The sequence below is a fragment of the Halococcus agarilyticus genome, from assembly GCF_000334895.1.
In the GTDB taxonomy this organism is placed as follows: Archaea; Halobacteriota; Halobacteria; order Halobacteriales; family Halococcaceae; genus Halococcus; species Halococcus agarilyticus.
Window position 1 is genome coordinate 1 of sequence record NZ_BAFM01000012.1, and the last position, 56,120, is coordinate 56,120.

General features: G+C 66.8%; 55 protein-coding genes and 1 tRNA gene. 27 read left to right on the top strand and 29 right to left on the bottom strand.

Annotated features, from left to right (window positions below):
- The first annotated feature begins 61 nt into the window (after nt 1-61).
- From TX76_RS17615 to TX76_RS10635, 4 genes are all read left to right on the top strand, one after another.
- On the top strand, nt 62-892 hold the full coding sequence (locus tag TX76_RS17615; RefSeq protein WP_154019056.1) for a hypothetical protein: 831 nt from the start codon (nt 62-64) through the stop codon (nt 890-892).
- Nucleotides 892-1,350 (top strand): hypothetical protein, encoded by a 459-nt coding sequence (locus TX76_RS10625; RefSeq protein WP_154019057.1) that lies wholly within the window; start codon nt 892-894, stop codon nt 1,348-1,350. The genes TX76_RS17615 and TX76_RS10625 overlap by 1 nt, the downstream gene beginning before the upstream one ends.
- Nucleotides 1,351-1,503: 153 nt before the next feature.
- Nucleotides 1,504-1,929: a DUF6884 domain-containing protein gene (locus TX76_RS10630; protein WP_049902404.1), complete on the top strand. Its 426-nt coding sequence runs from the start codon at nt 1,504-1,506 to the stop codon at nt 1,927-1,929.
- Complete coding sequence (locus tag TX76_RS10635; protein WP_049902406.1) at nt 1,926-2,576, top strand: hypothetical protein; 651 nt, start codon at nt 1,926-1,928, stop codon at nt 2,574-2,576. The genes TX76_RS10630 and TX76_RS10635 overlap by 4 nt, the downstream gene beginning before the upstream one ends.
- A gap of 347 nt (nt 2,577-2,923) precedes the next feature.
- Here the strand turns inward: TX76_RS10635 and TX76_RS10640 are convergent, their stop codons facing one another.
- The 3 genes from TX76_RS10640 to TX76_RS10650 all read right to left on the bottom strand — a co-directional run bounded on the left by TX76_RS10640 (nt 2,924) and on the right by TX76_RS10650 (nt 5,345).
- On the bottom strand, nt 2,924-4,444 hold the full coding sequence (locus TX76_RS10640; RefSeq protein ID WP_154019058.1) for a helix-turn-helix transcriptional regulator: 1,521 nt from the start codon (nt 4,442-4,444) through the stop codon (nt 2,924-2,926).
- Between the two features lie 84 nt (nt 4,445-4,528).
- A tRNA-Thr gene (locus TX76_RS10645) sits at nt 4,529-4,600 on the bottom strand.
- Between the two features lie 43 nt (nt 4,601-4,643).
- Nucleotides 4,644-5,345 (bottom strand): DUF7114 family protein, encoded by a 702-nt coding sequence (locus TX76_RS10650; RefSeq protein ID WP_049902408.1) that lies wholly within the window; start codon nt 5,343-5,345, stop codon nt 4,644-4,646.
- 59 nt (nt 5,346-5,404) lie between these two features.
- Here TX76_RS10650 and TX76_RS10655 point away from each other — a divergent pair, with 59 nt between their 5' ends.
- On the top strand, nt 5,405-6,097 hold the full coding sequence (locus TX76_RS10655) for an enoyl-CoA hydratase/isomerase family protein (protein WP_049902409.1): 693 nt from the start codon (nt 5,405-5,407) through the stop codon (nt 6,095-6,097).
- A gap of 65 nt (nt 6,098-6,162) precedes the next feature.
- Here the strand turns inward: TX76_RS10655 and TX76_RS10660 are convergent, their stop codons facing one another.
- The 5 genes from TX76_RS10660 to TX76_RS10680 form a co-directional block, all read right to left on the bottom strand.
- A complete protein-coding gene (locus TX76_RS10660; RefSeq protein ID WP_049902550.1) occupies nt 6,163-7,818 on the bottom strand; it encodes a hypothetical protein in 1,656 nt (551 codons plus the stop codon).
- 57 nt (nt 7,819-7,875) lie between these two features.
- Nucleotides 7,876-8,238: a hypothetical protein gene (locus TX76_RS10665; protein ID WP_049902410.1), complete on the bottom strand. Its 363-nt coding sequence runs from the start codon at nt 8,236-8,238 to the stop codon at nt 7,876-7,878.
- A 160-nt stretch (nt 8,239-8,398) separates the two neighbouring features.
- Nucleotides 8,399-9,250, bottom strand: coding sequence for an NAD+ synthase (locus TX76_RS10670; protein ID WP_049902411.1), 852 nt, complete (start codon nt 9,248-9,250; stop codon nt 8,399-8,401).
- 249 nt (nt 9,251-9,499) lie between these two features.
- On the bottom strand, nt 9,500-9,895 hold the full coding sequence (locus TX76_RS10675) for a Fic family protein (protein ID WP_049902413.1): 396 nt from the start codon (nt 9,893-9,895) through the stop codon (nt 9,500-9,502).
- 57 nt (nt 9,896-9,952) lie between these two features.
- Nucleotides 9,953-10,801 carry a DUF63 family protein gene (locus tag TX76_RS10680; protein ID WP_049902415.1) on the bottom strand — a complete coding sequence of 283 codons (849 nt, stop codon included), beginning with the start codon at nt 10,799-10,801 and terminating at the stop codon, nt 9,953-9,955.
- A gap of 83 nt (nt 10,802-10,884) precedes the next feature.
- Here TX76_RS10680 and deoC point away from each other — a divergent pair, with 83 nt between their 5' ends.
- From deoC to TX76_RS10710, 6 genes are all read left to right on the top strand, one after another.
- On the top strand, nt 10,885-11,526 hold the full coding sequence (gene deoC, locus TX76_RS10685; protein ID WP_049902416.1) for a deoxyribose-phosphate aldolase: 642 nt from the start codon (nt 10,885-10,887) through the stop codon (nt 11,524-11,526).
- A gap of 156 nt (nt 11,527-11,682) precedes the next feature.
- The gene (locus TX76_RS10690) at nt 11,683-13,074 is read left to right on the top strand and encodes an MFS transporter (protein WP_049902417.1); all 1,392 of its coding nucleotides are present in this window, start codon (nt 11,683-11,685) and stop codon (nt 13,072-13,074) included.
- A gap of 618 nt (nt 13,075-13,692) precedes the next feature.
- Complete coding sequence (locus TX76_RS10695; RefSeq protein WP_049902419.1) at nt 13,693-14,187, top strand: protein-tyrosine phosphatase family protein; 495 nt, start codon at nt 13,693-13,695, stop codon at nt 14,185-14,187.
- 112 nt (nt 14,188-14,299) lie between these two features.
- On the top strand, nt 14,300-15,544 hold the full coding sequence (locus TX76_RS10700) for a tRNA (N(6)-L-threonylcarbamoyladenosine(37)-C(2))-methylthiotransferase (protein ID WP_049902420.1): 1,245 nt from the start codon (nt 14,300-14,302) through the stop codon (nt 15,542-15,544).
- 76 nt (nt 15,545-15,620) lie between these two features.
- Nucleotides 15,621-16,733, top strand: coding sequence for a hypothetical protein (locus tag TX76_RS10705; protein ID WP_049902421.1), 1,113 nt, complete (start codon nt 15,621-15,623; stop codon nt 16,731-16,733).
- A gap of 64 nt (nt 16,734-16,797) precedes the next feature.
- Nucleotides 16,798-17,766, top strand: a complete 969-nt coding sequence (locus tag TX76_RS10710; RefSeq protein WP_049902422.1) for an acetamidase/formamidase family protein — start codon at nt 16,798-16,800, stop codon at nt 17,764-17,766.
- 3 nt (nt 17,767-17,769) lie between these two features.
- Here the strand turns inward: TX76_RS10710 and TX76_RS10715 are convergent, their stop codons facing one another.
- Both TX76_RS10715 and TX76_RS10720 read right to left on the bottom strand, forming a co-directional pair.
- Nucleotides 17,770-18,732, bottom strand: a complete 963-nt coding sequence (locus TX76_RS10715) for a cation diffusion facilitator family transporter (protein ID WP_049902424.1) — start codon at nt 18,730-18,732, stop codon at nt 17,770-17,772.
- Nucleotides 18,733-18,794: 62 nt separating this feature from the next.
- Nucleotides 18,795-19,325 (bottom strand): HIT family protein, encoded by a 531-nt coding sequence (locus tag TX76_RS10720; RefSeq protein WP_049902425.1) that lies wholly within the window; start codon nt 19,323-19,325, stop codon nt 18,795-18,797.
- Between the two features lie 242 nt (nt 19,326-19,567).
- Here TX76_RS10720 and TX76_RS10725 point away from each other — a divergent pair, with 242 nt between their 5' ends.
- The 4 genes from TX76_RS10725 (at nt 19,568) to TX76_RS10740 (ending at nt 22,556) form a co-directional block, all read left to right on the top strand.
- Nucleotides 19,568-19,768 (top strand): DUF7835 family putative zinc beta-ribbon protein, encoded by a 201-nt coding sequence (locus tag TX76_RS10725; protein ID WP_049902426.1) that lies wholly within the window; start codon nt 19,568-19,570, stop codon nt 19,766-19,768.
- A gap of 135 nt (nt 19,769-19,903) precedes the next feature.
- The gene (hemC, locus tag TX76_RS10730) at nt 19,904-21,046 is read left to right on the top strand and encodes a hydroxymethylbilane synthase (RefSeq protein WP_049902428.1); all 1,143 of its coding nucleotides are present in this window, start codon (nt 19,904-19,906) and stop codon (nt 21,044-21,046) included.
- Nucleotides 21,043-21,840 (top strand): uroporphyrinogen-III C-methyltransferase, encoded by a 798-nt coding sequence (gene cobA, locus TX76_RS10735; RefSeq protein WP_049902429.1) that lies wholly within the window; start codon nt 21,043-21,045, stop codon nt 21,838-21,840. The genes hemC and cobA overlap by 4 nt, the downstream gene beginning before the upstream one ends.
- Nucleotides 21,837-22,556 (top strand): uroporphyrinogen-III synthase, encoded by a 720-nt coding sequence (locus TX76_RS10740; protein WP_049902431.1) that lies wholly within the window; start codon nt 21,837-21,839, stop codon nt 22,554-22,556. The genes cobA and TX76_RS10740 overlap by 4 nt, the downstream gene beginning before the upstream one ends.
- 147 nt (nt 22,557-22,703) lie before the next feature.
- Here TX76_RS10740 and TX76_RS10745 read toward each other — a convergent pair whose 3' ends face one another.
- Complete coding sequence (locus tag TX76_RS10745) at nt 22,704-23,231, bottom strand: hypothetical protein (protein ID WP_049902432.1); 528 nt, start codon at nt 23,229-23,231, stop codon at nt 22,704-22,706.
- A gap of 150 nt (nt 23,232-23,381) precedes the next feature.
- On the opposite strand from TX76_RS10745, the gene TX76_RS10750 reads away from it, so the two are divergent.
- Both TX76_RS10750 and TX76_RS10755 read left to right on the top strand, forming a co-directional pair.
- Nucleotides 23,382-24,818, top strand: a complete 1,437-nt coding sequence (locus TX76_RS10750; protein WP_049902433.1) for a single-stranded-DNA-specific exonuclease RecJ — start codon at nt 23,382-23,384, stop codon at nt 24,816-24,818.
- A gap of 60 nt (nt 24,819-24,878) precedes the next feature.
- Nucleotides 24,879-25,901 carry a sodium:calcium antiporter gene (locus TX76_RS10755; protein ID WP_049902435.1) on the top strand — a complete coding sequence of 341 codons (1,023 nt, stop codon included), beginning with the start codon at nt 24,879-24,881 and terminating at the stop codon, nt 25,899-25,901.
- Between the two features lie 27 nt (nt 25,902-25,928).
- Here TX76_RS10755 and icd read toward each other — a convergent pair whose 3' ends face one another.
- A complete protein-coding gene (gene icd, locus TX76_RS10760) occupies nt 25,929-27,176 on the bottom strand; it encodes an isocitrate dehydrogenase (NADP(+)) (RefSeq protein ID WP_049902437.1) in 1,248 nt (415 codons plus the stop codon).
- Between the two features lie 111 nt (nt 27,177-27,287).
- Between icd and TX76_RS10765 the strand changes: the two genes are divergently transcribed.
- Together TX76_RS10765 and map are read left to right on the top strand one after the other, a co-directional pair.
- On the top strand, nt 27,288-28,199 hold the full coding sequence (locus tag TX76_RS10765; protein ID WP_049902551.1) for an isoaspartyl peptidase/L-asparaginase: 912 nt from the start codon (nt 27,288-27,290) through the stop codon (nt 28,197-28,199).
- Nucleotides 28,200-28,297: 98 nt separating this feature from the next.
- On the top strand, nt 28,298-29,191 hold the full coding sequence (map, locus tag TX76_RS10770) for a type II methionyl aminopeptidase (RefSeq protein WP_049902439.1): 894 nt from the start codon (nt 28,298-28,300) through the stop codon (nt 29,189-29,191).
- 549 nt (nt 29,192-29,740) lie between these two features.
- Here the strand turns inward: map and TX76_RS10775 are convergent.
- Nucleotides 29,741-30,286 (bottom strand): CDP-2,3-bis-(O-geranylgeranyl)-sn-glycerol synthase, encoded by a 546-nt coding sequence (locus TX76_RS10775; protein ID WP_049902440.1) that lies wholly within the window; start codon nt 30,284-30,286, stop codon nt 29,741-29,743.
- 142 nt (nt 30,287-30,428) lie between these two features.
- On the opposite strand from TX76_RS10775, the gene TX76_RS10780 reads away from it, so the two are divergent.
- Complete coding sequence (locus TX76_RS10780) at nt 30,429-31,262, top strand: proline dehydrogenase family protein (protein ID WP_049902442.1); 834 nt, start codon at nt 30,429-30,431, stop codon at nt 31,260-31,262.
- Between the two features lie 56 nt (nt 31,263-31,318).
- Nucleotides 31,319-31,924: a DUF502 domain-containing protein gene (locus TX76_RS10785; RefSeq protein WP_049902443.1), complete on the top strand. Its 606-nt coding sequence runs from the start codon at nt 31,319-31,321 to the stop codon at nt 31,922-31,924.
- 472 nt (nt 31,925-32,396) lie between these two features.
- On the opposite strand, the gene TX76_RS17100 is transcribed toward TX76_RS10785, so the two are convergent.
- The 3 genes from TX76_RS17100 to TX76_RS10800 all read right to left on the bottom strand — a co-directional run bounded on the left by TX76_RS17100 (nt 32,397) and on the right by TX76_RS10800 (nt 35,328).
- Nucleotides 32,397-32,660, bottom strand: coding sequence for an NUDIX domain-containing protein (locus tag TX76_RS17100; RefSeq protein ID WP_195156044.1), 264 nt, complete (start codon nt 32,658-32,660; stop codon nt 32,397-32,399).
- Nucleotides 32,661-32,790: 130 nt separating this feature from the next.
- A complete protein-coding gene (locus tag TX76_RS10795) occupies nt 32,791-33,912 on the bottom strand; it encodes a threonine synthase (protein ID WP_049902447.1) in 1,122 nt (373 codons plus the stop codon).
- 459 nt (nt 33,913-34,371) lie between these two features.
- The gene (locus TX76_RS10800) at nt 34,372-35,328 is read right to left on the bottom strand and encodes a succinylglutamate desuccinylase/aspartoacylase family protein (protein WP_049902449.1); all 957 of its coding nucleotides are present in this window, start codon (nt 35,326-35,328) and stop codon (nt 34,372-34,374) included.
- Between the two features lie 89 nt (nt 35,329-35,417).
- Here TX76_RS10800 and TX76_RS10805 point away from each other — a divergent pair, with 89 nt between their 5' ends.
- Together TX76_RS10805 and TX76_RS10810 are read left to right on the top strand one after the other, a co-directional pair.
- The gene (locus TX76_RS10805; protein ID WP_049902450.1) at nt 35,418-35,693 is read left to right on the top strand and encodes a DUF7536 family protein; all 276 of its coding nucleotides are present in this window, start codon (nt 35,418-35,420) and stop codon (nt 35,691-35,693) included.
- A gap of 120 nt (nt 35,694-35,813) precedes the next feature.
- A complete protein-coding gene (locus tag TX76_RS10810) occupies nt 35,814-36,029 on the top strand; it encodes a hypothetical protein (RefSeq protein WP_228842361.1) in 216 nt (71 codons plus the stop codon).
- On the opposite strand, the gene TX76_RS10815 is transcribed toward TX76_RS10810, so the two are convergent.
- The 6 genes from TX76_RS10815 to TX76_RS10840 form a co-directional block, all read right to left on the bottom strand.
- On the bottom strand, nt 36,030-37,274 hold the full coding sequence (locus tag TX76_RS10815; protein WP_049902453.1) for a potassium channel family protein: 1,245 nt from the start codon (nt 37,272-37,274) through the stop codon (nt 36,030-36,032).
- A 636-nt stretch (nt 37,275-37,910) separates the two neighbouring features.
- Nucleotides 37,911-39,170: a glycosyl hydrolase gene (locus TX76_RS10820; protein ID WP_049902455.1), complete on the bottom strand. Its 1,260-nt coding sequence runs from the start codon at nt 39,168-39,170 to the stop codon at nt 37,911-37,913.
- Between the two features lie 254 nt (nt 39,171-39,424).
- Nucleotides 39,425-40,681 carry an HAD family hydrolase gene (locus TX76_RS10825; protein WP_049902457.1) on the bottom strand — a complete coding sequence of 419 codons (1,257 nt, stop codon included), beginning with the start codon at nt 40,679-40,681 and terminating at the stop codon, nt 39,425-39,427.
- Between the two features lie 51 nt (nt 40,682-40,732).
- A complete protein-coding gene (locus TX76_RS10830; protein ID WP_049902459.1) occupies nt 40,733-42,052 on the bottom strand; it encodes an ABC transporter ATP-binding protein in 1,320 nt (439 codons plus the stop codon).
- Nucleotides 42,049-43,167: an ABC transporter ATP-binding protein gene (locus TX76_RS10835; RefSeq protein WP_079890806.1), complete on the bottom strand. Its 1,119-nt coding sequence runs from the start codon at nt 43,165-43,167 to the stop codon at nt 42,049-42,051. Before TX76_RS10835 ends, TX76_RS10830 begins: the two co-directional genes overlap by 4 nt.
- Nucleotides 43,164-44,357 (bottom strand): ABC transporter permease, encoded by a 1,194-nt coding sequence (locus TX76_RS10840; protein ID WP_049902461.1) that lies wholly within the window; start codon nt 44,355-44,357, stop codon nt 43,164-43,166. The genes TX76_RS10835 and TX76_RS10840 overlap by 4 nt, the downstream gene beginning before the upstream one ends.
- A gap of 244 nt (nt 44,358-44,601) precedes the next feature.
- Here TX76_RS10840 and TX76_RS10845 point away from each other — a divergent pair, with 244 nt between their 5' ends.
- Both TX76_RS10845 and ltaE read left to right on the top strand, forming a co-directional pair.
- The gene (locus TX76_RS10845; RefSeq protein WP_049902463.1) at nt 44,602-45,588 is read left to right on the top strand and encodes an ABC transporter permease; all 987 of its coding nucleotides are present in this window, start codon (nt 44,602-44,604) and stop codon (nt 45,586-45,588) included.
- A gap of 115 nt (nt 45,589-45,703) precedes the next feature.
- Nucleotides 45,704-46,714: a low-specificity L-threonine aldolase gene (ltaE, locus tag TX76_RS10850; RefSeq protein WP_049902465.1), complete on the top strand. Its 1,011-nt coding sequence runs from the start codon at nt 45,704-45,706 to the stop codon at nt 46,712-46,714.
- A 32-nt stretch (nt 46,715-46,746) separates the two neighbouring features.
- On the opposite strand, the gene TX76_RS18515 is transcribed toward ltaE, so the two are convergent.
- From TX76_RS18515 to hemB, 5 genes are all read right to left on the bottom strand, one after another.
- Entirely contained in the window at nt 46,747-46,878 is a 132-nt protein-coding gene (locus TX76_RS18515) for a DUF7859 family protein (protein ID WP_267462365.1), read from the bottom strand.
- Between the two features lie 81 nt (nt 46,879-46,959).
- A complete protein-coding gene (locus TX76_RS10855; RefSeq protein ID WP_049902466.1) occupies nt 46,960-47,475 on the bottom strand; it encodes a metallophosphoesterase in 516 nt (171 codons plus the stop codon).
- Nucleotides 47,476-47,954: 479 nt separating this feature from the next.
- Nucleotides 47,955-49,673: an ammonium transporter gene (locus TX76_RS10860; protein ID WP_049902467.1), complete on the bottom strand. Its 1,719-nt coding sequence runs from the start codon at nt 49,671-49,673 to the stop codon at nt 47,955-47,957.
- Between the two features lie 309 nt (nt 49,674-49,982).
- Nucleotides 49,983-51,764: an acyl-CoA dehydrogenase family protein gene (locus tag TX76_RS10865; RefSeq protein WP_049902468.1), complete on the bottom strand. Its 1,782-nt coding sequence runs from the start codon at nt 51,762-51,764 to the stop codon at nt 49,983-49,985.
- A 65-nt stretch (nt 51,765-51,829) separates the two neighbouring features.
- Nucleotides 51,830-52,891, bottom strand: a complete 1,062-nt coding sequence (hemB, locus tag TX76_RS10870) for a porphobilinogen synthase (RefSeq protein WP_049902470.1) — start codon at nt 52,889-52,891, stop codon at nt 51,830-51,832.
- A gap of 90 nt (nt 52,892-52,981) precedes the next feature.
- Between hemB and TX76_RS10875 the strand changes: the two genes are divergently transcribed.
- Nucleotides 52,982-53,509, top strand: a complete 528-nt coding sequence (locus tag TX76_RS10875) for a DedA family protein (RefSeq protein WP_049902471.1) — start codon at nt 52,982-52,984, stop codon at nt 53,507-53,509.
- Between the two features lie 152 nt (nt 53,510-53,661).
- Here TX76_RS10875 and TX76_RS10880 read toward each other — a convergent pair whose 3' ends face one another.
- Both TX76_RS10880 and TX76_RS10885 read right to left on the bottom strand, forming a co-directional pair.
- The gene (locus TX76_RS10880; protein ID WP_049902473.1) at nt 53,662-54,303 is read right to left on the bottom strand and encodes a hypothetical protein; all 642 of its coding nucleotides are present in this window, start codon (nt 54,301-54,303) and stop codon (nt 53,662-53,664) included.
- 403 nt (nt 54,304-54,706) lie between these two features.
- The gene (locus TX76_RS10885) at nt 54,707-54,946 is read right to left on the bottom strand and encodes a hypothetical protein (protein ID WP_049902474.1); all 240 of its coding nucleotides are present in this window, start codon (nt 54,944-54,946) and stop codon (nt 54,707-54,709) included.
- 99 nt (nt 54,947-55,045) lie between these two features.
- On the opposite strand from TX76_RS10885, the gene TX76_RS10890 reads away from it, so the two are divergent.
- Entirely contained in the window at nt 55,046-55,834 is a 789-nt protein-coding gene (locus TX76_RS10890) for a hypothetical protein (protein WP_049902476.1), read from the top strand.
- Nucleotides 55,835-56,120: the final 286 nt, after the last annotated feature.

The following is a 56,120-nucleotide window of genomic DNA, read 5'->3' on the forward strand; positions in this document are numbered from 1 at the left end:
TTAAATATCTTGTTTATTCTGGCGTTGTTAGCTGTGTGGCTCCTATCTATTTGGCTATCTGGTGTATCTTCCACTCTTTCAGCCAGGCGCTCTCAACGCATATCTGGTAGTAGTTCTATTGTTGATAGTAGTCACACCACTAGTAGTATATTTTGACGCTGAACGAATTCCAGAGTTTGTAAAACGTATGGCTCTATCGGGTACAAATAACCCTCCAACTGGGAACGTTGAGGGGGGAAGTACGTCTGTAGCGGAGGATTCTAACTCTGATTTTGACGACGCCTATGACAAACTGATTGAAATCGCTGAGAGAGAATCGGCAAATCTGGCTCACCAGTTGCGGAAAATTAAGTTTGAAGGTACCCAAGACGAGGAAATGACGGCCCTTATGGAGGTGCTAGAAGCAGGCATAGAGTCAGGGTCCTCTATTGATTTGGATGAGTTGCTGGAAGAAATGAGGCACGAACTGGCCAGGCGAGAATATATGGAAGCTACCAACGGAGAAAAAATGGAGATTGTCCGAAGTAACAATACCCAGCTAGTTGTGCAAGCGTTAAACAAAGGGGAGTTGCCAGCGGTTGGAGTAGAATTTGATGTCTATGCAAATTTTGTTGACGAGCAAGGTGGTAATTACGAAGAATATCGCGGAGTTGTCGCAGAGGCTACATGCACCGGCCATAGAGGTCAAGATGAATATACAGTTGAAATAGATGGGTGGATAAAAGACATTGGTGATGACGCATCAGGAGTAAAGGGCAAACTCATGAGTAGAAATCCGGAGGTGAAAGTTAAGAACGAAAAACGAGAAAAGAATGATTGGCGTAACTTAGAGGAGCTGGAGGATGGGTTTTTAGTGCTGAGGAGAGTAGCGAATCAACAGGAGAATTCGTAATGCTGGAAGGACAGGTGGCTCGGGTACTAGATGACCAAACTCTAGTAGCCACTTTTGGAGCGAATGATGGCGTCAAGCGGGAAATGAAATTCCAGGTGTATGAGGATACAGGCCCTATAAGACATCCTGAAACTAGAGAGAAGCTATCTGATGGCGAGACGATTGTGAAGGCTAATTTAGATGTTCAAGAAATCAGAGAAAAGGTGACAATAATGAAAACCACAACCAACCAGTATACGATGTCATTCAGTGAGATTGCATCAATAGGGTCATCATTAGGGGGGGGAGGATTCACTACCTCCTCACAAGAGCAGATGGACACAGCCGACGACACGCCCGAGAACATCATGGTGGTTGAAAGGGGCGACCCAATACGGCAGGTGGTAGAAGAAGATAACGACCCCATAGCTGAAGAAACGGACGAGAAAGAGACACCAGAAAGCGACGAGCAAGAATAAAGTAGACCACCACATCTACACACTATCAGGAGTTGGATGGTCACGGTGAGTTCAAAAAACTGAAAGTGAACTAGATTGGGATCTCTAAGGAGGAGAATGTGAAGTCTTATCCAATGTTCCTTACGGAATATCACCACCTCAACGGATTCAGTAATGGCTGAGATTGGACTCGTCAGTTGCGTCAAAACCAAGCGTGATGAGTCAGCCACTCCGAGAAATCTCTATACCTCTCCATACTTCGAGAAGATGCGAGACTACGCGGAGCAGAATCACGACGAGTGGTGGATTCTCTCGGCCAAGCACGGCCTGCTTCACCCTGATGGAGAGCCTATCGAACGATACGACGAGACGCTCTCTGGCGCAAGGGTAGCTCGCAAGCGTGAGTGGGCCAAGGAGGTGGCCGAGCAGTTAGACGAGGAAGGACTACTCTCGGGAGATGTGACGCTCGTTCTCCACGCGGGCAAGGACTACTACGAGGAACTTCTCCCGCTCATTGAGGACAGCGGTGTATCCATTGAGATTCCGACCGAGGGTTTGGGAATCGGAGATACGCAGGCTTGGTACAAGGAGCGACTATGACGACGAGGGAAGAAATCTGGCAGGAGTGGGCAGACCGCTATATCGATACGGAGAATCCCGTTCCCCTATTCGAGACTGACGAGAATCTCAACACCGAGTTCAAGTATTACGGGAAGAACGACCGCCGAATCCTGAAACGGAGTGAAGAGATGGAGGCTCTGATTCGAGGCGAAGGCCACAAGATCATCAACGACTGGCACACCACTGATGACACCTATGACGGCCTGATTTACTTGATGTACTGGTTGGTAGATGGGGAGGTCGTTCCCCTCTATATCGGGAAGGCGGGGAAGTACGGAAGGAGTGGGGAGGGTCTGAGTGCAAACCTGCGCGGTCTTCAAGGAAGCAGTACCGGAAAGTTCGCCAGATGGGGAGACGGCCACTACTACCATATCGGTAATCTCAGTGCTATCGTCTTCGACCACGACAAGAACCAGAAGCAGAAGTATAGGAAGTGGGCAGACAGGCTATTCTCGAAGGGCAGGCAACTCCGTCAACCTACGTTCTTTTGGGCGAAAGCTTGGGAGCGGGATGACATAGGCCTATTTTACAACTTTGAGGTTCCTCTAGAACAACTTGAATACCAGATTATCGGGTTAGCTTCTGACCTCTACCCTGACCTGCTTCTGAATAGCGAAGGTGCTTGAGAGGTTACAAAGCGCCGACTACCTCTGATAGAAGGAAGCCGCGACCAATTCAATTATATGTAATGATTCGACACGCTATATTCAGAGTGTTATTGGAGATTCAAAAGGTCGATTCATTAACAAAGTTACCACACCATGGCAACATATTGAATGATGGCGGTGGAGCGACACCTACTGTCAAAATCTGCTTAGGAGGTGTGCCTAACGGCACGAGAACAAAATACCCCGCACCACTCCGCGCCGCGACGCTCGACACGAAGCACTCGAAACGGGGGTCTGACCGTGGGAAACAGGCTGATTATGCCGATTTCAGCGGGTCAGGCAAGTGTTGCCACTCATCGGGGAATTCAGCCGAGGGCGGGAACTCGGTAGTTTGACCGGCCCTCACTGTCCTGCCAGCGAGCGCGTCCGGTCTTGAACCGTCGTGGGTCTCGACCGGACGTGAGCCACGCCCGGAACCCGTCGCGGAGCGCATTGGTCACGTCGCCGGGAACACGACCGAACCGGAGCTGAAGACGCGCATCAGACGGGTCCTCAACCTCGACACCGTAACGGCGCTTCCACTCCGCGAACGCACTTCCCTCGCTCTCGCCGTCCGTGTCCTGGCGGAGCGCGTCGAGCGTGTCCGAAAGTGCCGACCGAACGACGTCCCCGAGATATTCGGACGCGAACCTTACCGTGCCGTCCCGAAGTGAGAGTAGGCCGTCGAGACGGTCGAGGACGCGGTACACCGTCCGCTTCGACCACCCTGTTTCGTCCCCGACCGCATTCACGGGTTTCCCACCGTCCGCGACGGCTTCGAGTACGTCGCGGTCGGATGGGTTGAGGTCCGGGTCCACCGGCAGGGAACACACGAGTGCGTTCTGCTCGCGGCGAATCTCCGGCGTCGGGTCGTCTATCAGGGTGAGCGGACGGGCGGACTCTCGTACCTGAAAGTAGGCGTCCGCGACGTACACCGACGGGTCCGCCCGCGTCGGCAGGCCAGCCCATGACAGCAGGTTCACCAGCGTTTCGTCCAACTCCCGCCGGAGTGCGTCGCGGTCCGACCATTTGACCGACCCGCCATTCAGGTTCGACTGTAACGATACCCCGACCTTCGGGTGATACAGCGGGTCCGAAGGGTCCGAACGCGGATGCTCCGGATGGTAGTGCTTGAGCTTCTTTCCCAACTCGTGGCCCGGCACGAGTACCGCCGCGCCGTCGCTGTCTATCTTCACCCGGTGGTGGTAGCCCTCGACGCAGTTCCGGTCGTCTTCCCGAAGCTCGCGGAACTTCCCCTCGCCCGCGACGTGCTCGAATATTCGTTGCATCGGCGAGTTCATCCCGACGACCTTCCCCGACTTCGACCGCCGGACACGGGCGTACCGCTCGAAGGCGAAGATGTTGGAATGACGGTGAGGTTCCTCGAAGTACGCCGAGTTCACGTCGAGCGCGCCCGCCGCCTTCCGGAGTAGCACCGGGTAGGCGTCGAGCAACAGGTTCGACCCGTCACAACGGACATTCACGCCGACTATCTTCGGCGTCGAAGGGTTCGGTGCGTCCCCTTTGCTTTCCATGTTCGGCCAGCGCGGCGCGACGTGATAGCTCGCCTTCCGCTCACCCACGTCGTCGCGCGCTTCGAGTCGGATACGGAACTCTCGGACCGTTTCAAGACAAAAATCCGGGTCGTCGCGCGGCTTCAATCCCGACCGCTGGTAGGAGAGCGTCGCGTCGAACACCTCGCCCTCGTGCCGGACCGTCGCGGACGCGGACCCGCCGCCGTCCTTCACCCGCCGGTCGAGCGCGAAGTACGGCGACAACTCGTGTTCGGTGAAAATCAGGTTTCCGCCGAACTCGTGTGGAGCCGGGTCGAGGACCGGCGCGCTCACGCCGGACACCCCTGTTCACGAGGGAGTGACCGTCGAGCGTCGCCACTCCCCCTTGTCGTGGTAAGATGTGAATAATTTGTTATGAGCCTAGGCCGGGATTTGAACCCGGGGTCTCGTCCTTACCAAGGACGCGCTTTACCGCTAAGCTACCCAGGCAGGCACCTGTGAGTACCGCCGACCCGTGTTTATCCGTTTCGATTCACGGGTCGGTCACGGAGGGGTGCACGCCCTCGCCGGACGCGGCGGATGCACCCGAGAGCGTCCGGAGCGACTCGCGCACCGACGCATCGAACACCGCCTCGGGGGCGAGCGGCCGGTCGCCCTCCCGCGCGAGATCGGCGACGAACTCGCGACACTCGACCGAGGGGTGTGTCCCGACGGCCGTCGCCCCCGCGACCGTGGCGAGTTCGAACACGTCGGCTTCGAGGTCGGTGTCGATCGCTTCCTCCCCAGAGGATCGGCGGCGCGTCTGGTCGTGGCCGAAGTTCCGGACCGTCTCGACCGCCCGCCCGGCGGCCTCGGTCCGGGCGAGCAGGTGAAAGCCCCGAGCGACGAGGACGTCGGCCACGAGCACGTCGACGTTCGCCGTGTCCACGTCGCCGGCGTCGGTGGCAGTCCCACCACCGGCGTTCACAGTGTCGACGGCCTCCCACGGCGGATCGCCAGCGAGCGTGCGCGTCAGTCGGAGCCCCTCGTAGATGAGCTGGGTCCCGGCGGCGCGCTCGGCGACGGCCTCGAACGCGACCGACTCGTCGACCGCGCGCGCACAGAGCACCGCGAGCACGCCGGGCGTCATCGCCCCCTCGGCGACGACGAGACCGACCGCGTCGCCGAACGCCGCGGGCCCGACGTCCCGGACGGCCTCCCGCGCGGCACGCCGGACCTGGGAGGCTTCCTCCATCGCCCGGAAATAGCCGCGGCGAGGGCAAAGGCCTTTGGAAACCGCACTCACTGTCGGACATGATCGAGACGACGGTCGAGGGTCGCGTCGCGTTCGTCACCCTCGATCGACCCCGCCGACGCAACGCGCTGACGCCCGACGGTCTCGACGCGCTCGACGCCGCGATCGGGGCGTGTGAGACGCCCGTGATCTGTCTTCGAGGTGAGGGAGCCGCGTTCTGTGCCGGCGCGGATCTCGACGTCGTCGGCGACCTCACTCGCGAGGAGGCGACCGCGTTCGCCGAACAGGGCCAGCGAGTCGCCAGGACGATCGAGGACTCGCCCGCGGTCGTGGTCGCGGCGATCGACGGCGCGGCGCGCGGCGGTGGGGTCGAACTCGCGCTCGCGTGTGATCTCCGGGTCGCCTCCCCGGCAGCGACGTTCGCCGAGACGGGGGTGCAACTCGGCCTGTTCGGCGCGTGGGGCGGCACCGTCCGCCTCCCACGGATCGTCGGCGAGGGCAATGCGATGGACCTCGCGCTCTCCGGGCGGACCGTCGACGCGGAGGAAGCACTCCGGATGGGGCTCGTCTCGCGGGTCACCGACGACCCCACAGGAGTCGCTCGCGAAGTGGCGGCGAACGACCGCGCCGCACTCGAACGGCTACAGCCGTTGCTCCGGAATCGGGGAAGCGACGCCGACCGCGAACGCGACGAGCGCGAGGCGTTCGCGGCGCTGGTCGCGCGGAACGCCGGCGTGCTCGGCGACGACTGAGATCGCGCGAACACGGCGGTCCGATGCTGACGGTGGTGGCGAGCGCGACCGACGGGCCGGTCAGGTCAGTCGCGGAGCCGCTCGCGCAGTACCGGCGGCAGCGTCGCCAGCACGTACGCAGTCATGGCTCCGAGACCGACCAGCACGCCCAGCCCCGGCAGGCCCGGACCGGGCGACGGCGGTTGGACGGTCGTGTTCCGGATCGTCGGGACGTCGCCCGGCACGCCGAACCGGCTGTCGAGTGGGTGGCTGGCGGTGCAGTCCGGACCGTAGCCGACGTTTCGCGTCCGAACCGTCCTGACATCGTCGGGACCCGCCTCGGGGATCCGGATACAGCTGTCCGCGAGCAGGGAGTTCGGTCGGTCGGTGGTGCCACGGACCGCGGGCGCGCCCGTCATCGTACCTCGGATCTCGACGTGTGTCATCCGCACGGCCTGCGCTCCCGAGGCCGCCGGCCGCCGGCCGGATCCCGGCGCGTCGATGGCGATCGCCGGCGTTCCGTCGAGGTGAGTCGTCAGCCGACAGCGCTCCATCCGCCCCGCGCCGGCGCTGCCGCGATAGACGACGAGCGCCGGGCACCGCTCCATCGCGTACGCCCGGACGTCGAGGTTGCTGAGTCGCGGACCCGCTTTGTCGAGACCCCCGGTCTCGACGCGGACGGCGCTCACGCCCTGGATCTCGCCGACCGTGAACGCGCCCGGCTGGCTCGCGGGCCACCGGCGTGCATCGAGGACGATGGTGGCTCCGTCACAGAACGATTCCGCGCCGCTGATCCGGACGGCCGTGTTGTTGTTGTTGACGAACCGACCTCCGATCACCTGGACGGCTCCTCGCGTCCGGGTGGCGTAGATGCCGTTCTCCCAGCCGTGAAGTACGGGATCGACGAACTGCACCACACCCCGGTTCGCGCGGCCGACGAACGCGCCCACGACGCCGCCGGCGACGTGGTTCGGGGGTGGGTCGGAGCCCACCCACGCGTGCGAGCCGGCGTTGGTGCCGCCGCGGGCACGGAGGCCGTCGATCCGGATGCTCGCCGATCTCGTTGCCGCGACCGGGCGCAGCAGCGCCCCCTGGTCGTCGTCGACGGCCTCGGCCACGCCACGATACGTGATGTCGCGAACGTCGAGGTGGCCGTCCGTGCGCAACAGCACCGAGACGGCGGCCCGGTCGGCGCGCTGATCGAAGGTGATTCCCTCGAACAGCCCGCGCGAGAGGCCGTGGATCTTCACCTCACACCGGAGGCCGCGGTCGAGTCGAAACACGGCCCGGGGACCGACGATACCGAAGACCCCGTCGGGAGCAATGTTGCACCCGTCCGTGAGGCGGTAGGTACCGGGCGGGAAGTCGAGAAGCACGCCGCCGAGATCGCCGGCGGCGTCGGCTCGTTCGAGCGCCGCGTTCACCGGTTCGTCCGAGCCGAGTCCGAGATACTCGACCGCGTTCACGACGCGATCGAACGACGGCGAGCCCGATCGCTGCGCGACCGATCGCTCGACCCCCGCGAGCGCGCGGTGGGCGGCCCGCGACGGCTGGCCCGGGGTTCGGAACCCGCCGTCGTCGGGAGCCGGGTTCCCGAGCCGCGCCATCGCGGGAGCTGGTGCATCGGTCGGCGTCGCGGCTCCCGCATCCGCGAGCGTCCCGGCGGTGGCGACCCCGACGCCGGCCCGGAGGAACGCCCGCCTCGCGATCGGGGCGTCCGCGTTCGGCGACCCGTCACTCACGCGGCGGCGCTCCCGTCGTCGAGCCACGTCCTTCCGGAATCGATCCCATCGCGACCGTCACACCTCCGGGACGCCGAGTGCGGAGAGCGAGACGACGTCCATGGTTCCGAGCGCGTACAGCGCTCCGACCGAGGCGAGCCACGCGACGAACCCGAGCACGGCGGCGGTCGCCCAGCCGCCGGGGTATCGGAGGGCGAGGACGACGATCCAGACGACGAGCGCCGACAGCGGGGCGACGATCGGCACGCGGCCGGCGTAGAGGGCGACGGCACCCCAGGCGACGGCCCCGGTCGCCGCCGTGAGGAACGCACTCTCCGGCGGGAGCGTGTCGTCCGCGACGAGTCGGAGGCCAACGAAGAGCACGCTCCCGCCGAGCAGCAGGCTCACCGCGATCGTGACGATCGTGTCGAGTATCGCCATCCATCACCCTGCTCGTGTCCGGCGAAGTTATCCCTTTGCCGTCCCGGCCGCGGCGATCGACTGGGGCGTGCCGGGCGATCGAGAACCGAACGGGTCGCCGGATCCGGAGCGGGCGCTGTCGAGTTCCGCAACGAAGGGCCGAGAGTCGAGGTTCGTCGAGTCAGTCGAGCGGTTCGGGCGCGGGCGGCATGTGACGTTTGTGCTCGCTTCGCGCGACCAGACTCTCGACGGTCTCGACGACTCCCTCCTCGACGTCGAGCTCGCGTACGGTCGCCGACTTCGAGAGCGGCCCGTCGACGTGGAGCGCGAGCACCGCGTCGAGAGTGTCGTAGCCGAGGCCCATCTCGTCCTCGTCGGTCTGGCCGACCCACATCCCTGCCGTGGGAGTCTTCTCCACGAGATCGTCGGGGACGCCGACGTACCGGGCGAGCTGGCGGACCTGCATCTTGTAGAGGTTGCCGATGGGGTTGCAGTCGACCGCTTGATCGCCGTACTTCGTGAAATAGCCCGCGAGCGCCTCGCTCCGGTTCCCGGTCCCGAGCGCGAGCCGGTTCTCGAGGTTGGCGGCGAAGTAGTTGAAGACCGCGCGCGTGCGGACGCGGACGTTGCCGACCGCCGTCGTGAGCGGCTCGGAGTCCGGTTCGGTGTCGAGGTCGGCCGGGAACGCCTCGCGGAACGACTCGACGACCGGTTCGATCGCGATCACGTCGTACGCGACGTCGAGATCCTCGGCGACGCGCTCGGCATCGCTCATGTTCGCCTCGTCGTTGACCTCGCTCGGCATCACCAGGCCGTGGAGCCCGTCGGTGCCGAGCGCCTCCACGGCCAGATACGCCGTCAGGGTGCTGTCGATCCCGCCGGAGAGCCCGAGCACCGCACCCTCCGCCCCCGCGTCGTCGACCGTCTCGCGGATGAACTGGACGATGTGTTCGCGGCGCGCGTCGAGTTCGGCTTCGGAAAAGGTGAGGTCGAGCGGTACGTCAGTCCCTGCGACCGCCTCTGCGTCTGGCATTGCTGGCTGTAAGCGTCCAACTCACTAATACCTGCCACCCGATCAGAGAAACTGGCCGTTCGGTCGCTTTCGTCACCGAGACCGCTCCGTTGAAAGCCAAGTTGCGCGACTCAGGCGAGCCGATCGAAGAGTTCGCGGCGTTCCTCGACGATCCGTTCGATCCGGTCCTTGTACGCATCGAGGTCGTCTGGGTCGCTCCCTTTTTGCTGGCTCATGGCTGTATATTGGTAGTACTGTCTCGGCCCACCATCAATGCTCCGGCAGCCGAGACTCGTCGATATCACCGGTTTCGAACCATGCTGCGAGTTCGTCGACGTCGAACTTCCCGGCCCGCCGCACGACACGTGCGACCTGTTCGTTGTCAGAGGGTGGCTCGATGTCGTTCTCTCGAAGATAGTTTTCGGTCACAGCCCATGCCGTCCGCTTGTTCGCATCCTCGAAGACATGGGCACTCTCGATTTTCCAGAGTAGCGTCGCTGCCCGGTGGTATGGGTCGTCGTGCTCGGCAGCCGGTTCGAGCACTTCGCGGCGGAGCGTGCGCTTTGGAGCCGCCGTCATCGTTCCCGAATATTTGAGATCGTATATCTCCTCGATCCTGTCGTGGGCGGCGATGATTTCCGCCGGTGTCGGGAGATCGTGGGTCATCGAAGTCGTATCGGCTCTCTCTCTCTCTCCGCGATTGGTTCCCGCTGTGAGATAAATCTACGGGGAGGCGATGGTGAATAGCAACAGGTTGTGCGCCCCGGGACCGAGTCCGACGGCGGCGACCGCTCCAAGGAGGAGATAGCCCTCGGCGGGCTCGTCGCGGACGTACCCGGCGAGGAGGAAGACGACGGCCGCCGCGAGCGCGAGTTTGACGAGGACGAACAGCCAGGCCGCGCCGAGAACCGGTGCCGTCGGGAGATCGGCGGCGAACGTGATGATCGCCCGCGAGATCGGCGACTGCTCGCCGAAACCCAGTACGTCGATCCCGACCGCGGTCGAGACGCCATCGAGCGCGTGCCCGAACACCGCGAGCGCGCCGACACCGCCGGTGATCCGGGTTTCGGGGGCGACGCGCCGCAGGCCACTCCAGACGATGGCCGCCAAGACCACGGCGATCACGAGGCCGACCGACGGCCACGCCACCGTGAGGCCCTGGCGCGTCTCCACGCCGAACGCGAACGCCCACCCGACGGCCGCAATCGCGGCCGCGCTCCCCACGAGCGCGACGATCCCCGGCACCGACGGCGGCCGCCACCGATCCGCAGGAAACCCGGCCGCCGCCGTGGCCGCCCACACCGCGCCCGCGAGCACCGCGATCGAGACGTACACCGTCGGCGAGCCGAAAAACGGGGCCACGCTTCGGGGCACCGCCTCGACCTGATAGAGCACGTAACAGCTCGATCCGGCGACCATCCACGGTCCGAACGCGACCACCACCTGGTCGGTGACCTGCGGTGCGACCCGTCGGAGCGCGAGGACGACGCCGACGAGCGCGGTCGCCAGCACGAGGAGGACGCCGGGCGGCGGGAGCGTCGACCCCTCGGGAAGCAGCTGGACGGGAACCATGACCGACGGGGCGGCCGGCGGCGGCGAAAGGGTTCCGATCGCCGGAGGCGCAGAGTTTTGTCCGTGGCTCCGCTCGCCCCCGCATGGACCGCGCCGCCTTCGCCGCGAAAATCGACCACACCATCCTGGGGCCCGAAACCACACCGCGCGACGTCGAGCGAGTCGTGGGAGAGGCCGACGAGTACGGGATGAACGCCTGCGTACCGCCGTGTTATCTCGACACCGCGAGCGAGACCGCTCCTGAAACGACGCTCGCCACCGTGATCGGGTTCCCGCACGGCCAGCACGCCCCCGCAACGAAGCGCATCGAGGCGGTCCGGGCGTGGGAGGACGGCGCGGACGAGCTCGACGTGGTGATCAACGTCGGCCGGCTCCGCGCGGACGAGGACGACGCCGTGACGTCGGAGCTCGCCGAGGTGGTGGCCGCGGTGCCGCTCCCGGTGAAGGTCATCATCGAGGCCCCCCTGCTGAGCGACGACGAGAAGCGCCGTGCGTGTGGCTGTGCGGTCGACGCCGATGCTGACTTCGTTAAGACTTCGACTGGATTCGCAGAGGGGGGTGCGACGGTCGCCGACGTCGAACTCATGAGCGAGTTCCTCCCGGTGAAAGCAAGCGGCGGCGTCGGCAGCTACGAGGCGGCGAAAGCGATGCTGGAGGCGGGTGCGGAGCGGATCGGTGCGTCGAGCGGCGTCGCGCTCGTCGAAGGGTTCGAGGACGGCGAGTGAGGCCTGGTCGTCGCTCGGGTGGTGAGCGATACACGATCGTGGCGACGAGCGAAACCGGTTGAAGTCGATCGTTCTTCAAAAGCGGAACTGATGGCCGATAGTTCCCCACCGTCAAGTATATGTAGCGGCGATTCTTCGACACGGGAAGTCGAATCGATGTCGAAGGGAGAAACGGTCACCGTCGCGGAGGTGCTCGATCGCATCCCGATCGGCGCGTTCCACCGCCGGCTGCTCGCGGTCTGTGGCAGCGCGTGGGCGCTCGACGGGATGGAGGTCATCATCATCAGTTTCACCCTTCCTGTACTGATCGAGGCGTGGACGCTCTCGGGGCTCTCGGCCGGGCTGCTCGGCTCGGCGAGCCTGATGGGGATGGTGCTCGGCAACTGGGGCTGGGGCTGGTACGCCGACCGGCACGGCCGCCAGGTCGCCTTCCAGTGGACAGTACTGGTCTACGGCGTCTTCACCGGATTGACCGCGCTCGCGGTCGGCTTCTACTCGGGGTTCGCGCTGCGCTTTCTCACCGGTGTGGGCCTCGGCGGCGCGCTCGCGGTCGATACGTCCTACCTCTCCGAGCACCTACCGACCGACCGCCGAGGTCGCTATCTCGTCTACCTCGACGCGTTCTGGCCGGTGGGCTACGTTCTCGCGGTGGTGCTCGCGTGGGTCTTCCTCGCCGCGCTCCCCTCTGGAGGGATGATCTCGTTGCCGGTCGTGGGTGCGGTCGCGGGCTGGCGGCTGCTGTTCGCGGCCGCCGCGTTCCCCGCACTCCTCGTGTTCGTGATCCGCTCACAGCTCCGCGAGACCCCCTACTACCTCGCGCGCACCGGCGACGTCGAGGCCGCGAACGAGCGCCTCGCGGCGATCGCCGAGGAGAACGGCGAGGCGGACACGCCGCCTGCGGTCGAGGGCGTCGAATCGTCCGCCGCCGCGAGCGTCTCGCGACTGTTCGCGCCGGACATCCGCCGGCAGACGCTGATGATCGCGGCGGCGTGGTTCGCGATCAACTTCGGCTACTACGGCGTGTTCATCTGGCTGCCCCAAACCGTGGGCGCGGCGGGCGTGGTCGGCAACGTCTACGGCTACTTCCTGCTCGTCGGCCTCGTCCAGTTCCCCGGCTACTTCAGCGCGGCCTATCTGGTCGAGAAGATCGGTCGCAAGCCAACGCTCGGGAGCTACCTCGTGCTCTCGGGCGTCTTCACGTTCGTGTTCGCCACGTCGATGCCCGGCGTCTCGCTGTTCGGCCTCGGCCTCTCGGGCTTTTGGCCCTTCTTCGGTGGGCTGCTCGCGGCGAGTTTCTTCTCGCTCGGAGCGTGGGGCGCGATCTACGCCTACACGCCCGAGCTGTTCCCGACCGAGGCGCGCGCGACCGGCAACGGCTTTGCGGGCGGGGTCGGCAAGATCGCGGCCGTCATCGGCCCGATCCTCGCGGGTGCGTTGGTCGAAAGCGGCTATCTCGCCGCGCTCGTCCCGCTCGCGATCGCGTTCGCGGCGGGCGGGATCGTGGTGCTGGCGTTCGGCCGCGAGACGCGGGGCGAGCCGCTCCAGTAAACCGACTCGTCCGCATCGTGGCGAGATGGCGGCACGAATCGTGATCGACACACCGCGGCGGTCCTGTGGTGGCGGTCGCGATTCGTACTCATCCAGCCAGCGCTGAGACGGCCCTCGACCGTCAAGGGAGTAGATTTTTAATAAAGTGTTTATAATACTGGACATGGGGGCAAGTTCATCAGATCTTCGACCAGACACTATTGCTCGTGGGACAGCGATTCTCGCTGCTTTCTATCTCACAGGTGGCCTACTGTGGCTTCTCCCGTCAGAAGGATATACAACAGTACGTCTTCTCTTCTTTTTGTCTATACTCGCCTGTGGCTGGATTGGGACATTCGGCGTTCTTCAACAACGACGATCACTATTAGCAATGAGTGTGGGTGGGCTCGTACTACTCGGATTCTGGCAGGCTGTCCTGTGGGTATTCATGATCCCAACTGCACTTGTTCTCCTTATCTCCGGTCTTGCCACGAGTCGAATACCGAACACAAACAGCATATAATCATACGTCTCATCCCTGTCAGCAGACACTCTCTGCTGACGGGTAGTACTCCGGCATGATCTAGAAGGTCCTCGAATAGAACGGACCTTTATCGCTGGCGAGTACTTGGTGCGGGCATGAATCCGGACGAAACGGCCGCCACGCAGAACCAGTTGGAGACTCCGGAGCCGATCGTTCGACCGTTCGGCTACGTGGCTGACGAACCGATCGTCCGTCGGATCGGCGAGCGGGAACTGTTTCTCGGCAACGAGATCGCCGCCGATCCTGCGCGTCACGAGCGAACGTTCGAGTTCGTCCTCTCTGCCACCACGGACGAACAGCCGCTGACGACTCACCACCATCCGCTCGACGACGGTCCTGACAACGACTGGCCGACGTTCGAGGCCGCGGTGGATGCTGCACGAGCGCTCTACCGACGTGACGGCTCACTACTGATCCATTGCAAGGCCGGGATCTCGCGGAGCAGCGCGCTCGTGGCGACGACGATCGCCGCGGAGGAGGATCAGCGGCTCGACGACGCGTTCGCCATCGTCCACGGCGCTCGCCCGCACGCGGTCGTGCATCCGGCACTCCACGAATCGGCGGTGATATATCTGGCCGCCAGGCGATAGTCGTCCTCGTTCGAAAGACGACGCGAGACCCACTCCGGGAGGACGAATCGTCACCCAGAAGAGCGAGTCGTCGCGCTTTTTGCCGCGCACGCCCGAGGACCGACGAGAGCGGATGGCCAGCTACCACCTCGAAACCTACGGCTGCACCGCGAACCGCGGGGAGAGCCGCGCGATCGAGCGCCGGCTCCGCGACGGCGGCCATCACCCGGTCGACGGCCCCAAAGCGGCCGACGTGGCCATCCTCAACACCTGCACCGTGGTCGAGACAACCGAGACCAACATGCTCAGTCGGGCGCGCGAACTCGAAGCCGAGACTGCAGACCTCGTCGTCACCGGCTGCATGGCGCTCGCTCAGGGCGAGGAGTTCGCCGACCTCGACGCCACGGTCTGTGGCTGGGACGAGGTGCCCGAGGTCGTGCTGAACGGCGAGTGTCCGACGACGACCCCCGGCACGGAACCGATCCTCGACGGCGTGGTGGGGATCCTCCCGATCGCCCGGGGCTGCATGAGCGACTGCTCGTACTGCATCACCAAGCACGCCACCGGCAAGATCGACTCGCCGCCAGTAGAGGAAAACGTCGAGAAAGCCCGCGCGCTGGTCCACGCCGGCGCGAAGGAGATTCGCGTTACTGGTCAGGACACCGGCGTGTACGGCTGGGACGACGGCGAACGGAAGCTCCACGAACTCCTCGATCGGATCTGTGCCATCGACGGCGACTTTCGGGTACGTGTGGGGATGGCGAACCCGAAAGGCGTCCACGGCATCCGCGAGGAGGTGGCCGACGTGTTCGCGGACAACGAGAAGCTCTACAACTTCCTCCACGCACCGGTCCAGAGCGGGAGCGACGAAGTATTGGGAGAGATGCGCCGCCAGCACCAGGTGCGCGAGTTCCGCGAGGTGGTCGAAGCCTTCGACGACCGCCTCGATCACTGGACGCTCGCGACCGACTTCATCACGGGCTTCCCGACCGAGACCGACGCCGATCACGAGGCGTCGATGGAGCTCCTCCGCGAGACCCAGCCCGAGAGAATCAACGTCACGCGCTTTTCGAAGCGGCCAGGCACCGACGCCGCCGGCATGAAGGGCCTCGGTGGCACGAAAAAGAAGGAGCGCTCGAAGGCGATGTCCGACCTGAAGATGGACGTCGTGGGTGCGGCCTACGAGTCGATGGTCGGCGAGCGCCACGAGGTGCTGGTCGTCGAACCCGGTACTGAGGAGTCGGTCAAGTGCTACGACGAAGCCTACCGCCAGGTCATCATCCAGAACGCACCCGAGTACGGCGTCGAACCGGGGGACCTCCTCACCGTCGAGATCACCGGTCAGAACACGGTGTACGCGTTCGGCGAACCGGTTTGAGTCGGTCGTGGCAGACGACCGGTCGGGAACAGTGCGGGGAGAAAACACTTACCACATCCTTCCGTTGGAGAAAGCGATGGCTCCGACGAGGCGCGACGCCCTCCGCACCGCTGCGCTGCTCTGCGGCCTCGGCGGACTCGCCGGCTGTGCCGCCGAAGACACGCCGTCCGCGAACGAGACGAATCGGAGAGACGGCGAGGCGACGGCGCGCACGGGGACCGAATCGACGGCACGGAGCCCAACGGACGCCGAACCGACGACGGTCAACCTGACGTCGACCCCAACGGCGACCGAACAACCGCCGACCGAACCGCCACAACCCGATGAGACGGCGAAACCCGAACAATCGACCGACGCCACGACGGACGCGACCTCCAGCCACGAGACGTCGCCGAAGTCACCCGACGCACCGCCACCCGATGGCCAGGTCCGATCGATCGGCGGCGTTCGGGTCGCCGTGTCGAACCCGGTCGCCAGGAAGGCGGTCACCTACCAGCCTATCCTGGGATCGGGCGGCGTCCTCGTTCGGCCCGACCGGCAGTTCGTCGTCGCCGCAGTGCGGAGCGCTACGGGGGATGAATTCGACGCTGGTGCGCCACCGGGACTCGGTTCGTTCTCACTGATTGCTGACAGCGGGACGTTCTCGGCCGTCGGCACCGAGGCACAGACGACCGATGCGTACAACCGGGGAAGCCTCGCCGGGCGCGGGACGGTCGGCTACGCCGCCAGCAGGGCGGAATACCGATCCGTCGGCTGGGTCGTTTTCGAACCACCGTCGCCGCTCGAAACCGGGAAAGCGCAGATCCGCTGTCGACACGGCGGCGAGACGGCGACGTGGTCGCTGCCGAGCGGGGCCGTCGAGACGCTTGCCAAACCTGCACCGTCGTTCGAACTCCGATCGTTCGACGCCAAGCGGAACGGCAGCGTCGAACTCTCGTTCGTCGCCGCGAACACGTCGGATGTCGACGGCGAGTTCCTCGCAGCGGTCTACTGGCCGACGACCGCCATCGCCGACGACGACGAGTCCATCGTCGTCCGGCGCGAGGTGGCGGCCGGCGACCGCGTCGAGTGGTCGAAGACCGTCAGCACCAGTGCGACCGGCGGCAGCGAGGACGGCACCGTCACGGCGCGGATCGATGGCGTCGTCACGGGCGAGGCAAGCGTTGCAGTCCCCCGAACGACGGTCTAGCCGAGCGTTTCGTGGCTGCTCGCCCTGCAAGCTTATCGGTGTTCGTCGCGTCGATTGTGACCGCATGTCACGTAGCGAGCGCGAGTACACCGTTGATCACCGACTGAGCGATCGCGACGAGAACATTCACAGCGCGTGGGACAACAGCCTCGATCCCGCGCTGACCGTCGAGCCGGGCGACGTCGTCCGGTTCGAGTGCCGCGACGCGGTCGACGGCCAGATCGACGTCGAGACCACCGTCGCGGACGTCCCGGACGTGAGTTTCGATCCCGTCCACCCGCTCACGGGCCCGGTCGCGGTCGAGGGCGCGGAGCCGGGCGACGTCCTCGAAGTCGAACTCCTCGACTGCCAGCACAAGGGCTGGGGGTACAACGTCTTCTTCCCCGGCGAGATGGGGCTCGGACTGCTGCCCGACGATTTCGAGGAGCCAGGCCTCCACATCTGGGATCTGGAGGGCGACGTCGGCCAGTTCGTGAACGGCATCGAGATCCCGCTCGACCCGTTCCCGGGGACCATCGGGGTCGCGCCAGGCGAGGACGGTGAACACGACACGCTCCCGCCGCGCGACGTCGGCGGGAACATGGACGTCAAACACCTCACCGAAGGCTCGACACTCTTCTTGCCTGTCGAAGTCGAGGGCGGCCTGTTCTCGACCGGCGACTGTCACGCGGCCCAGGGCGACGGCGAGGTCTGCGTGACGGGGATCGAAGCGCCGATGTTCGTGACCGCACGGTTCGACGTGCGCTCGGACATGGCGATCGAACAGCCCCAGTTCCGAACTGGAGGGCCGTTCACCCCCACCGGCGTCGACGAACCGATGTACGGGACCACGGGCATCAGCGACGACCTCATGACGGCGACGAAGAAGGCAGTACGGCACATGATCGACCACCTCCACGACGAGCGCGGGCTGACCCGGGCGGAGGCGTACATCCTGTGTTCGGCCGCGGTCGATCTGAAGGTCAGCGAGGTCGTGGACGCTCCGAACTGGACGGTCTCGGCGTACCTCCCCGAGAGCATCTTTCCGGAGTAGTCGTCACTGGCGGCTCCCGTTGGGTGAGGGTTCACCGTCGTCGGGCGGCTCCTCGGGTCGACGAACCAGCCGATCGGCGTCCGGATCCGCCTTCCACTCGTCGAGTTCCTTCGGGTCGAGATGAACGAACACGTCGTCGACCCGGTCGAGCGCGCGGATCGACTCGACGACCGCGCTCTCGATCGCGTGGGCATCTCTCAGCGTGCGGTCGCCCTCGACCTCGATGTGGAGGCTGACGTCGATCTCCGGACCCACGTAATGGGCGATCACGTCGTGTGCGCCCTCGACGTCCGGATGGGCGAGCGCGCGCCTGAGGATTCTGGCCTGGAAGTCCTCGGAGGGCGCGCCACCGACGAGATACGGCAGGTTGTCCCGGACGACCTCGACGCCCGTGTAAAGAATTCCCACCGAGACGATCGCGGCCGCGAGCGGGTCCAGTAGTGGAAAGCCGAGTCGTGCGCCGAGCACGCCACAGAGCGCCGCGCCCGCGGTCAGCACGTCGTTGCGGTTGTCGAGCGCGGTGGCGGTCAGTGCGGGCGAGTCGTGGGTTCGACCGGCGGCGAGACAGTACCGATACAGTCCGAACTTGCCGATCGCCGCGCCCCCGAGCACCGCGACCGCGATCGGGCTGCCGGTGGCGGTCACGTCACCGGACCCGATCGCGGTGAGCGACCGCCACAGAACTGTGCCGCCGGTCAGAAAGACCGCGAGCGCGATCGCAAGTGCGACGAACGGCTCGATCCGCTCGTGACCGTGCGGGTGTTCGCTGTCGGGTGGCTGGGTCGTGAGGTAGAGCCCGCCGAGCACGACGGCGGCGTAGCCCGCATCCACGAGGGAGTTCGCGGCCTCCGAGCCGACCGCGAGGCTCCCGGTGGTGACCCACGCCGCCCCCTTGACCGCGACGAGCACGACGTTCGCGGCGAGCACGAGCAGCCCGACCCGCCGGACCGCGGCCGCGCGACTCATCGTCGACGGTTGGCGAGCGGTCGGCATAGACGCTTCGACACCGCGCGTGCGGGGATGTGACCTCACTCGACGACGATCGCCTCGTCGGGCCCGGGGTCGCGAACGTCGTCCTGATCGGCGAACGCGTCGTGGAGGTGATCGTAGGTGTCCTCGATCGCCTCGACGATCACCTTCGTGTCGCTCACCACCGGCATGAAGTTGGTGTCGCCCGCCCAGCGCGGGACGACGTGGGTGTGGAGGTGATCGCCGATCGAGCCGCCGGCCGAATCCCCGAGGTTCATCCCGGTGTTCGCCCCGTCGGGATCGAGTCCCTCGTCGATCGCCGCGAGCGTGCGCTGGACGAGCCGCGAGTGATCGAGGAGTGCCTCGTCGTCGAGATCGGGGTACGAACCGGTGTGGCGGTAGGGAATCACCATCGCGTGACCCGGATTGTACGGGGCGTTGTTCAGGAGGCAGAAGGCGTGCTCGCTCCGGGCCACGATGCGGGATTCGCGGTCCGCATCGCGTTCGGGGAGATCACAGAACGCACACCCGTCCGGGTCGCCGTCGCGCTCGACCCACTCGATGCGCCACGGGGCGAACATCTGGTCCATACGGGAACTGGACGGCGGTGCGCCTTAGACGCTTCCGGATGAATCGGTCGCAGGGCACATCTTATATAATTCTTTCGGCCGTTTTCGATTGTTTCGGTCGCGATGAACGGTTGAACGATGATCGCCGCAATGGGATGCAGAGCACCGTTCCCGGCGTATTTGGCGTTTCTGGCCGTTGAAACGTCGGAACAGAGCATAACGGAATCGGTGGTTTATGTCCCTCTCCTCCTGAGCATCTGTCGATGTCAACCCGCACCGATGCTGCCGACGGCGTCAGCGAATCCTGCGACGTCTGCGAGCGCGACACGACACACAGCGTCTCGATCGAGCTGCGGACCGAGAGCGGCAAGGCGGAGAACGCGGAGTTCTCGCGCGAACCCTATCGGATCAGCGAGTGCATGATCTGCGGCGACGAGACGGCGCTGCGGATGAACAACGCGTAATCGGGCCTTCTCCACGCCACCGCCACGACGGAGCAGCCCGTGGCTCGTGATCGATTCGTCCACCACAGCCACGGGACCGGGCGGCGACCGCGCTCCTCTCGAAGGTGGTTTGAAGCTCGGTGTCCGAACCAGGGTATGAACGCGCGCGACGGGACCGTTCGCCTGGCGACGCGGGGCTCGGATCTCGCCCTTCGTCAGGCGGCGACGGTGAAAGAACGCCTCGAAGCCCGCCGCCACACGGTCGAGCTGGTCGAGGTCGACACGAAAGGCGACCAGCTCCGCGACGAACTCATCCACCGGCTCGGCAAGACCGGCGCGTTCGTCCGCGCGCTCGACGAGCGGGTGCTCGACGGCGACTGTGACGCCGCGGTCCACTCGATGAAGGACGTCCCAACCGAGAGCCCCACAAACCTCGTGATCGCTGGCGTCCCCCAGCGCGCCACGCCCGGCGATCTACTCCTCACGCCCGACGGAACACCGTTCGACGATCTCTCCGAGAGCAGCGTCGTCGGCACGTCGAGCCTCCGGCGGAAGGCGGAGCTGCTCGCGGTGCGGCCCGATCTCGACGTCCGGCCACTCCGGGGGAACGTCGACACTCGAATCGAGAAGCTGCTCGCGCCGCACCGCCAGCGCGAACACGAACGGCGGATGGAGGCCGCGAAAGCGGACGAGGAGGGGGACGAGAGCGGCAAGGACGATGACGGCGAGAGTGCGGACGACCTGCCGGCGTACGACCGCACGCCTCAGGAGTGGTTCGACGACCTGAACGAGATCGAGCGCCGGTCGCTCGAGCGTGAGACCGAGACCGAATTCGACGCCATCGTGCTCGCGGCGGCGGGACTGGAGCGTGCGGGTCTCGCCCGCCACGTTCCGACCGAGGAGCTGCCGACCGACGAGTTCGTTCCAGCGCCCGGCCAGGGCGCACTCGCGATAACGGCCCAGGACGGCGACCTCGCGGAAACGCTGCACGAGGTGCTGGATCACCCCCGAACGCGGGTCGAGACCACGGTCGAGCGAGTGGTTCTGGAGGAGCTCGGCGGCGGGTGTGTCGCGCCGATGGGCGCACACGCGGTGATCCAGGGCGAGTACGTCCGGGTCGCGGTCCGCGTGCTGAGTCGGGACGGCACCGAGGAGGTGGCCGCGACCCGCGACCTCCCGATCGAACGCCATCCGACGGCAGCGCGCGAGCTCGCCGCCGAACTCGCCGACCGGGGCGCGGCCGATCTGATCGACGAGGCCCGGGCGGACGAGGAACGGGAGGCGAAACGCGCGGAATGACCGACGCCGACACCGGGTCCGCGGCCGAAACGTCCGACGGAGCCGACTCGAACGGCGTGGTCCACCTCGTGGGGAGCGGCCCCGGCGATCCCGAGCTCCTGACGCTGAAAGCGCGCCGACTCATCGACGAGGCCGACGTCGTACTCCACGACAAGCTCCCCGGCCCCGAGATCATCGAGACCATCCCCGAAGGGAAGCGCGAGGACGTCGGCAAGCGCGCGGGTGGCGAGCGCACCAGTCAGGAGTACACCAACGAGCGCCTCGTCGAGCTCGCGCGCGAGGGGAATCAGGTAGTTCGGCTGAAGGGCGGCGATCCGTTCGTGTTCGGCCGTGGGGGCGAGGAGGCGGCCCATCTCGCCGAGCACGGCGTCGAGTTTCGGGTGGTGCCTGGCGTGACCTCGGCGCTCGCCGTCCCCGCACTCGCGGGCATCCCCGCGACCCACCGCGAGCACGCCTCGTCGGTCTCGGTCGTGACCGGCCACGAGGACCCCACGAAAGAGGAATCGGCAGTCGACTGGAACGCGCTGGCTGCCACCGGTGGAACGATCGTCGTGCTGATGGGCGTCGGCAAACTGCCCGAGTACACCGCAGCACTCCGTGAGGCCGGGATGCGTGGTGAAGTGCCGGTGGCGCTGGTCGAGCGCGCGAGCCGACCCGACGAACGGGTCGTGACCGGCACGCTCGAAACGATCACCCGAGTCGCCGACCGCGAGGACGTCGAACCGCCCGCCGTCACCGTCATCGGCGAGGTGGCCGGCGAGCGCGACCGGGTGCGGGAGTTCCTCCGACGATGAAGGTCGCGGTGTTCCGGCCGGCCGACGAGCGGATCGAACAGGCGACCGAACTCCTCGAATCGCTCGGCGTCGAGCCGGTGGCGGACCCGATGCTCGCGATCGAATCCACGGGAGCCGTGCCGCGAGCGGACGCCGAGTACACGATCCTGACGAGCAAGACCGGCGTCGAGATCGTCGCCGACGCCGGATGGGAACCCGACGGATCGGTGTGTGCGATCGGCACCGCGACCGCCGACGCGCTCCGGGCGGCGGGCTATCAGGTCGATCGCGTCCCCGACGAGTTCTCTTCGGCAGGTCTCGTGGCTCATCTCGCCGAGGACGTGCCTGGCGCGCGCGTCGAGGTCGCCAGAAGCGATCACGGCTCGGCGGTACTCACCGACGGGCTCGCCGAGCACGGCGCGTACGTCCACGAGACGATCCTCTACGAACTCGCTCGCCCGCCGGACGCAGGCCGCTCGACCGAGCTCGCCGCTTCGGGGGATCTCGGGGCCGCACTGTTCACCTCCTCGCTCACGGTCGAGCACTTCCTCGACACGGCCGCCGATCGTGGAATTCGTGAGGCGGCGATCACGGGGTTGGAGGGCGCGGTCGTCGGGGCCATCGGCGAGCCGACCCGGCTGACCGCGGCAGCCGCGGGGATCGGGGTCGATGTCGTGCCCTCGGAGGCGTCGTTCGAGGCCCTGGCCCGCGAGACGGCCGAGCGACTTCCTGGTTAGTACGGGTCGTCCTCCGGAACTCCGCTGCCAGCTGCTAAGAGCGTCAGGCGTCGTTTCGAGCTCTGCCCAGGAGCGAACGGTAAAACAGGCCGGCCACACAACGATGGAACAGCTACAGGACAGCAGGTAGCAGCGGTAGAGGATGACTTAGCTCGTTGTAGATGTCACGTCAGTGTTTGCTCCATCCGACTCCGGTGGCCTGTACCCGTTCTTTGAGAAGTGGGTGAGTGCTGCACCAGCAAATACACCGACTGCAACTGGCAACGAGATAGTGGCAAACAAGCGCAGAACCATTGCTGTCGTCGCAAGAACGCTGAACCCGCCAAAGCTCCCGAGGACAAACGCCCCCGCCACTACCACCCACGCTACGATGAGAGGTATCGTCGTACCAGCCACGACTGCCCCGCAGAACTGCCGGTACTCATAGCGAAGGTCAAGCTGTCGGCTCGCATAATACCCGAAGCCGACCGCGAGGGCTACCATCAGAAGTGCTCCAACGGTATCTATTCCATAGATGTACAGTATCGTTGATTGTCCAACCGTTCCGAACATCGGTAGCCAGCTCGGAGGCCCACCCTCGAACGAGCCATCGAGAAGAATCCCCGGTACAGTTTTCACAACCGCACTCAGGACACCAATCACACCGGCGAGTATGGCGACACGTTTGCTGTCCATAGTGGGACCAAGTCCCATTTTGCAATAAACCTATTGACGACATGCCACGAACGTGGCGACACCGAGCGAGAGCTACCGGGGCCCGGGAGGCCATTCGACACCGCCATCCAGGCCGGAGGTTTAAACGCGATTGCGACGTACCCGACACCGATGGGTGGTCCGGTCCCCGAACTCGACGCACGTGCGGTGGCCTGTGCCGACCGGCTCCGCGACGCCGACTCCGTCCTGGTCGCATCTCACATCGACGCCGATGGGCTGACGAGCGCCGCGATCGCCGCAAGCGCGCTCGAACGCGCCGAAGTCCCGTTCGAGGTCGTTTTCGAAAAGCAGCTCGACGCCGACGCGATCGCCGCGATCGCTGAGCGCGGGTTCGAGACCGTGCTGTTCACCGACTTCGGCAGCGGCCAGCTCGATCACATCGCCGAACACGAGGCCAGCGGTGCGTTCACACCGGTGATCGCCGATCACCACCAGCCCGCCGACGCCGATACCGAATACCACCTGAATCCGCTGCTCGTCGGCCTCGACGGATCGTCGGAGCTCTCGGGGGCGGGGACGACGTACGTTCTCGCGCGAGCGCTGGCGGAGCGTGACGGTGACACGAGCGGGGAGGCGACGACGGACAACCGCGATCTCGCCGGGCTCGCGGTCGTCGGCGCGGTGGGCGATATGCAGGCGAGCGACGGCGAGCTCACGGGCGCGAACGGGGCGATCGTCGCCGAGGGCTGCGAAGCGGGCGTCGTCGAGGAGGCCACCGACCTCGCGCTCTACGGCAAGCAGACGCGGCCGTTGCCGAAACTGCTGGAGTACGCGACCGACGTGCGGATCCCGGGGATCTCGGGGAGCGAGCGCGGGGCACGCGAGTTCCTCTCGGGGCTCGGTCTCGATCTCGAAGACGGCGACGGCTGGCGGCGGTGGGTCGACCTCGACGACGGCGAGCGCCAGGCGGTGGCGAGCGGGCTCGTCCAGCGCGCGGTCGAGCGCGGCGTCCCCGCCGGACGGATCGACGACCTCGTGGGCACGACCTACACGTTGGCCGAGGAACCGACGGGCACCGAACTCAGAGACGCGAGCGAGTTCTCGACCCTGTTGAATGCCACCGCCCGCTACGACCGCGCGGACGTGGGCCTCGCGGTCTGTCTCGGCGATCGCGACGCGGCGCTCGACCGGGCGCGACGCCTGCTCTCGAACCACCGTCGGAACCTCGCGACCGGGCTCGACTGGGTGAAGCGAACGGGAGTGACGGGCGAGGAGCACCTCCAGTGGTTCGACGCGGGCGAGGAGATTCGCGAGACGATCGTGGGGATCGTCGCCGGGATGGCGCTCGGAGCCGACGCGACGCGCTCGGATCGACCGATCATCGCATTCGCGGCGAAGAGCGACACGGAGAGCAAGGTCTCGGCCCGCGGGAGCCATCGCTTGGTGCGAGAGGGGCTCGACCTCTCGGCGGTGATGGGCGAGGCCGCCCGCGCACTCGGGGGCGACGGCGGCGGTCACGACGTCGCCGCCGGGGCCACCATCCCGGCGGACGAGAAGGAGGGGTTCGTCGAGCGCGCGGACGCGATCGTGGCCGACCAGCTCGGCTGAGTCGCGGCCCGCTGGTCGAGATCAGGCGTGTTATGGGCCACCCCTCGGTAGCACGGGGCGATGAGCGCGAGTCAGACCCTCCTGTACGGGGTGATCGCGGTCGCGGCCACCGCCGGCGTCTGGAAGGGGAGCAGCCTGCTGGAGCGCGCCAGCGACCGGCTGTCGGCACACTACGGCCTGCCGGCGGTCGTCCAGGGTGCGATCGTCGCGGCGATCGGATCGAGCTTCCCCGAACTCTCGGCGACCGTGCTCTCGACGCTGCTCCACGGCGAGTTCGAACTCGGCGTGAGCGCGATCGTCGGCTCCGCGGTGTTCAACGTCCTGGTGATCCCGGCGCTCAGCGGCTTCTTCAGTTCCGGAGACCTGGAGGCGGATCGCACGCTCGTGTACAAGGAGGCCCAGTTCTACATGCTCGCGGTCGCGGGGCTGCTGATCACGTTCGCGCTCGCGGTCATCTACAACCCGACCGCACCGGGATCGCTCGTCGGCACCGTCACGCGGCCGCTCGCGCTCGCGCCGCTCGGACTGTACGCGCTGTACGTGTTCATCCAGTACCAGGACGTCGTGGAGTACGAGCCGGCGGAGCCAGGCGAGGAGATCGACGCCGTGCGGGAGTGGGCGGTGCTCGCGGCGAGCCTCGTGCTCATCGTGATCGCGGTCGAGGGCCTGGTGCAGGCGGCGCTCGGGTTCGGCGAACTGTTCGACACGCCGAGTTCCCTCTGGGGGCTGACCGTCGTCGCGGCCGGCACCAGCCTGCCCGACGCGTTCGTGAGCGTCCAGGCCGCTCGGCGGGGTGAGGGCGTCACCAGTCTCGCGAACGTGCTCGGGAGCAACACGTTCGATCTGCTCGTCGCCGTGCCCGCGGGCGTGCTGGTCGCCGGCACCGCGCCGATCGACTTCGCCGCCACCGTCCCGATGATGGGGTTTCTGACCGTCGCGACGCTGGTGCTGTTCACGGTGCTCAGAACCGACCTGACGCTCACCGAACGGGAGGGGTACGTCCTGCTGGGCGTCTACGCGGCGTTCGTCGCGTGGCTCGTGCTCGAAACCGTCGACGTCACGGCGCTGATTCCCGGAATGTGAGACGGAGAGAAGAACCCTGCAGCGTCGTTACTCGATGTTGTCGGCGATGACGTCGGCGAACTCGCTGGTGGCGAGCTTCTCGCCGCCCTCGATCTGGCGGTGGATGTCGTAGGTGACCTGCTTCGAGGAGATGGTGGCCTCGACGGCGTCGTAGACCTTCTGGGCGGCGTCGTTCCAGCCGAGCTCCTGGAACAGGATGCGGCCCGAGAGGATCAGCGCGGTCGGGTTGGCCTTGTCCTTGCCGGCGTGTTTGGGCGCGGAGCCGTGGACCGGTTCGGCGACCATCCGGCCGTCGCCGATGTTCGCGCCGGGCGCGATCCCGAGCCCGCCGATCTGTGCGCCGGCCGAATCCGAGAGGTAGTCGCCGTTGAGATTCGGCATCGCGAGGACGTCGTAGTCACTCGTGCGAGTGAGGATCTGCTGGAGCATGTTGTCCGCGATCCGGTCGTTGACCACGAGCGTGTCCTCGGGGGCCTCGCCGTCCTCGTCCTCCCAGAGGGTGTCCTCGGTGATGACCTCGTCGCCGTACTCCTCCTCTGCGACCTCGTAGCCCCAGTCACTGAACGCGCCCTCGGTGAACTTCATGATGTTGCCCTTGTGGACCAGCGTGACCGAGTCGCGGTCGTGATCGAGCGCGTAGTCGATCGCCTTCCGAACGAGGCGTTTGGTGCCGAACTCGGTGATGGGTTTGACACCGATGCCGACCGCTCCCTCGTGGATCGACTCGTCGAACTCCATCTCCTCCTCGACGAACTCGCGGACCTGCTCGACCTCGTCGGTGCCGGCCTCCCACTCGATGCCGGCGTACACATCTTCAGTATTCTCCCGGAAGTTGACCATGTCCATCGCACCCGGGTCGGATACCGGCGAGGGGACGCCGTCGATGTGGAACGTCGGCCGGACGTTGGTGTAGAGATCGAGACGCTTGCGGAGCGCGACGTTCAGGCTGCGAAAGCCCGCGCCGACGGGGGTGGTGAGCGGGCCCTTGATCCCGACGGTGAACTCCCGGAGCGCCTCCAGGGTGTCCGCGGGGAGGTTCTCGTCGTAGCGCTCGCGGGCGGCCTCGCCGGCGTAGAGGCGCATCCAGTGGATCTCGCGTCCCGTGGCCTCGGCGGCCGCTCCCAGCACGCGCTGGGCGGCGGGCGCGACGTCCTGGCCGATACCGTCGCCGTGGATGATCGGGATGATCGGCTCGTCGGGGACGTCGAACTCGTCGCTGCCGGTGGCTTCGATGCGCTCGCCCTCGTCGGGGACCTCGACTCGGTCGTAGCTCATATCATCAGAACTCGTCGTGGGGCGCTCAAAGGTCTACCGTTCTCCGATCCGGGACACGACGGCGACGCGCCGGTTCGTGAGGGTTATGCGACCGGCCCCGGTGGCGCACTCATGCAGCTCATCGTCCACGGTGGGGCGGGCAGCGCACCAGACGAACCCGCGTCGCGCCAGGCAGTCCTCGACGAGGCTGCGGCGACCGGCGCGGAGGAACCGACGCCGACCGCCGCCGTCGTCGCCGCGATCGGCGTCCTCGAACGTGCCCCGCGGTTCAACGCCGGTGTCGGCGGGGCGATTCAGGATGACGGGGTCGTCAGAACCGATGCGGGGATCATGACCGACGAGCGCGAGGTGGGGGCGGCGTGCTCGATGCCCGGCGTCCGCGACGCCGGGACGGTCGCCCGGGTAGTGATGGAGGAAACGCCGCACGTGCTCGTCGCCGGCGAGCACGCCGTCTCGCTGGCCGAGGGGTTCGGGATCGAGACCGACGTCGATCTTACGACCGAGCGGACCCGCGAGCGGTGGGCCGACCTCTCGCCACCCGGTGAGGGCGATACCGAGGAACGGCTCGCATGGGTGCGCGAGCAGTTCGGCGTCCCGTCGAGCGGCGCGAGACGGGAGTCGGAGCGCGAGGGGACCGAGTGCTCCGGAAGGGGGGATACGGTCGGGGCGGTCGCGGTCGAGGATGGGAAAATTGCGGCGGCGACCTCGACCGGCGGGCGGTGGTGTGCGCTCGCCGGGCGAGTGGGCGACGTCCCCCAGGTCGGGAGCGGGTTCTACGCCACGCCGGCGGGCGGCGCGAGCGCGACCGGGGCCGGCGAGGACATCGCGCGGGTGACGCTCTCGCGCTTGGCAGTCGAGCGCCTCGAAGCCGGCGACGATCCCGAGGCGGCCGCCGAGCACGCCATCGACGAGCTGGCGGACGTGACCGGGAGCGAGGCGGGGATCATCGTGCTCGACGAGACGGGGCGGGCGGGCAGCGCGTACAACACCGAAGCGATGCAGACGAGCACCGCACGGAAGTGACGGTGTCGAGGAACGACTGGAACGGTGGCTGTGAGGGCGGGGCGATCGAGCGTCGAGCGAACGGCAGGCGTTTTGGTGGTTCGGTCCAACGTCGAGCCATGAGCGACGTGGACCTCTCGTCGGAGCAGTACGAGAAACACCGCGAGGCGGGCGAGATCCTCGCCCAGGTGCGCGAGGAGGCCGCAGAACGCGTCGAGGTCGGCGCGAGCCACCTCGAACTCGCGGAGTGGACCGAGGATCGCATCCGGGAGCTCGGTGGCGAGCCCGCCTTCCCGGTCAACATCTCGATCGACGAGGAGGCCGCCCACGCCACGCCGAGCGCCGACGATGAGAGTACCTTTGGCGAGGAGATGATCAACCTCGACATCGGGGTGCATATCGACGGCTGGCTCGCCGACACCGCCATCACCGCGGATCTCTCGGGGCACGACGAGCTCGCGGAAGCACCCGAGGCCGCGCTCGATGCGGCGCTCGATCTCGTCGAGCCCGGCGTCGAGACCGGCGAGATCGGGGCGGCGATCGAGGAGGTCATCGACGACTACGGCTACAACCCGGTGGTCAATCTCACGGGCCACGGGCTCGGCCGATGGGACCAGCACACGCCACCGAACATCCCGAATCGGGCGGTGAGCCAGAGCGTCGAACTCGAAGCGGGCGACGTGGTCGCCGTCGAGCCGTTCGCCACCGACGGCGGCGGGAAGGTCTCGGAAGGAAGCGACGAACAGATCTTCGCGCTCGACCGCGAACAGTCGGTCAGGAATCGTGACGCGCGCAAGGCGCTCGATCAGATCACCGAACAGTTCCGGACCCTCCCATTTGCCACCCGGTGGCTCGACGTCGATCGGCCCGAGATGGCGCTGCGACGGCTCGAACGCCAGAGCGTGGTCCACGGCTACCCGGTGTTGAAGGAGGACGAGGGCGCGCTCGTGAGTCAGAAAGAGCATACCGTCATCGTCACCGAGGACGGCTGTGAGGTGACGACGCGGCGCTGAGGCGGCGGTTGCGGTGCGACGGTGTGGCGGCGGTTGCGGGGCTGTTGTGGCTGCGATGTGGTGGCGGTGCGGGCCTGGCGTCTCGACGAGTGCCGGAGCACGTTCCACGTGCTCCGAACTTTCGTTCACGAGAACGCAGCGAGTTCGTCCGAAAGACGCTTCGCGTCCTTCGTGATGACGAAAATCTCTGATTTTCGAACCACGAGACTCAGGAGAGCTTGCTCTCCTGGTGGATGAAGGGCGAGGGAACGAACGGAGTGAGTGACCGAGGGCTTCGGCGGTTGCGGTTGGAGTGTGGTGTAGTTCCTGGTGGATCGAGGGCGAGGCCGTGAGCGAAGCGAACGGCCGAGGGCTCGGGCGGTGCTGTGCGGAGCGGACGGTGGGAGCATCCGCGCGAGCGAAGCGGGCCGTAAGCGAAGCGAGCGCGGTCCACCGCGAGTGAGCCGAAGGCGAACGAGCGGGTGTTTTTAGTCCAGGTTTTTGCGAGGAGTGGTGCCCGCAGCGCGCCTCCGGCGCGCGAGGACACCCGACGAAGGAAAAAAGTGGGTCTTACCACGGCTCGCTCTTCAGTCCCATCCGATAGGCCACGACGTTGGTGCCGACGTGCAGCAGCGGGGTGAGGACGAGGACGACCAGCAGGACGGGGAGCGTGAAGGTCGCGACGAACCACTCGAACGCGCCGAGAGCAGTCAGGAAGAGTGCGCCGAGGACGAAGTCGAACTGGTCGACGCCGGGGAAGGCCGCGCCGCGGGCCCGCCCCGTGCGGCGCTTGAGGAAGGAGGCGGCCGCGTCGCCGACCATCGCGCCGATCGGGAGCGCGACCATCGCAGCCGGGGGAAAGGTGGGGAGCGGAATGCCGGTTGCAGCCGAAACAGTGGGTTCGATGGCGTTCAGGACGAGGGCGAGCGCGATCCCCGCGAGCGCGCCCGCGAGCGTCCCGCGCCAGGTCTTGCCGTCGCCGAGCACGCGCGCGCCGCGCCAGGTCCGCCCCGCGTCGATGGGACGACCGCCGCCGACGAGGACCGCAGCGTTGTTCGGGACGTACGCCGGCAGCATCGCCCAGAACGCGACGGCGACGACCGCGACGGGTTCCATACCGTCGGATCGGCGGTCGGCGGTATGATACTGTCGGAGACGGCGCGATCGCGTGGACCACATCAAAGAGCAGGACGTAGTTCACCGGAGCACTGGGGGCCGGTTTCGACAGTATATTGACGGGCCGGGCAAGAATTGCGGTATGATCCCGCCGATCGCGAGTCGGTTCGTCGCCGGCGAGACGCCGGCCGAACTCCTCGAACACGCCCGCCAGCTCGAAGCGCGCGGCGTGCGGACCATCTGCAATCGGCTCGGCGAGCACTACGAGCGCCCGGAGCCGGCGATCGAGGACCGCGACGCCTACTGCGAACTCCTCACGGACATCGCGAACGCCGGATTGGGGGCGTGTGTCTCGGTCAAACCCTCCCAGATCGGGCTCGGGATCGGCGAGGCGACCTTCCGGGAGAACCTCGCGGTCATCGTGGACCAGGCCGCGGAGCACGACCAGTTCGTCTGGATCGACATGGAGGACCACTCGACGACCGACGTCACGCTCGACGCCTACGCCGAGCACGCAGCGGAGTACGAGCGGGTCGGCGTCTGCATCCAGGCGAACCTCAAGCGCACCCCCGAGGACCTCCACCGACTCGCGGACCTGCCGGGGAAGGTCCGCCTCGTGAAGGGCGCGTACGACGAGCCGGCGGCGATCGCCCACCGCGAGAAGAGTCGGGTCAACGAGGCCTACCGCGACTGTCTCGATCTCGTGTTCGAGGAGTTCGACGGCGGGATCGCGGTGGGGAGTCACGACCCGGCGATGATCGAACACGCGATCGAGCGCCACGACGAGTTCGGAACGGAGTTCGAGATACAGATGCTGATGGGCGTGCGCGAGGAGGCTCAGGTCGAACTGGCCGAAGAGTACGACGTCTGGCAGTACGCCCCGTACGGCGGGAAGTGGCTGTCCTATTTCTCCCGGCGGGCGATGGAGCGAAAGGAGAACCTCGCGTTCGCGCTCCGGGCGGTCGCGGGCCGGTAGAACGGAGGCCCGGGTAGGGGAAGCGCTCATTACGATCGGCGGTGACCGACGAACAAATGGCCTCCTGGAAGCGCGACGCCACGAGCGGGCTGATCGTGCTCGTGCCGGTTATCGTCACGCTCTACGTCATCGCGTTCATCTACGGCCGGATCGCCACCCTGCCGTTCGTCGAGAGCATCGAACCGCCGTGGGTTCGAGTCCCGCTCACGCTGGTCCTGTTCGCCCTCCTCGTGTTCGCGATCGGTTACCTGATGCGCACGGCCACGGGGCCGCTGGTCGAGGGCGCGATCGACGACGTGATGAACAGCCTCCCGGGGCTCCGGGTGGTCTACAACGCCTCGAAGATGGCGGTCGAGACCGCGGTCACGGGCACCGGCGATCTCCAGGCCCCGGTGAAACTCGAAACGTGGAACGGGATGCGGATGACGGCGTTCAAGACCGGCAAGCAGACCGAGGACGGCCGCGACGTCCTCTTCCTGCCGACCGCGCCGAACATTACCACCGGGTTCGTGATCGAGGTCACTCCCGACGACTACACCGAGACCGACGAGCGCGTCGAGGACGCGCTGACCCGGGTCCTGAGCGCGGGCTTTGGCGAAACCAACGAGGACATCGGCGTCTCGATCAACGTCACCGAGGAGCCGGCGAAAACCGACGACTGAGCCGCACCGAAACAGGTCAGTGATCTCGTGGTTCACCACCAGGAAGTCGTGTGAGAGATGCCTTCCACGGGTTTGCAGAGATCAGTGCGCCAGTCATGGTCGCCGTTAGTGCGAACCTACATGGCGCAGTTCGCACACGGAGCCCGGGAAAACGTCCCTCAGAGGAGGCATACTTGCGGCAGTACGCGAAGAATACCGATAGTTGACGTCTGCTGTGGGATTCTGGTTTCGGTTGAGGGGTTGATATCGATGACCACTGGGCGAGTATCCAACAGAGTGTGAACAGCTTCCGGACAATAGGGATTAGCTGAAGTCTTCGTCCTATCCAAATCACAGAGTGGTTATCTGCTGAAATCGGCGTGCAAGATACAGCGCGCGAATCGGTCACCGACGAAAATCGTGATTGGGGCTGCTCAAATCGGGAGAGAGAAGCAGATGAGTTGGGACGATATGGATAAGCGGGAACAGTTGTCTAACCCGCGTCGCTGCCTTCAGGATATTGAGCTGTATCAGGTTCGGTTGCCGGATGAATTGATTGACCGTTGTTCCCCCCAGCAGACAGGACGGGATCGTCGGGTGTGGCCACGATGCCGGCCTCTTCTTCGAGTTCGCGAACGGCTCCCTCGCGCGGCGCTTCGTCGAATTCGAGGTGACCACCGGGAACCGTCCACGAACCGGCGTCCGGCGCGACCGCTCGGCGAACGGGGAGGAATTCGGCGTCCCGCACGATCGTCACACCGGCAAGGGCACTGCAGTTCGCCAGACAAACCGCTCGCAGCCGGGACAGTACCGGCGCTCGCGGCCCCCGAACGTGCGCTGAGTCGTCCCCGCACCGCAGTCGGGACAGTACGCCGCTGATCGCTGGGTCACGTGTTCGATCCGGTTAGCGGTACCACTACTCGATCGTTTTCACGTGTCACCCCACGTTCGCAATATTCGCGGAGGGCGGCCGGCGCGACCGCACACGTCGGCTCGACATCGAAGCCTGCCCTGGCGAGCCGGTCGTGTTCCTCGCGGGTGGTCTCGGCGTCGATCGCGATCGCGTCGCCATTGGTGGTTTCGATCGCCTCACAGATCGCCTCGATCCGGACTGGTTCGCGGATCTGGATGCCGTCCGCGAGATCGTTCGGGTCGTCGGGATCGGTGCGGGCGTCGAGCCTGGCGACGACCGGCGCGTAGCCGGCTGCCTGGGCACCGAGCAGTCGCGGAATGCGGTCGATCCAGCCGGCCGCGCGGAGTGCGCGAAAGCCCCGGTACGCACCCAGAAAGAGGGTCCCGTGACCGATCGGACACACGATCGCGTCCGGCACGCTCCAGTCGCACTGGGCGGCGAGTTCGAGCGCGAACGTCGCGGTTCCGGCGTAAAAGGCAGGGTTCCACGCGTGGCTCGCGTACCAGCCCTCGCCGTTCTCGACGGCCTCGATCGCGGCCGCCGTGACGTCTTCCCTGGTCCCCTCGATCCGTACGACGTCGGCCCCCGTGCGCTCGATCGCCCGGAGTTTGGCTGACTTCGCGTCGGCGGGCACGTAGATCGTGGCGTCGAGGCCCGCGCGGGCGGCGTAGGTCGCGATCGCGGTTCCGGCGTTGCCCGAGGAGTCCTCGATCACGCGGTCGGCTCCACACTCGACCGCGCGTGCGATCGTCGTCGCCGCGCCGCGATCCTTGAAACTGCCCGTCGGCGAGACGTATTCGAGTTTGAACGTCGCGTTCCACTCGGACGCATCGCCGGCCGATGGCCGGCTTTCCGAGGGACGTCGTCCCTCGCTATCGACTCCCGGTGTCCAGCCCGCGCCGAGATCCACCGCCCGTTCGACGGGCAGGAAGTCCGTGAACGCCCACAGCCCGTTGCGGGTGTCGAGATCGGCGAGCGCGGGCGCGGGGCCGTCGGGCAGCGGCTGGGTGGCGAAGTCGAGCGGCTGACCGCACTCGCAGCGCCAGCGGTCGGCGTCGGTGTCGCCGCAGGCGGGACAGCGGAGGTCGGCGGGCATGGTTGGGAAAGCGGGCGCGGCGAACCAGTAGGTGACGGTTGTGGGGCGGTGCGGCTGCGGTGCGGTGCGGACCTGGTGGATGAAGGGCGAAGCCGTGAGCGCAGCGAACGGCTCGCGGGTCGTCCCGCCCCGCTCGCTCGTTCCGAGACGCTCACTCCGTTCGCGTCTCGTGGCCGAGGGCTTCGGTGGTGCTGTGCGGTGGCGGTTGCGGAGAGTGCCAGCAATCGCACCGTGAACGAGGCCGGAAGCCGAGTGAGCGGGTGTTTTTGGTCCGGATTTTTGCGAGTAGCGAGGGACGCGGAGCGTCCCTCGTACCGTGCGAGCGGGCCTTCGGCCCGGACGCAGAGAGTGGTGCGCGAGCGGTGCGAGGCGCGAGCGAAGCGAGTGCCTCGATGCGAACGGGGAGCGTAGCGACCCGTGAGCGGAGCGAGCGCACCCGACGAAGTAAAAAGGTGGGGCTTAGAACCGATCGATGTCGGTCCCGACCGAGCAGACGTACTCGCCGGTCGCGACCTGTGGCAGCCGGCGGGTCCGCCAGAACACCCCCTCGGCGTCGGCGGTCGACTCGGCCTTCACGGAGCCGAACGCGTCGGTGACATGGAAAAGGCGGTCGCCCTGTTCGACCCGCTCGCCGAGTTCGGCCTCGAAGTCGACGAGGCCGCCGGCAGGTGCGCCGTACTGCTCGAACCCGGTCGCGCGGACCTGGTCGTCGGGATCGACACTCCCATCGAGAAAGCCGTACGCCGTGAGCACGTTGAACACGCCCTCGACGCCGATCGCGACGCTCTCGGGATCGAGCCCGACCGCACCACCGAGTTCGGGGTCGATGGTCGGGACGCCCTCGTCGGGGGCGGCGCGGGCGAGCTGGCCGTCGGGCCCCTTCTGATCGAGGACGTGGCCGCAGTCGAACGTCTTCGCGAGGTCGAGACACTCACTATGAAGATGGTGACGCGGACCACATCGGACTCTGGTCTCGTGGATCATCCGGCTCGTCGAGCCCTGGTGGAGGTCGAGCACGAGATCCGCGCCGGTGGCGGCGTCGAACGCCGCAGCGGCGATGCGTTCGGAGGAGGAGCCGTGTTCGTCGCCCGGAAACGCCCGGTTGAGCTTGGTGTCGTCGATCGGGTTGCGGTGTTCGGCCACCTGGTAGGCGTGGAGGTTGACGATCCCGACGAGCAGAACTGTGCCGGCGAGGTCGTCGGGATCGAGCCGTGGAACCAGCGACCGGACGACGCCGACGCCGTTGAGTTCGTCGCCGTCGCTCGCGGCCTGGATGTAGAGGGTGTCGCCCTCGGTTGCGCCGTTGACGACACAGACCGGCAGTCCCAGCGGGCTCCCGTCGCGGGTCTCGCCGACCGACAGCCGCCCAGTGTCGATCTCGCCGGGAGCCGCGCTCGCGCTTCCGAGACTCGTCATCGTTCGATGACGGCCGCCGAACGGTCTTGAGGCGTTCGATATCCGTGTCGAACCGACGGGAATTTGGGGTCGCCAGTCGTAGGGAACACGTGTCGGACGACGCCCCGGAGCGCCCACCCACCGCGGAGTTCGCCGCGGCGCTGTCGGTCCCGCGCAACGCGAAGATCGGGCTCGCGGCCGGCGTCGGAGTCGCCGTCTGTATCTACGCCTACCGGGTGTTCGAGCTGCTGGGTCCGGTGGCGGATCCGCGTGGCTCGCCGCTGCTCTTCGCCGTCCTCGCCGTGACGCTCGCGTTCGGGAGCGCGACGCTCGTGACGGTACTCCTGACGCTGGTCTCGGCCTACCGGCTCGCTCGCGAACGATAGCCGATCACAGCGGCAGCGCGAAACGGCAACACCGTCGTCAGCCCGGATCCGTCCGTCGTAGTGATCAATGAGAGTATCATGTGTCGGATTCTTTTCAGTCAATGGGACGAACGCCGGAACATGCCGGAACCGATACTGTTTGGGCTACTAGCCGTCGGTCTCCTCGGTGGCAGCCTCGTTCACGCCCTCGTCGACTGGCGATCGTCGCTTCCGTTCGTCGGCGACTCGGATAACGGTGGAGACGATGTGGGCGACGACGACCACGAGACGGACGACGACGATCACGATGCGGACGATCGGGACGATCCGGACGAAGACGACGAGGACCGAAACTGATTACGGTACCGTGCCGGCGAGCGCCCGGAGTCGTTCGGCCGCCGTCTGCGGCCCCTTCGCGAGTAGGACGTCGCCAGCGGCGAGTTCGGTGGCCGGACCGGGCGAAACCACCCAGTCGTCGCGAACGGTCGTCACCGACTCGTCGGTCACCGATGCGGCGGTGACGGTCTCGCGAGTCGTCCGCCGGACGGCGATCACACCCATCCCGGTCTCGGTCCTGACCATCCGGCCGCCGAGCGTCGCGCCGTCGAGGGCGCTGCCCGACTCGACGCTCAGCCGGACGATCACCTCGTCGGACTCCTTGACCGCCTCGGCGATCACCGGATGCGAGCCGAGTCCTCGAAGCACGCCCTCCGAGATCTCGACCGCCGCGTCCGAGATGACCTCCGTGCTCCGAGCGAGACGGACGAGGCCGCGGAGCGAGACCGGCTCGTCGACCCGCGTGGCTGCCTGGAGCGTCCACGCCTCGAAGCGCGACTGGAGGTGATCGACCTCCGCTTCGAGGGACACCACCTCGTGCGCGAGGTCCTCGCTGTCGAACAGCACCGCGCCGTAGGCGAGATCCACCCCGAGTTCGCTCATGTTCTTCATCAGCACGACCGAGTCCATCGCCCGATCGAGGTCCGCGATGGTGGGGTCGGGGGCCTCGGGCGGCGCGTAGTGCTCGCCGGTGGTGCTCCGGTAGACGCCGGCGATCCCCGCCTCCGGACCCCGAAGGAACACGGCGTCGTCGGGCCGGAGGACGGTGTCGCGGTCGGGGTTCATGAGCCACTCCTCGCCGCGCCGGATCGCGATCGCGCGCACCCCGGTCTCGCTCTCGAGGTCGATCCCACCGAGGGTCCGCCCGGCGAAGCGTGCGTCGGGAGCGACGCGGGCACGGACCAGCGTCTCGACCGCCGCGGGGAGCGCGGCGCGCATCGCAGGGGGGAGCCCGATGTCCTCGACGACGACCTTTGCGATGTCGCCGGTCGCGTCGCTGATCTTCTCGGTTGCACCCACGATCCCGAGCACGGGTGCGAGCGCTTCGGCGTCGTCGGTGCTCCGGGCAGCCATCAGCAGGCTCATCCGGGTCCGGAGCTGGAGCACGTCCATCTCGGCTTCGAGGTCGAGCACCGCCGCCGCGACCTCATCGCTGCCCAGCAGGACGGCGGAGTACGAGAGATCGATCATCAGCTCCGCGATGTCTTTCATCTCCGCGAGGAGCTGTTTGACGCTCCGGGGCTCGTAGCCCACCGCCCGTGTCATGCAACTCGATTCGGCCGTACCGGCAAAAAGGGTTCGTGGGTCGCGTTGGACTGCCGCTTCGACCAATCTATATCGTCGAATGTGATTTATGAAAGCGGTCGCTGCCGTTTCTCCTGATCCGAGACCAACGAAGCAAACCCTGCTTGGCGACAGACTGTGGTCGGAGGTTGCTACAAAGCGGTCGCGAGTCGTCTCGCGGTCCCGGCTGCACTGCCACCCGACGATCACAGCCGGAAAAGTACTGATACTGACGCGACTGCATGGCTTCCAGGTCAGTCACTGGTGTTGGTGGCGAACTGCGACCGTCGAGCCATCGATCGCCGTTCGTGGACCACGCCCGGAGCTATCGAAGTGGGTTGAGCGGTAGCACGATGAATCGTACCCTTGACCGCCGGTGACGAGGCCCTGATCTCGAAGTAAACGACAAAGAGCGACAGAATAAATCACATACCGATATACACAATCGCGGTCGTCGGAGAGGACACTTCCGATCGTCTCGCCGGTAGAGCGTGGCCCAGCCAAACAGCAACGACAGGTCGCTTGCGAAGAATCACTCCGTAAACGGCTTCTCCAGAGGATATCTCGGGGAGACCTGAACGTCTCACCACGACGGAACCCTCTTCGGAGACGGTGTCTTCAGAACTCGCCCGCGAACTCGTCGTCGGTCAGCAGCGGCGGGAAGTCGGTGCGGGCGCTGAGGAAGTCGTCCCCCGAGACCGCCCGGTTGTATGCCTCGTACACCTGATACTCGTTCGAAAGCGTGACCCGCTCGGTCCCGCGCTCACCCCCGAACACCGCCCAGTCGGCCTCGTCGGCCCCGCTCTTGTCGACGTTGAACCAGCACGTCATCTTGATGTCGTTTTCCGCGACGTACTCGAAGGCCGCCTCGATCCACGCGGCCTTGCGCTGGGGCCGGTACTCGCCGTCGCCGTTCGGCCCCGTGAACGAGGCCGAGGCGAACTCGGTCAGCGCCACCGGTTTGTCGGTCAGCTCGCGGAGTCGCCCGAGCATCGGGTCGAACAGCTCTTCGGGGGTGCGCCAGCTCGAATACGACTGGCTCCCGCCGAAGTTGAACCCGTCGAGCCCGACCCAGTCGACGTACTCGTCACCGGGGTAGTACCGCTCGGCCCGGATCCCACCGACCTCGTCGGCGTTGGCCGTCCAGACCCACTGGACGTTCGACCCGTCCAGATCGGTCGCCCCGAACGTATCGTGGAGTCGCCGCCACATCTCGACGTAGTCCGCCGGCGTTCCAGCCGCTCGGCTCTCCCCGCCACTCTCATTCTCGCTGCCGGAGGCGTTCGGGACGGGCGTGACGGTCGCGTCGATCCGCGAGGAGTCGACCGCGCTCCACGGGAACCAGTCGCCGTTCATCTCGTGGGCCGGTCGGAAGTAAAAGCGCCGACCGCGCGTGCGGTCGCCGTACGGCTGCGCCCACGATTCGAGCAGCGACGCCCACGACGACAGGTGGCCGTCGTGCTCGCCGCCGGCGATCGCCCGCTCGACGGTCTCGCTCGTCGCCTGCATCTCGCGTTCGAACGGCTGCCACGTGATCATCGGGACGTGGCCCGCGTTCCAGATGGCGGTCAGCGGTCCGTCGACGAACCCCTGCTTCGCGTCGTCGGGGAGCAGCGCGTCGACGAACACGAGCGCGACCGCGGGCGGTTGGTCGAGCCATTCGGTGGCGGACGCGAGGTTCGCGATCGCGTTCTCGCGGTTCGGCCCGCCGGGGTAGATCCCCGTGAGCGCCGTGCCCGCCCGCGTCGGCGGTGCTTCCGGTGTCGGCGTGAGTTCCGGGGTCGACGGCCCGGAGAAGGGGTCGAGCTTGGCCGAACAGCCGGTCGCCGCGACGGCCCCGAGCACGCCCGTCGATCGGAGGAACGACCGGCGGTTCATCGGCTGTGTGGGGGGCGGGTGGCGTTTCGACCGCTGCGTGCCGGCGGGGCGTGCGGCGTCGGCAGCGGTGTCTCGGTGGGAGCGGGCATCAGGTGAAGATCGGGAGACGGCCGTTCGACAGGTGTCTATCTATCGATGCTCTCCGGCTGGGTGACGGATATACGTACTGGATTCGTCGGGCGTGGTCGTCGAATCGACCGGGTCCGAAGCCGAAACCGGACGGTTGCGGAGTCGGGGGCGTAGCGGGGGCCTCGTCAGTCGAGGCGCGCGAGCTGGTTGAGCGCGTAGACGACCCGAAGGATCTCGGCGGCGTCACCCTGATCGTAGACGAGTTCGTCGGTTCGGATGACGTGATCGAGCACGTCGATCGAGGCGTGTTCTGGCGCGGCCGCGATCCCCATGTCCCCCTCGGCGACCCACTCCATCACCCGGAGATCGCTCTTCGAGTCACCCATCACGAGGGCGAAGGGATCGTCGAGCCCGAGCACGTCGAAGGCGGCCTCGACGCCGACGACCTTGTTGAGTTCGCGGCTCCCGATCTCGGCGGCGTCGCCCTCGTAGTAGGCGACGTCGATGCGCTCGAAGAGATCCCCGAGGTCGTCGGGCACGCTATCGGCCGAGCGGTCGGGGAGTTCGTTCTCGGCTTCGAGCACGGCCCGGATCTCGGGGTCCGAGTCGGCGTAGAACGCGCGCGCCCACGCCGCGGCCTCGGTCTCGTTCGCGTCGCACGCCCCGCTCGCCGCGCTGCCGAGCAGGCCGAGCTGGTGGAGTAGCGCCCGATCGATCACGTGGGTTGCGTCGGTCGAGCCGATCTCGAAGTTGGGTTTGAGGGTGACGTTGAACTCGTTGCCCTGAAGGTGACAGCCCCGCCGGATTCCCTCGGGGGCTTCCGAAAGCACGTCCGAGCGAAGCCGATAGAAGACGTCCTGGATGGTGTCGTCGAGCTCCTCGTAGAGGAGCTGTTTGGTCTCGGGGCCGTGGCCTGGCGTGAACGCACCAGTCCCCGCCTCGTACACCACGCTGAGATCGCCGGAGTGGAAGATCTCGCTGCCGAGACCCTGGATCAGGAACCCCTTCACGTTTTCGAGGGTCTGGCCGGTGCAGATCACGATCGGCATCCCGGCCTCGTGGAACTCGGTCAGGAAGCCGAGCGTCTCGCGGGGGATCTCGTTGTCGGTGCTCCCGGCGGAGCGCAGCGTCTCGTCGACGTCGAGGACGAACGCCGACACCGGCCGGCCGTGGCGCTCGTGGAGATCGAGCGCGGTGAACGCCTCGTCGCGCGAGGCGTGGGCCGCGATCGCCGCGAGCGGTTCGCCCCGATCGAACGCCTCCCGGATCTCGGCCTTCGACTCGGCGAGGGCGCTCTCTGCGTCCTGCCAGTGATCGAGTGCGACCCGCGAGTCCACCGGCGGGAACACGTCGACGAACGTCTGGTACGCCCGGAGCGTCCGGGTGTCGAACCGATCGTAGAGTTCGTAGAGGAGATCGTAGCGGTCGCGGGTGCGGTTCATGTGGAAGAACGGCGACACGGCAGTATAAATCTCCGCCGGCAACGCCGCCGCTCAGTCCTCGGCGGGCACCGATCGGCCTTCCTGGGAAGCGTCGAAATCGGCGGCCGCGTGGAGATGACACGCCGCCGGGTGGCCGGCGTCGGTCTCTTGGAGGGAGGGGTGCTCGCGCTCGCAGACGGAGGTGAACGGAGCAAGCGCGTCCTCGGCGGTCGCGAGGTCGCCGTCGACGATCGCCGGCAGGGCGTCCGCGAGCACCGCTTCGGCGTCGGGATCGTCGAGTTCGTCCGGGATGTCGTACGTCGTGCGGATCGCGTTTCGGAGCTGTGCCGGGGACACGTCGTCCGCGCTCGCCGCGCTGCCCTCGTCGACGAGCCGTTCGCGGAGCCGATCGGGTTCGATGGTTCGGTCCCGCACAGCGATCCGGAGGTCGAACACCGACCGCCACACCGACTGATCGAGATCGTACTCGTCGGACTGGATGACCGCGGGACACCGGGTGTGGAACCGACAGCCCGACGGTGGAGCACCCGGGTCGGGAACCTCGCCGGAGAGGTCGGCGCGCTCGCCCCGACTGGCGGGGTCGGGCGTCGGCATCGACGCGAGCAGCGCCCGGGTGTAGGGATGTTGGGGATCGTCGAACACGTCTTCCGTGGGACCGCGCTCGACGATCTCGCCGAGATACATCACCGCCACCCGATCGCAGACGTCCCGGACCACGCTCATGTCGTGGGTGATGAGGAGGATCGAGAGGCCGAAGGCCGCCTGGAGATCGTCGATCAGCGAGAGGATCTCGGCCTCGACCGAGACGTCGAGCGCACTCACTGGCTCGTCGGCCACCACGAACGCCGGATCGGTCACCAAGGCGCGCGCGAGCGCGACCCGCTGCTTCTGGCCGCCCGAGAGCTCGTGCGGATACCGATCGTACTCGGCGGCCGAGAGGCCCACCCGTTCGAGCATCGTCTCCGCGACCGCCCGCTGGCGCTCCCGGTCGCGCAACCCGTGGATCGCGAGGGGTTCGGCGACCGACTCGCCGATCGAGAGCCGGGGATCGAAGCTCGACGTGGGATCCTGAAAGATCATCCCCGCGCGCCGCCGGAAGCGCTTTCGCTCCGCGTCGGTGTGCGCGTCGAGGGACTCGCCGTCGAACAGCACCTCGCCGTCGGTGGGATCTTCGAGGTGGAGCAGGCTGCGCGCGGCGGTTGATTTCCCACAGCCCGACTCGCCGACCAGACCGAGGGTCTCGCCTCGGCGCACGTCGAAGCTGATCCCGTCGACCGCGCGGACCCGGCCGACCTCGCGGCGCAACAGCCCCTCGGTGATCGGGTAGTGTTTCGTGAGATCGCGGGCCGCAACCAGCGGATCGTCGGTCATCGTTCGTCCTCCATCGGATCCGAACGCTCGCCGTCGGTTCGGCCCGCTGGCCCCGTTGCGTCTGGTCGGTCGTCGGCTGGTCTCGATCCCGTCCGTCCGGCGGTCGACCGCGCCGCGCTCGCCGCGCCCTCGTGGACCGCCGCCGCGTCGTACCCCTCGCCGTGGAAGACACACGAGGCGGTGTGGTCGGGATCGACCGGTTCGAGCGGCGGCTGGTCGCCCTCGGCGCACGCCTCGATCGCGTGGGGACACCGGGGGTGGAACCGACAGCCCTCGGGCGGATCGGTCGGGTCCGGGAACGATCCGCCGATGGTCTCGCGGTCGCCTCGACCGGGGAGACACCGGAAGAGCGCCTGGGTGTAGGGGTGGGCGGGCGTCTCGAAGATCGCGTGGACGCCGCCGCGCTCCATCACCTTGCCGGCGTACAGCACCACCACCCGGTCGGCGATCTCGGCCACGACGCCGAGATCGTGCGTGACGAACAGGATCGCCATGTCGCGCTCGGCCGTGATGTCGTTCAGGAGGTCGAGGATGCCGGCCTGCGTCGTGACGTCGAGCGCCGTGGTGGGTTCGTCGGCGATCAGGAGGTCGGGCTTGCCCGCGAGCGCCATCGCGATCACGACCCGCTGTTTCATCCCGCCGGAGAACTCGTGGGGGTACTCGTCGAACCGGGACGCGGCCTCCGGGATCCCGACCCGTTCGAGCAGGTCGATCGCCCGTTTCCGGGCCGCCGCGTCGTTCGCGTCGTCGTGGAGCTGGATCGTCTCGACGATCTGTGCGCCGACCGAGTAGACGGGATCGAGCGCGCCCTGGGGGTTCTGGAAGATATGAGCGATCCGGCCGCCGCGGACCTCGGTGAGCTGGCTCGGCGGGCGCTCCGTGAGATCGTCGCCGTCGAAGCTGACCCGGCCGCCGACGATCTCGCCCGGCGGGCTCGGCAGGATCCTGGTGATCGACTCGCACGCCACCGTCTTGCCGGACCCGCTCTCGCCGACGAGACACACCGTCTCACCCTGCGAAACGTCGAAGCTCACGCCGTCGACCGCTTTCACTGTGCCCTCGTCGGTGTGGAACTGCGTCCGGAGGCCCTCGACGGAGAGCAGCGGGTCGCTCACGTTTCCCCCCGTGGATCGAGGGTGTCACGGAGCGCGTCGCCGACCACGCTGAACGAGAACACGGTGGCGACGAGGAAGACGAGCGGGAATATCGACAGCCACCACGCCTCGGGGAATCGTGGCTGGGAGGTCATCGTCGCGATCTGCTGGCCCCACGACGGCACGTTCTCGTCGCCCAGCGTCGCCATGAAGGCGATCGCGGCCTCGGTCAGGATCAGGAGCGGGATCTGGCGGGTGATGGCCGTGACGACCGTGCTCGACACGTTCGGGAGGACGTGTTTCCGGACGAGCTGGAGCCGGCTCGCGCCGGCGCTCTCGGCCGCCGTGACGTAGAGTTCGCCCCGGCGCTGTTTCACTTCGCTGCGCACGAGGCGAGCGACGCCGCCCCAGCTGAGGAGACCGAACGCGAGGATGATCAAGAAGAGGCTCTGACCGAAGGCGATGCTGGCGAGGACGTAGAGCAGGAACGCCGGCACCGTCTGCTGAACGTCGACGTATCGCATCAGGAGGGTGTCGACGCGACCGCCGAAGTAGCCCGCGACCACCCCGACCGTCGTGGCGATCGGGACGATCAGCATCGACGTGACCAGCGCGACCAGGAGGCTCACGCCCATTCCGGTGGCGACGAGGCCCACGACGCTCCGGCCGAGGTCGTCCGTCCCGAACGGGAATCGCAGGCTCCCCCGACAGACCGATTCGAGCGCGGGGCCGGTCACGGTCCCCGCACAGTTTCGCACCGTCGTTCCCTGTTCGGCAGTGAACAGGAACGGCGGCTGGAAGGAGTACGTGATGTTGGGCTCCGGCCGGCCGAGAAAGAGGAGGCTCGCGGTGCCGACGACGAGGAAGACGCCGAGATACAGGAGACAGACCACGGCGAGGCGGTTCCGGCGGAACCGTCGCCAGTACCGGAGGGTTCGTGCCCGATGGGTGGCGAGCGGCACGACGACGTAGAAGACGAACACCACCAGCGAGAGCAAGAAGAGCCAGTCGAGGCGCGACGGGGTGTACCACGCCCCCACCATCAGGCTGTACTTCGTGAGCCGATAGTAGAGGAACGCGGCCCCGAGGAGGCAGAGAGCGACGAGGAACCCCTGGGTGCGTCGCCCGACCCGCAACGCGCCGGCGTCGAGTTCGTCCCAGTCGATCGCGTCGCGTTGCACGTCGAGACCCGCCTCGGTGTCCGTCGACATGTGTTGAGGTTCCCGCGGTACTCGCCACGAACGTAGAATAAGTTTTCTGGCCGTTGACGAGCCGATCGGCCTGAAAGCTTATGCCGCGGCGATACACAGCCGGCGACGGCATCGAGAATGAAGGTCAGACAGCCACGGACGGTCGCGGACCACGCGGCGTGCCGTGACAGCCACCGACGGTCGCCGTCCCGCGGAAGCGGTCGGCGTCGCAGTGAGCGAACGCGCCGTTTCGGGGTGACGTAGCGTGGGCCTCGGCTGGCCAATCGCCCGTCGGGTCGCGTTCGCCGTGATCGCGGCGTACCTCGTCGTCTCGGTCGTGTTCGCGTTCGTCGCGGTCGCGCCCACCACGAACACCGGCTGGATCAAGTGGACGAACATCGGGGGGAGCGACGGGGCCTCGGAGGAGGTCGCGGCGTACAAGGAGGCACGAAACCTCGACGAGCCGCTGCTCGATCGGTACGCCGACTGGCTGGTCGACGTGACGACGCTCGACTGGGGCGAGGCGTACGGTGGCGTCGGCCCGGGGACCCCCGGGATGCGGTACGAAGCGGGAACGCCAGTGACATCGTTAGTGGGAAGTGCGCTCGCCGCCACCCTCCGGTACGTGGTTCCGGCGATGGTGATCGCGGTCGTCGGGGGGATCGCGATCGGGCTGTACACCGCGACCCACCAGCACACGCTGCTCGACCGGCTGGGGACGAGCGTCGCGTATCTCGGGTTCTCCGTGCCGAACTTCTGGATCGCCCAGATACTCCTGTTGTTCGTCCTCGGAGCCGGCGTGCGGTCGGGGCTCGGGCTCTCGCCCGGCACGATCGAGCTCCTGCGGACGACGGTGTTCCCGGCGCTCGTGCTCACGACCAGTCTGCTCGCCGGCCAGATGCGCTACGCGCGGGCGCAGTCGCTCGAATACCGCAACAGCGAGTTCATCAAGCTCGTCCGGGCGAAGGGAGCCGACGGGTGGCGCGTCGCCCGTCACCTCCTCCGGAACGCCGCGCTCCCGCTGTTCTCGCTCTTTTTCACCGAGATGCTCGGGCTCGTGGTGTTGAACGTCTTCGTCATCGAGTACGTGTTCGGGATCCCTGGACTAGGGGGGCTGAGCCTCTTCGCGTACCAGGAACAGGACCTGCCCGTGATCCTCGGTTCGACGATGGTGATCGTGCTGTTCGGCGTCGCCGGCAACCTGCTGCAGGACGTCGCCTACCTCGCGCTCGATCCGCGAGTCGAGGAGTGATGGGGACTGGGGGAGTAGTCCCCGCACGAGTTCGCGACGACGATCCGATCGTCGGAATGGGGCAAACGAGTCGCCCACCGACAGCGTATTTCACCGTCGCGGCGCTACGGACGATATGATCGATCTCCGGAGCGACACCGTCACTCGGCCCAGCGACGAGATGCGCGCGGCCGCGAGCGAGGCCGAGGTGGGCGACGACGTCTACCGCGAGGATCCCACGGTGAACGAACTCGAAGCCGAGGCTGCGGCGGCGGTCGGGATGGACGCCGCCCTCTACGTGCCGACCGGGACGATGGGCAACCAGGTCGCGGCGCGGACCCACACCAGCCGAGGCGAGGAGCTGCTCTGCGAGCGCGAGAGCCACGTCTACAAGTGGGAGGTCGGCGGGCTCGCCCAGCTCTCGGGGCTCCAGCCCCGCACCGTCGACGGGGGGTCTCGCGGAACGATCACGCCAGGCGACGTCCGCGAGAGCTACGTCGAGGAGGACGTCCACCGTCCCGGTACGGGGCTGCTCTGCCTCGAAAACACGCACAACAGCAAGGGCGGCGTCGCGATCGCCCCCGAGGAGATCGACGCCGCGGCCGAGGCGGCGCACGATCTCGATATTCCTGTTCACGTCGACGGCGCGCGCGTGTTCAACGCCGCGGTCGCCCACGACGTGGACGCGAGCCGGATCGTTCGGGAAGTGGATTCGGTGATGTTCTGTCTCTCGAAGGGGCTCGGCGCACCCGTCGGCTCGGTGCTCGCGGGGAGCGAAGGATTCATCGAGCGCGCCCGCCGCCACCGGAAGCTGTTCGGCGGCGGGATGCGCCAGGCAGGCATCATCGCCGCGCCGGGACTCGAAGCGCTCTCGAACGTCGACCGTCTGGCCGAGGACCACGCAAACGCCGAGCGACTCGCCGCGGGCCTCGACGGGATCGACGGGCTCGCCGTCGAACCACCCGAGACCAACATCGTCCTGGTCGAGACCGAACAGTCGGCCGAGGCGTTCCTCGAACGAGTCGAAGCGGAGGGAGTGCAGGGGACGGCGTTCGGCGAGCACGTCGTCCGCTTCTGTACCCACCTCGACGTCGATCGAGAGGACGTCGAGCGCGCCGTCGAGAGCGTCGAGCGGGCGCTGGCCTGAGAGAACGTTCGATGGCGGGTGCGTCGCGTCGGCTACCGCCGACCGCGTCGGCTGCCCTCGCGGAACGCGGTCGCGGTGCGCCGGATCAGCAGGTAGGCCGCGAAGACGACGAGCAAGATGATCACGAGAAGCCCGAGGAGCACCGGGTCGATACCGAAGACCATGAGTGGTGATACCGACGCCAGCCTAAAGCCGTTTCGGGCGGTCGGAAGAGGGCAAGAGGTCGGGTTGATCGGGGCGTCGAGCTACGTGTCGACGCGAAACTCCTCGAAGACGGTTCCGTCGGGCTCGCGGAGTCGGCCGTCGAGATGGTTCGATTCGGCGTCGGTCGTGAGTTCGGCGTAGGCAGGGCGGTTCCATCGTGGATCGGCGTGACTTCCCGGATTCAGGAGCGTGCGGTCGCCCGCATCGACGACTCCCGGCCGATGTGAGTGGCCCGAGATCACGAGGTCGGCGCGCTCCTGCCGACCGAACAGACCCAATCCCGTGTCGTCGCGGTCGTCGCCGTGGGTGAGTGCGATCCGAACCCCCTCGTGCTCGACGACGCGCTCGGCTGGCAGGCGGTCGCGGACCGCGGGCGTGGCGTTGTTGCCGTGGACGGCGACGAACGCCCGGCACTCGGCCTCGAACGCGTCGAGGACGGCCTCGGTGGTGAGATCGCCGGCATGAACCACGAGATCCGCTTCACGAACGACCTCCAGCAGTCGATCGTCGAGGCGGTGGCCGTCCGTGCCGTGGGTGTCGGCGAGAGCGACGATCACGGGCGAAGCTACGCGCCGAGATGCAAAAGCCGACCGACGTGGGGACGGGCGATCCTCGTCGCCTGGCGGATGAAGGGCGAAGGCGCGAGCGGAGCGCGGCTCGCGGGTCGTCCCTCCCCGCTCGCTCGTTCCGAGACGCTCACTCCGTTCGCGTCTCGTGGCCGAGGGCTTCGGCGGTGCTGTGCGGTAGTGTGGCTGTGCGGTAGTGTGGCTGTGCGGTCGCGGCAAGCGCCAGCAGTCCCGCCGCGAGCGAACGAAGTCGTTCGAGAGAGCTACGCTCTCTCGTGATGACGAAAGACGCTTCGCGTCTTTCGAACCATGAGCGAGCGGGCCGAGGAACCCCCAACGGGGGTGACGAAGGCTTTTGGTCCAGATTTTGCCAGGGAGCGAGCGTCGAGCGGCGCTTCGCGCCGCTGACCATTCGAGCGGGCCTTCGGCCCGCGAGAAGAAAGCGAGCGACCGCAGCAAAAGGTGAGTTCCTAGACGGCTTCCCGCCCCCGACTCCCGGTCCGGATCTGGGCCGCGTCCTCGACCGGCGTGACGAACACCTTGCCGTCGCCCGGCTGGCCCGTCGCGGCGCGCTCGACGATCGCCTCCACCACGTCGTCGGCGGCGATGTCGGCCACCACACACTCGACTTTGACCTTCTGGTGGAGGTCGACGGTGTACTCCTCGCCGCGCCACTGTCCCTTCTTCACGGGCTGGCTGCCCCGTCCGGAGACGTTCGTCACCGTGAGCGAGGGCGCGCCGACCTCCGCGAGCGCGCTCTTGACCGCACCGAGCTTGTCGGGCCGGACGACGGCCGTGACCATCTTGATCCCGCCGTCGTTCGGAACGCCACCATCGGTCCGGACCTCCTCGTCGGCGGTCGCGTGGACCGCACCGCCGTCCGCGACCGGCCCACCCGAGTCGCCGAGACCGAACTCGGGGTAGGTGTCGACGCCGTGTTCCGCGCTGTCGAGTCCGTCGCGTTCGTGCTCGGGCGTGACGCGCGCCTGGCCGACCGCCTTCAGCGCACCGAACACCGCGGCAGTCGCGACGATCGTCCAGCCGGCGATCACGGCGATCCCGACGACCTGCGCGGCGAGCACGTCGACCGCGAACCCGTCGACCGCGACGAACGGGAAGGCGAGCGCGCCGAGCACGCCGGCCGAGCCGTGGACCGGGAACACCGCACAGACGTCGTCGATCCGGAGGCGTTTCTCGACGAACTCGAAGACCAGCGGGAGCTGGATCCCGGCGAGCAAGCCGACGGCCACGGCTCCGGGCCAGACGATCGCGTCGGTGATCGAGGTGATCGAGACGAGGCCGGCGAGCATCCCGTTGGCGACGTACAGCGTGTCGACCTTACGAGTTTTCGCGAACGAGGCCGCGCCAGCACCGATCGCACCCGCAGCCATTCCGAGGGTGGTCGTGAGCGCGACCCGGCCGACGTAGCTGAACGAGCCGAGCTCGACCGTCCCCTCGGCCATCGCGAGCGGTGCGGCGGCGGTGCCGACGTTGAACCCGTACCAGCCGAAGCAGAGGATCAGCGTGCCGAGCACCGCGAAGGACAGCGAGTGGCCGGGGATGACGTTCACCGAGCCGTCCGTGCCGTAGCGCCCGATCCGCGGGCCGAGCACCCACGCCGCCGTCAACCCCGCGATCCCGCCCATCCCGTGGACGATCATCCCGCCGGCGAAGTCGTGAAAGCCCACACCGAGAACGTCGGCGAGGAAGCCACCGGCCCACGTGAAGCCCGTGACCACGGGGTAGATGATCGCCGCGAGCAGGATCGTGTAGCCGACGTACGCCCGGAGCTTGCACCGACCCGCGACCGCGCCGCTCACGATGGTGGCGGCGGTCATCGCAAAGACCGCTCCAAATAGCCAGCTCACCCACGCGGCCGAGTCGCCGCTCCAGACCGCGGTCAGATCCGCGAGCGCGGCCCCACTGCCGCCGGTGAGTCCGCCGACGACCGACGAGACGCCCGCACCGACGAGGAAGAAGGCCACGACCCCGATCGACCACGTCAGCATGTTCTTCGTGAGCTGGTTGGCGACGTTCTTCGCGCGGACCTGGCCAGCCTCCAACATTGCGAACCCCGCGTGCATGAAGAAGATCAAGAACGTGACCGTGAGCACCCAGACGAGGTTGACGCTCTCGACGACCGCCTCCATCCCGCCCGCCTGGAGTGGTATCGTCGCACCCCCGATCATTCCACTACCACCGAAGTGGTCGCCGCTATTTTACCACAACTGTCGTCGTTTTCGCGTTCTTCGACCGTGTTCGTCATCCGTATCACGCTGGGGACGCAGGACATCGGATTACATAACTGTTGGGTTGTTGTTTGAATATTTTTGGCGGTGTGAGTATGGATATGTCCGGTTTGGGGTAGAGTGTTATCGATATAAGGTCGTATTGTGTACGGAAATCGGCCGATTCCCGCGGAAAAATCGAACGTTCGTCGATTCCGATTCCGGCAGGTGTTGCGCGAGGGCGGCGTTCGCGCCCGAGTTCGACGACGATCAGTCGTCGACCGACGCGGGTTCGGCGAGCGTCGCCGGTTCGATGGGGGCGTACCGCACGACCGCGTCGAACCGTTCGACCGCGAACCGTTCGCCCTCGGTGATACCGCGCGCGTCGGGCTCACGCAGGCGGGTGTCGACGAACCGCTTCGCGACGAGGGCCTTCCGGGCGTCGTCCGCGCTGTCGATCCGATCCTGCGCTTCCCTGACGAGCAGCGCGGCGGTGTAGACGTCGAAGACGTAGTTCGCGAGCTCCTTCGCCTGGAGCTGGGCGTACTCCCCGTCGGCCCCGGCGAGGTGGGCCAGCGACTCCTGGAGGCCGGCGAAGGAGTCCTCGATCGCTGCGGTCGGCTCGTCGAGGCAGGGATGCTCGGCCGCATCGAGATTGGCACGGATCGTGGGCAGCAGCGCCTCGTGGGCGTCCTCGCGGTCGAGCGCCCGGAGCAGGTCGAGCGAGAGCACGTTCGACGTGCCCTCCCAGATCGGGAGCACCTGGGCGTCCCGGAGCAGGCGCGGCGTGACGAACGATCGGACGTAGCCGTTACCGCCGAGCACCTCGCACGCGTACGAGACGGTCTCGACCGCCATCCGTGCGGTCACGTACTTCGCCACCGGCACGAGCGCGCGCACGAGTTTGAACGCCCGCTCGCCGGCCTCGGTCTCGCGTCCCTCGCGCCGGTAGCGGTCGAGGACGCGCGCGCCGTCGAAGGTGAACGCGGCGGCGGCCTCGTAATCCACGGCCATGTCGACGAGGTCGCGGCGCATCAGCGGGTACTCCTGAATGACCTCCCCGAACGCCTCGCGGTTCGCGGCCTGGACCTTGGATTCGAGCAGCGCACGCCCCATGATCCCGACCGCGGCGCTGGCGTTCGAGAGGCGCTCGAAGTTGAGCATCGCGGTCATCTGCCGGAACCCGTTCTCGGGTTCGCCCACCAGGTATGCCTCCGCACCACGGAACTCGATCTCTCCCGTGGGAACCGAGATCGTCCCGAGTTTGTCCTTCAACCGGCGGAACAGGGCGTCGTTGACCTGGCCGTTTCGCTTGGTGTGCGGAACGAGAAACAGCGAGAGACCAGCGGTCCCGTCGGGTGCGTCGGGCCGACGGGCCAGCGCGAGCGCACCCTCGGCGTCGATGTTCGAACAGAACCACTTCTCGCCGGTGAGGCGGTAGCTGCCATCGGGAGCCTCCTCGGCGACGGTCTCGTTCGCGCCGACGTCGCTGCCGCCCTGTTTCTCGGTGAGGAACATCGCGCCCTCGATGTGCTCGTCGGCGTCGCGGCTGGTGAGGCGCTCGAAGTAGCCGTCGAGGCTCCCGTCGTCGAATTCATCGAGCACGAGCGCGACGCCGGTCGTCATCGACACCGGACAGACGAACCCCGGATCGGCGTACGAGAGCAGCGCCTGCTGAGTCAGGGTATGCGTGAGTCCGACTGGTTCGTCGCGGCCTGGCGGCGCGTGGAAGGCGTCGTGGGCCAGCCCGAAATCTCCATAGGCGATCCGTTCGTTCTCGTGCTGTTTGGGGTGGTACTCGACCTCGTTGCTGATCTCGCCGTGCCGGTCGTAGGTGTGGAGTTCCGGGCCGTGGCGGTCGATCCGATCGGCGTTATCGGCGATCGTCGACCCGATCACGTCGCCGAACTCCTCCAGGCGGGATTCGGCCCACGAGAACTCCTCGTCCGGGTACGTCCGTCGTGCCTCGTACTGGAGGGTACGATCGAGATCCCAGTAGTTCACGTCGCGGCCAGCCTCCCATTGTCCGTAGTCGATGGCCTCGCGTGTCATACCGTCTCAACCGTCGCTCGCGGCATAACTGCTCGGCCCGTCGCGATCGAACCCGCGTCGACGCCTCAGAGTTGCTCGGCGACGTCCTCCGCGAAGTACGTCAGAATCAGGTCCGCGCCTGCACGCTTGATCGAGAGCAACGACTCGTGGGCCACGCTTTCGAGGTCAAGCCACCCCTTCTCGGCGGCGGCGTGGAGCATGGCGTACTCGCCGGAGACGTTGTAGGCCGCCACGGGTTGGTCGGTCCGATCGTCGACCGCGCGGACGACGTCGAGGTAGGGGAGCGCGGGCTTGACCATCAGCACGTCCGCGCCCTGGTCGACGTCGAGATCCACTTCCCGGAGCGCCTCGTCAACGTTCGCGGGGTCCATCTGGTAGTGGCGGCGATCACCGAAGGCGGGCGCGCCGTCGGCGGCGTCGCGGAACGGCCCGTAAAAGCTGCTCTCGTACTTCGCGGCGTAGCTCATGATCGGCACGTCCACGTGGTTCGCGTCGTCGAGCGCCGCCCGGATCGCGCCCACCATCCCGTCGGTCGCGCTGCTCGGCGCGACCATATCTGCGCCAGCGTCGGCGTGGCTCGTCGCGATCTTTCCCAGCAAGTCGAGCGTCGCGTCGTTGTCGACCGTCAACCCCGTTTCGTGGTGTTCGTGCAGCCCCGCCGCGCCGTCGTCGGCCTCTGCCGCGCCACCGTCGGCCGCCGTAGCGCCCTCTTCCCAGCGCTCACGCGCTTCCTCGGCGAGCACCCCGCAGTGACCGTGATCGGTGTACTCACAGAGACAGACGTCGGTGATGCAGAACACGTCGGTTTCGTCGGTGATCCGTCGGAGCGCGCGCTGGACCACGCCATCCTCGGCCCACGCGCGTGTTCCGTGGGCGTCCTTCGATTCGGGGATGCCGAAGACGATGACGCTCTCGACGCCCGTTGCGGCGATCTCCTCGACGCGCGCGGCCGCCTCGCCCACGGGCACGCGCTCGTGGTCCGGCATCGACTCGATCGGGACGCGTTCGTCCGTGGTGGCGTCGACGAACACCGGCGCGATCAGATCGCTCGCCGCCAGGCTGGTTTCGCTGACGAGATCACGGAGCCCGTCCCGGCGAAGCCGTCGCGGGCGGTGCGTGAGATCCATACCGTGACTGGGGTCGCGAGCGTCAAAACCTCTTCTCGTGAGCGGCGCGTGACGCAAACGATTTAGGAGCTACCGGCGAACTCCCTGCCGATGTCCGCTCCGGTCCTCCAGATCGCGGAGATGCCCGCCACCCTCCGGGACCTGCTCGACTCGGAGTACGCGCTGCTCGCCCTCCTCTGTGTGTTCGTGCTCGAAGGAGCCATGCTGATGTACTTCATGCCGAGCGAGGCGATCGTCCCGGTCTCGATCGGCCTCATGGGGAGCACGGTAACGGACGTCGCGACGATCATCGGTGTCGCGGTGATCGGGGCGACGATCGGCCAGGTCGGGCTGTTCGTCCTCGCGAAGCGCGGCGGCCGGGAGTGGCTCCTCGAAAAGCGGTGGTTCCGGGTGAGCGACGAGGCCCTCACCAGGTTCGACGGCTGGTTCGACCGCTGGGGCCCGATCGTCGTCCCGGTGAGCAACGCCCTGCTGTTCACCCGGGGGATGCTCACCGTCCCCGCGGGGTTCGCCGAGATGCGCACCCGGACGTTCGTGCTTCTCTCGGCTGCGGGTACGGTGGTGTTCGAGACGGCGCTCGCGGCGATCGCGCTCGGCGTGATCGAGGTCGCGTTCTGAGGAGATCCACCGGGCTGTCCCGCGTCCGTGACGTATCTGAGGACGGCTGTGATATCGGGAGTCGTGGCTGTCGTCAGTCCGTTTCTCGTCGGTGTGAGAGTACTCTCAACGGGGAACACCTCGCGACGGTCATCGTCGTTTCCGAAGCGCGATCAGTTACCGCCGGTGCCGGCGATCCCGCCGACGCCGCCGCTGCCGGATCCACTCCCGCCCTGGTTACCGAACTGCACCTGTCTGTTGGTGACGTCGACGCTGAACGGGGCTTCCTTCGTGTCCGTGTGCGTGGCCCCACCGTTCGTGGTGAGTTCGGCCTTCACCCGCACCGTCATGTCGACCACGTTGCTCTCGCCGTCACCGTCGGCATCGAACGCGGATTCGTACCACGACGTGTTCTCGATCAGGCTGAGTTCGTTTTGGAAGTCGTAGCTTCCCGATGCCGACGTTCCGTCCTCCAGGGCCTCGTTGTACTTGGATTCGCTGCCGACTGTTTCGAAGTACCCACCGTCGGGGCCTTCCGTCGAGAGGACGAACGTCAGCGTGTGTGGTGACGAATCGAGATTCGCCCACGAGTACGTGAGCTCGGGCTGGAACCAGACGTCGTCGATCGTCCCGTCCGCCGAGGCGATGCTCACGTCGGCGGCCGTGAACGTCTCCTCGTCGAGCGCGAAGGCCGGCTCCGTTGCGAAGAGCTGGAACCCGCCGATCCCGACTGCACCGGTGACGCCGAGTGCCCCCATCCGTCGGAGCAGTCCGCGCCGATCGAGTCGACTGCCGCTGTCGTCGCTTTCCGACATACAAGTCCACAACTCTCCCGAGGTTTGTATCGCTGAGGGCTAGCCGTTTAGATTCCTGTCGAAAGACCGTTGGTTATACCATCTGCCGTCTGCTGTTGTGTGACGCTATCGCGAGTGTCGTTCGATCCGATCGGTCACGGGAGCACGCGCACTGAACCCCGGTGTCGGTCTCGGCGTGTCGTTTGCCGCCGACCGCTCACGAGAGGCGCTCGGTGGGGAACGAGCGGTCCTGGGCGACGAGGAATCGAGGAGGGCGCTACCGCACCCAGCTCAGTGGTTCGCCCCCTCGACCGATAGCCCCGCTCCGGCCATGCGTGGAAGTTCGAACCGCCGGGACGGGTGAGCGCCGATCGAAATAGTTCGCCGACAGTCGCTCCCGCTCGTCAGCGCGATCGGCAGCGAACTACCCGACCCAGGAGTCGTCGCCCATCGCTCTGTCGATCTCGGTTCGCACGAACTCCTCGGCGATGACCTCGTAGCGGAGCGTGCCGTCGCCGTCCTCGGTGGCACACGCCGTGCAGAAGGTCATGCGACGCTGGGTGCCGTCTTCGAGCACGTACTCCTCGGTTTCGCGATCGGCCGCCGCAGTCGAACCGCAGTCCGGACACGGGCGATCGGTCGCGGCACGCGCGTCGTTCGCCATCGTCGATGGTTGTGTACGCACGGGACGTGACTTCAATCTACTGCACCCGTCGAACCCGGATGGTCACGCACATGTGTGCGCCGTGACGAGGACACAGCCATGAGTGACGGGAAACAGGCCACGCTCGGCGGCGGCGAGGCCGACACGAGGGACCCGGACGACCACGCGACCAACGATTTCGGCGACGAGCTCGACGAGCACGAGACCAGGGGCGGGTACAGCCGGTACGACGTCGCGAGCCTGCTCCAGAAGGCCGTCCGGCGTTCCGACGAGGAGTGCGCGGCGTGGGCAGCGTGGGAGCTCGTCCGCTCCGGGTACGCGTGGAACTGCTGGGATCGGCTCGCACTCTACGTCGTCGAAGACCTGCGAGCGGGCGCGGACGTCGTCCTCACTATCGATCGCTACGAGCGCCTCGCGACCGAGCGGTGGGACGACGATGGGTGGGAGGGTCGGCTCTGCGGGATCCACGCGGCGCTCGCCGCCGCCCGGGCCACCTCGACCCGCGAAGCCACCTACGCGAACGAGTACTTCGAGCGGGTGGCCGAAGAACGCGCCGCGGCGCGCGAGGCGGGTCGCGAGCCAGCGTACGACTTTCCGGTCGGCGATCTCGAACCCGGCGGCGAGTTCGACGTGATCTTCGATCAGCACACCTACGACGGCAAGAAGATGGGGCGCGACGGTCGGTACTTCACCGTCCACGGCGCGCGCGTCGGGCCGACGGGGGAACCGGAGCTGAGTCGGCGGTGGCGACGTCGGAGCCTCGCCCTCGCCGATCGCTCGTACAGCGACGCGGAACGATCGCACGCGCTCGCGCCGGTCGATTCCGACGACCGCTGGGCCGAACCCGAACAGCCCGGGCCCGAGTCGTCGGCCAGTGACGAAAACTGACGTCTGGCGAGGATCGGTTCGAACTGAAACGATGTTCGGAGCGCTCCAGCCCTCCCGAGCCGGGCGCTTCGAGTTCGGCGGCGAAAATGGGCCGGTCGTGCTCCCCCCGGCCCATGGTTCGCGTATGCTCCCACGCTCGGTGGCCCCGTGTCGACCGAGCGTAGCACAGGCAACCCGCCTGCACGAGCTACTACGTCATCCGACTCGCTTAGTAGTTGTTACCAGTTACCACCGTGGGCGAGGGAGTCGACCGATCGACGCGAGCACACGTCTTCGGGGACGCCAT

Bases quoted from the DNA above. Each gene is read 5' to 3' on its own strand.
- deoC (WP_049902416.1), top strand. From the start codon at position 10,885: ATGGACCGCGCCGCCTTCGCCGCGAAAATCGACCACACCATCCTGGGG.
- TX76_RS10680 (WP_049902415.1), bottom strand. From the start codon at position 10,801: ATGGTTCCCGTCCAGCTGCTTCCCGAGGGGTCGACGCTCCCGCCGCCC.
- TX76_RS10830 (WP_049902459.1), bottom strand. From the start codon at position 42,052: ATGACCGACGATCCGCTGGTTGCGGCCCGCGATCTCACGAAACACTAC.
- TX76_RS10700 (WP_049902420.1), top strand. From the start codon at position 14,300: ATGGCCAGCTACCACCTCGAAACCTACGGCTGCACCGCGAACCGCGGG.
- TX76_RS10815 (WP_049902453.1), bottom strand. From the start codon at position 37,274: ATGACACGGGCGGTGGGCTACGAGCCCCGGAGCGTCAAACAGCTCCTC.
- TX76_RS10750 (WP_049902433.1), top strand. From the start codon at position 23,382: ATGGGTGGTCCGGTCCCCGAACTCGACGCACGTGCGGTGGCCTGTGCC.
- TX76_RS10740 (WP_049902431.1), top strand. From the start codon at position 21,837: ATGAAGGTCGCGGTGTTCCGGCCGGCCGACGAGCGGATCGAACAGGCG.
- TX76_RS10860 (WP_049902467.1), bottom strand. From the start codon at position 49,673: ATGATCGGGGGTGCGACGATACCACTCCAGGCGGGCGGGATGGAGGCG.
- map (WP_049902439.1), top strand. From the start codon at position 28,298: ATGAGCGACGTGGACCTCTCGTCGGAGCAGTACGAGAAACACCGCGAG.
- TX76_RS10840 (WP_049902461.1), bottom strand. From the start codon at position 44,357: ATGTCGACGGACACCGAGGCGGGTCTCGACGTGCAACGCGACGCGATC.
- TX76_RS10810 (WP_228842361.1), top strand. From the start codon at position 35,814: ATGCCGGAACCGATACTGTTTGGGCTACTAGCCGTCGGTCTCCTCGGT.
- TX76_RS10665 (WP_049902410.1), bottom strand. From the start codon at position 8,238: ATGGCGATACTCGACACGATCGTCACGATCGCGGTGAGCCTGCTGCTC.
- TX76_RS10625 (WP_154019057.1), top strand. From the start codon at position 892: ATGCTGGAAGGACAGGTGGCTCGGGTACTAGATGACCAAACTCTAGTA.
- TX76_RS18515 (WP_267462365.1), bottom strand. From the start codon at position 46,878: ATGGTCTTCGGTATCGACCCGGTGCTCCTCGGGCTTCTCGTGATCATC.
- TX76_RS10710 (WP_049902422.1), top strand. From the start codon at position 16,798: ATGTCACGTAGCGAGCGCGAGTACACCGTTGATCACCGACTGAGCGAT.
- TX76_RS10885 (WP_049902474.1), bottom strand. From the start codon at position 54,946: ATGGCGAACGACGCGCGTGCCGCGACCGATCGCCCGTGTCCGGACTGC.
- TX76_RS10780 (WP_049902442.1), top strand. From the start codon at position 30,429: ATGATCCCGCCGATCGCGAGTCGGTTCGTCGCCGGCGAGACGCCGGCC.
- TX76_RS10795 (WP_049902447.1), bottom strand. From the start codon at position 33,912: ATGCCCGCCGACCTCCGCTGTCCCGCCTGCGGCGACACCGACGCCGAC.
- TX76_RS10865 (WP_049902468.1), bottom strand. From the start codon at position 51,764: ATGACACGCGAGGCCATCGACTACGGACAATGGGAGGCTGGCCGCGAC.
- TX76_RS10650 (WP_049902408.1), bottom strand. From the start codon at position 5,345: ATGGAGGAAGCCTCCCAGGTCCGGCGTGCCGCGCGGGAGGCCGTCCGG.
- TX76_RS10720 (WP_049902425.1), bottom strand. From the start codon at position 19,325: ATGGACCAGATGTTCGCCCCGTGGCGCATCGAGTGGGTCGAGCGCGAC.
- cobA (WP_049902429.1), top strand. From the start codon at position 21,043: ATGACCGACGCCGACACCGGGTCCGCGGCCGAAACGTCCGACGGAGCC.
- TX76_RS10745 (WP_049902432.1), bottom strand. From the start codon at position 23,231: ATGGACAGCAAACGTGTCGCCATACTCGCCGGTGTGATTGGTGTCCTG.
- TX76_RS10825 (WP_049902457.1), bottom strand. From the start codon at position 40,681: ATGAACCGCACCCGCGACCGCTACGATCTCCTCTACGAACTCTACGAT.
- TX76_RS10890 (WP_049902476.1), top strand. From the start codon at position 55,046: ATGAGTGACGGGAAACAGGCCACGCTCGGCGGCGGCGAGGCCGACACG.
- TX76_RS10630 (WP_049902404.1), top strand. From the start codon at position 1,504: ATGGCTGAGATTGGACTCGTCAGTTGCGTCAAAACCAAGCGTGATGAG.
- TX76_RS10705 (WP_049902421.1), top strand. From the start codon at position 15,621: ATGGCTCCGACGAGGCGCGACGCCCTCCGCACCGCTGCGCTGCTCTGC.
- TX76_RS10765 (WP_049902551.1), top strand. From the start codon at position 27,288: ATGCAGCTCATCGTCCACGGTGGGGCGGGCAGCGCACCAGACGAACCC.
- TX76_RS10715 (WP_049902424.1), bottom strand. From the start codon at position 18,732: ATGAGTCGCGCGGCCGCGGTCCGGCGGGTCGGGCTGCTCGTGCTCGCC.
- TX76_RS10635 (WP_049902406.1), top strand. From the start codon at position 1,926: ATGACGACGAGGGAAGAAATCTGGCAGGAGTGGGCAGACCGCTATATC.
- TX76_RS10785 (WP_049902443.1), top strand. From the start codon at position 31,319: ATGGCCTCCTGGAAGCGCGACGCCACGAGCGGGCTGATCGTGCTCGTG.
- hemC (WP_049902428.1), top strand. From the start codon at position 19,904: ATGAACGCGCGCGACGGGACCGTTCGCCTGGCGACGCGGGGCTCGGAT.
- ltaE (WP_049902465.1), top strand. From the start codon at position 45,704: ATGATCGATCTCCGGAGCGACACCGTCACTCGGCCCAGCGACGAGATG.
- hemB (WP_049902470.1), bottom strand. From the start codon at position 52,891: ATGGATCTCACGCACCGCCCGCGACGGCTTCGCCGGGACGGGCTCCGT.
- TX76_RS10875 (WP_049902471.1), top strand. From the start codon at position 52,982: ATGTCCGCTCCGGTCCTCCAGATCGCGGAGATGCCCGCCACCCTCCGG.
- TX76_RS10690 (WP_049902417.1), top strand. From the start codon at position 11,683: ATGTCGAAGGGAGAAACGGTCACCGTCGCGGAGGTGCTCGATCGCATC.
- TX76_RS10670 (WP_049902411.1), bottom strand. From the start codon at position 9,250: ATGCCAGACGCAGAGGCGGTCGCAGGGACTGACGTACCGCTCGACCTC.
- TX76_RS10800 (WP_049902449.1), bottom strand. From the start codon at position 35,328: ATGACGAGTCTCGGAAGCGCGAGCGCGGCTCCCGGCGAGATCGACACT.
- TX76_RS10880 (WP_049902473.1), bottom strand. From the start codon at position 54,303: ATGTCGGAAAGCGACGACAGCGGCAGTCGACTCGATCGGCGCGGACTG.
- TX76_RS10820 (WP_049902455.1), bottom strand. From the start codon at position 39,170: ATGAACCGCCGGTCGTTCCTCCGATCGACGGGCGTGCTCGGGGCCGTC.
- TX76_RS10725 (WP_049902426.1), top strand. From the start codon at position 19,568: ATGTCAACCCGCACCGATGCTGCCGACGGCGTCAGCGAATCCTGCGAC.
- TX76_RS10695 (WP_049902419.1), top strand. From the start codon at position 13,693: ATGAATCCGGACGAAACGGCCGCCACGCAGAACCAGTTGGAGACTCCG.
- TX76_RS10755 (WP_049902435.1), top strand. From the start codon at position 24,879: ATGAGCGCGAGTCAGACCCTCCTGTACGGGGTGATCGCGGTCGCGGCC.
- TX76_RS10775 (WP_049902440.1), bottom strand. From the start codon at position 30,286: ATGGAACCCGTCGCGGTCGTCGCCGTCGCGTTCTGGGCGATGCTGCCG.
- TX76_RS10655 (WP_049902409.1), top strand. From the start codon at position 5,405: ATGATCGAGACGACGGTCGAGGGTCGCGTCGCGTTCGTCACCCTCGAT.
- icd (WP_049902437.1), bottom strand. From the start codon at position 27,176: ATGAGCTACGACCGAGTCGAGGTCCCCGACGAGGGCGAGCGCATCGAA.
- TX76_RS10675 (WP_049902413.1), bottom strand. From the start codon at position 9,895: ATGACCCACGATCTCCCGACACCGGCGGAAATCATCGCCGCCCACGAC.